The sequence below is a fragment of the Pseudomonas sp. AL10 genome, from assembly GCF_029960685.1.
Classification (GTDB): Bacteria; Pseudomonadota; Gammaproteobacteria; order Pseudomonadales; family Pseudomonadaceae; genus Aquipseudomonas; species Aquipseudomonas lactis.
The window spans coordinates 57,672-115,342 of the sequence record NZ_JASBQZ010000013.1 but is presented as its reverse complement, the minus strand read 5'-3'; the positions used below and the strand labels follow the sequence as shown (position 1 = coordinate 115,342).

General features: G+C 60.9%; 49 protein-coding genes and 2 tRNA genes (2 of these 51 cut by a window edge). 13 read left to right on the top strand and 38 right to left on the bottom strand.

All coding sequences use genetic code 11. The features are described 5' to 3' along the window. The 6 genes from QK296_RS15055 to QK296_RS15030 form a co-directional block, all read right to left on the bottom strand. Positions 1-578 carry the 5' portion of an ATP-binding cassette domain-containing protein gene (locus QK296_RS15055; RefSeq protein ID WP_003188102.1) on the bottom strand. It extends 298 nt beyond the left edge of the window, so only the first 578 of its 876 coding nucleotides appear in the window; its start codon is at positions 576-578; the stop codon falls past the left edge of the window. Further along, the gene (gene livM / locus QK296_RS15050; RefSeq protein WP_003188100.1) at positions 575-1,852 is read right to left on the bottom strand and encodes a high-affinity branched-chain amino acid ABC transporter permease LivM; all 1,278 of its coding nucleotides are present in this window, start codon (positions 1,850-1,852) and stop codon (positions 575-577) included. Before livM ends, QK296_RS15055 begins: the two co-directional genes overlap by 4 nt. A 2-nt stretch (positions 1,853-1,854) precedes the next feature. Continuing rightward, the gene (locus QK296_RS15045) at positions 1,855-2,769 is read right to left on the bottom strand and encodes a branched-chain amino acid ABC transporter permease (protein ID WP_003188099.1); all 915 of its coding nucleotides are present in this window, start codon (positions 2,767-2,769) and stop codon (positions 1,855-1,857) included. 220 nt (positions 2,770-2,989) lie between these two features. Continuing rightward, positions 2,990-4,126, bottom strand: a complete 1,137-nt coding sequence (locus QK296_RS15040) for a branched-chain amino acid ABC transporter substrate-binding protein (protein WP_003188098.1) — start codon at positions 4,124-4,126, stop codon at positions 2,990-2,992. 374 nt (positions 4,127-4,500) lie between these two features. Continuing rightward, complete coding sequence (locus tag QK296_RS15035) at positions 4,501-5,784, bottom strand: FAD-binding oxidoreductase (RefSeq protein WP_034134768.1); 1,284 nt, start codon at positions 5,782-5,784, stop codon at positions 4,501-4,503. Between the two features lie 144 nt (positions 5,785-5,928). Then, the gene (locus QK296_RS15030; protein ID WP_003188096.1) at positions 5,929-7,419 is read right to left on the bottom strand and encodes an aldehyde dehydrogenase family protein; all 1,491 of its coding nucleotides are present in this window, start codon (positions 7,417-7,419) and stop codon (positions 5,929-5,931) included. Positions 7,420-7,573: 154 nt separating this feature from the next. Here QK296_RS15030 and QK296_RS15025 point away from each other — a divergent pair, with 154 nt between their 5' ends. The 3 genes from QK296_RS15025 to nadE all read left to right on the top strand — a co-directional run bounded on the left by QK296_RS15025 (position 7,574) and on the right by nadE (position 10,717). Then, positions 7,574-8,464, top strand: a complete 891-nt coding sequence (locus tag QK296_RS15025) for a LysR family transcriptional regulator (protein WP_003188095.1) — start codon at positions 7,574-7,576, stop codon at positions 8,462-8,464. 207 nt (positions 8,465-8,671) lie between these two features. Continuing rightward, the gene (gene pncB, locus QK296_RS15020) at positions 8,672-9,886 is read left to right on the top strand and encodes a nicotinate phosphoribosyltransferase (protein ID WP_003188094.1); all 1,215 of its coding nucleotides are present in this window, start codon (positions 8,672-8,674) and stop codon (positions 9,884-9,886) included. A gap of 3 nt (positions 9,887-9,889) precedes the next feature. Next, positions 9,890-10,717 carry an ammonia-dependent NAD(+) synthetase gene (nadE, locus tag QK296_RS15015; RefSeq protein WP_034134766.1) on the top strand — a complete coding sequence of 276 codons (828 nt, stop codon included), beginning with the start codon at positions 9,890-9,892 and terminating at the stop codon, positions 10,715-10,717. A 136-nt stretch (positions 10,718-10,853) separates the two neighbouring features. Here nadE and azu read toward each other — a convergent pair whose 3' ends face one another. Next, the gene (azu, locus tag QK296_RS15010) at positions 10,854-11,300 is read right to left on the bottom strand and encodes an azurin (protein WP_034134765.1); all 447 of its coding nucleotides are present in this window, start codon (positions 11,298-11,300) and stop codon (positions 10,854-10,856) included. 333 nt (positions 11,301-11,633) lie between these two features. Between azu and QK296_RS15005 the strand changes: the two genes are divergently transcribed. Beyond that, positions 11,634-11,816: a hypothetical protein gene (locus QK296_RS15005; RefSeq protein WP_003188090.1), complete on the top strand. Its 183-nt coding sequence runs from the start codon at positions 11,634-11,636 to the stop codon at positions 11,814-11,816. A 131-nt stretch (positions 11,817-11,947) separates the two neighbouring features. Here the strand turns inward: QK296_RS15005 and QK296_RS15000 are convergent, their stop codons facing one another. From QK296_RS15000 to rnr, 15 genes are all read right to left on the bottom strand, one after another. Then, entirely contained in the window at positions 11,948-12,838 is an 891-nt protein-coding gene (locus QK296_RS15000) for a transglutaminase family protein (RefSeq protein ID WP_003188089.1), read from the bottom strand. Then, the gene (locus QK296_RS14995) at positions 12,838-15,324 is read right to left on the bottom strand and encodes a circularly permuted type 2 ATP-grasp protein (protein WP_282391060.1); all 2,487 of its coding nucleotides are present in this window, start codon (positions 15,322-15,324) and stop codon (positions 12,838-12,840) included. The genes QK296_RS15000 and QK296_RS14995 overlap by 1 nt, the downstream gene beginning before the upstream one ends. A 158-nt stretch (positions 15,325-15,482) precedes the next feature. Beyond that, a complete protein-coding gene (locus QK296_RS14990) occupies positions 15,483-18,773 on the bottom strand; it encodes a transglutaminase family protein (protein ID WP_282391059.1) in 3,291 nt (1,096 codons plus the stop codon). 187 nt (positions 18,774-18,960) lie between these two features. Further along, positions 18,961-19,410, bottom strand: a complete 450-nt coding sequence (locus QK296_RS14985; protein ID WP_034134761.1) for a hypothetical protein — start codon at positions 19,408-19,410, stop codon at positions 18,961-18,963. Then, entirely contained in the window at positions 19,407-20,327 is a 921-nt protein-coding gene (locus tag QK296_RS14980) for a hypothetical protein (protein ID WP_003188084.1), read from the bottom strand. Before QK296_RS14980 ends, QK296_RS14985 begins: the two co-directional genes overlap by 4 nt. Positions 20,328-20,493: 166 nt before the next feature. Further along, positions 20,494-20,943 (bottom strand): hypothetical protein, encoded by a 450-nt coding sequence (locus QK296_RS14975; protein WP_282391058.1) that lies wholly within the window; start codon positions 20,941-20,943, stop codon positions 20,494-20,496. Beyond that, on the bottom strand, positions 20,940-21,872 hold the full coding sequence (locus tag QK296_RS14970; protein WP_282391057.1) for an NAD synthetase: 933 nt from the start codon (positions 21,870-21,872) through the stop codon (positions 20,940-20,942). Before QK296_RS14970 ends, QK296_RS14975 begins: the two co-directional genes overlap by 4 nt. A gap of 202 nt (positions 21,873-22,074) precedes the next feature. Beyond that, a complete protein-coding gene (locus QK296_RS14965; protein WP_003188080.1) occupies positions 22,075-24,378 on the bottom strand; it encodes a YgiQ family radical SAM protein in 2,304 nt (767 codons plus the stop codon). Positions 24,379-24,562: 184 nt separating this feature from the next. After that, positions 24,563-25,960 carry a replicative DNA helicase gene (gene dnaB / locus QK296_RS14960; RefSeq protein WP_003188079.1) on the bottom strand — a complete coding sequence of 466 codons (1,398 nt, stop codon included), beginning with the start codon at positions 25,958-25,960 and terminating at the stop codon, positions 24,563-24,565. Positions 25,961-26,070: 110 nt separating this feature from the next. After that, complete coding sequence (gene rplI, locus QK296_RS14955; protein ID WP_003171376.1) at positions 26,071-26,517, bottom strand: 50S ribosomal protein L9; 447 nt, start codon at positions 26,515-26,517, stop codon at positions 26,071-26,073. Positions 26,518-26,535: 18 nt separating this feature from the next. Next, a complete protein-coding gene (locus QK296_RS14950) occupies positions 26,536-27,429 on the bottom strand; it encodes a hypothetical protein (protein ID WP_003188077.1) in 894 nt (297 codons plus the stop codon). Between the two features lie 36 nt (positions 27,430-27,465). Further along, the gene (gene rpsR / locus QK296_RS14945) at positions 27,466-27,696 is read right to left on the bottom strand and encodes a 30S ribosomal protein S18 (protein WP_002551829.1); all 231 of its coding nucleotides are present in this window, start codon (positions 27,694-27,696) and stop codon (positions 27,466-27,468) included. Between the two features lie 29 nt (positions 27,697-27,725). After that, entirely contained in the window at positions 27,726-28,145 is a 420-nt protein-coding gene (gene rpsF, locus QK296_RS14940) for a 30S ribosomal protein S6 (RefSeq protein ID WP_003188075.1), read from the bottom strand. 294 nt (positions 28,146-28,439) lie between these two features. After that, positions 28,440-29,201: a 23S rRNA (guanosine(2251)-2'-O)-methyltransferase RlmB gene (gene rlmB, locus QK296_RS14935; protein WP_003188074.1), complete on the bottom strand. Its 762-nt coding sequence runs from the start codon at positions 29,199-29,201 to the stop codon at positions 28,440-28,442. Next, positions 29,198-31,825, bottom strand: a complete 2,628-nt coding sequence (gene rnr, locus QK296_RS14930) for a ribonuclease R (protein ID WP_003188072.1) — start codon at positions 31,823-31,825, stop codon at positions 29,198-29,200. Before rnr ends, rlmB begins: the two co-directional genes overlap by 4 nt. Before the next feature lie 224 nt (positions 31,826-32,049). On the opposite strand from rnr, the gene QK296_RS14925 reads away from it, so the two are divergent. From QK296_RS14925 to QK296_RS14910, 4 genes are all read left to right on the top strand, one after another. Continuing rightward, positions 32,050-32,136: transfer RNA gene (locus QK296_RS14925), tRNA-Leu, on the top strand. 154 nt (positions 32,137-32,290) lie between these two features. Beyond that, positions 32,291-32,377 (top strand) — tRNA-Leu (locus QK296_RS14920). 144 nt (positions 32,378-32,521) lie between these two features. After that, positions 32,522-33,547, top strand: a complete 1,026-nt coding sequence (locus QK296_RS14915) for an extracellular solute-binding protein (RefSeq protein WP_003188071.1) — start codon at positions 32,522-32,524, stop codon at positions 33,545-33,547. Next, positions 33,547-35,100, top strand: coding sequence for an iron ABC transporter permease (locus tag QK296_RS14910; protein WP_003188070.1), 1,554 nt, complete (start codon positions 33,547-33,549; stop codon positions 35,098-35,100). Before QK296_RS14915 ends, QK296_RS14910 begins: the two co-directional genes overlap by 1 nt. 107 nt (positions 35,101-35,207) lie before the next feature. On the opposite strand, the gene QK296_RS14905 is transcribed toward QK296_RS14910, so the two are convergent. The 12 genes from QK296_RS14905 to QK296_RS14850 form a co-directional block, all read right to left on the bottom strand. Beyond that, positions 35,208-37,142 (bottom strand): methyl-accepting chemotaxis protein, encoded by a 1,935-nt coding sequence (locus QK296_RS14905; protein WP_034134756.1) that lies wholly within the window; start codon positions 37,140-37,142, stop codon positions 35,208-35,210. A 139-nt stretch (positions 37,143-37,281) separates the two neighbouring features. Further along, entirely contained in the window at positions 37,282-38,571 is a 1,290-nt protein-coding gene (locus tag QK296_RS14900; RefSeq protein WP_003188067.1) for an adenylosuccinate synthase, read from the bottom strand. A 54-nt stretch (positions 38,572-38,625) separates the two neighbouring features. Continuing rightward, on the bottom strand, positions 38,626-39,813 hold the full coding sequence (locus QK296_RS14895) for an ATP phosphoribosyltransferase regulatory subunit (protein ID WP_003188066.1): 1,188 nt from the start codon (positions 39,811-39,813) through the stop codon (positions 38,626-38,628). A 293-nt stretch (positions 39,814-40,106) separates the two neighbouring features. Beyond that, the gene (gene hflC / locus QK296_RS14890) at positions 40,107-40,973 is read right to left on the bottom strand and encodes a protease modulator HflC (protein WP_003188064.1); all 867 of its coding nucleotides are present in this window, start codon (positions 40,971-40,973) and stop codon (positions 40,107-40,109) included. Continuing rightward, positions 40,973-42,148, bottom strand: a complete 1,176-nt coding sequence (gene hflK / locus QK296_RS14885) for an FtsH protease activity modulator HflK (protein WP_003188062.1) — start codon at positions 42,146-42,148, stop codon at positions 40,973-40,975. The genes hflC and hflK overlap by 1 nt, the downstream gene beginning before the upstream one ends. Before the next feature lie 96 nt (positions 42,149-42,244). Next, positions 42,245-43,546, bottom strand: coding sequence for a ribosome rescue GTPase HflX (gene hflX / locus QK296_RS14880; protein ID WP_003188061.1), 1,302 nt, complete (start codon positions 43,544-43,546; stop codon positions 42,245-42,247). Between the two features lie 12 nt (positions 43,547-43,558). Continuing rightward, positions 43,559-43,819: an RNA chaperone Hfq gene (gene hfq, locus QK296_RS14875; RefSeq protein ID WP_003188059.1), complete on the bottom strand. Its 261-nt coding sequence runs from the start codon at positions 43,817-43,819 to the stop codon at positions 43,559-43,561. A 94-nt stretch (positions 43,820-43,913) separates the two neighbouring features. Continuing rightward, on the bottom strand, positions 43,914-44,885 hold the full coding sequence (gene miaA / locus QK296_RS14870; protein ID WP_003188057.1) for a tRNA (adenosine(37)-N6)-dimethylallyltransferase MiaA: 972 nt from the start codon (positions 44,883-44,885) through the stop codon (positions 43,914-43,916). Further along, on the bottom strand, positions 44,885-46,786 hold the full coding sequence (gene mutL, locus QK296_RS14865) for a DNA mismatch repair endonuclease MutL (RefSeq protein WP_161794311.1): 1,902 nt from the start codon (positions 46,784-46,786) through the stop codon (positions 44,885-44,887). The genes miaA and mutL overlap by 1 nt, the downstream gene beginning before the upstream one ends. Positions 46,787-46,800: 14 nt before the next feature. Next, entirely contained in the window at positions 46,801-48,222 is a 1,422-nt protein-coding gene (locus tag QK296_RS14860; protein WP_032878208.1) for an N-acetylmuramoyl-L-alanine amidase, read from the bottom strand. Between the two features lie 15 nt (positions 48,223-48,237). Next, positions 48,238-48,708 carry a tRNA (adenosine(37)-N6)-threonylcarbamoyltransferase complex ATPase subunit type 1 TsaE gene (gene tsaE / locus QK296_RS14855; protein WP_003188052.1) on the bottom strand — a complete coding sequence of 157 codons (471 nt, stop codon included), beginning with the start codon at positions 48,706-48,708 and terminating at the stop codon, positions 48,238-48,240. Continuing rightward, complete coding sequence (locus QK296_RS14850; protein WP_003188051.1) at positions 48,696-49,556, bottom strand: NAD(P)H-hydrate dehydratase; 861 nt, start codon at positions 49,554-49,556, stop codon at positions 48,696-48,698. The genes tsaE and QK296_RS14850 overlap by 13 nt, the downstream gene beginning before the upstream one ends. 63 nt (positions 49,557-49,619) lie before the next feature. On the opposite strand from QK296_RS14850, the gene queG reads away from it, so the two are divergent. After that, the gene (gene queG / locus QK296_RS14845; RefSeq protein WP_003188049.1) at positions 49,620-50,684 is read left to right on the top strand and encodes a tRNA epoxyqueuosine(34) reductase QueG; all 1,065 of its coding nucleotides are present in this window, start codon (positions 49,620-49,622) and stop codon (positions 50,682-50,684) included. Here queG and QK296_RS14840 read toward each other — a convergent pair. Together QK296_RS14840 and orn are read right to left on the bottom strand one after the other, a co-directional pair. Further along, positions 50,681-51,298 (bottom strand): trimeric intracellular cation channel family protein, encoded by a 618-nt coding sequence (locus QK296_RS14840; RefSeq protein WP_169856984.1) that lies wholly within the window; start codon positions 51,296-51,298, stop codon positions 50,681-50,683. The two genes, queG and QK296_RS14840, sit on opposite strands and share 4 nt — an antisense overlap. 181 nt (positions 51,299-51,479) lie before the next feature. After that, positions 51,480-52,022, bottom strand: coding sequence for an oligoribonuclease (orn, locus tag QK296_RS14835; protein WP_003188046.1), 543 nt, complete (start codon positions 52,020-52,022; stop codon positions 51,480-51,482). Positions 52,023-52,130: 108 nt separating this feature from the next. Between orn and rsgA the strand changes: the two genes are divergently transcribed. Further along, on the top strand, positions 52,131-53,162 hold the full coding sequence (gene rsgA, locus QK296_RS14830; RefSeq protein ID WP_003188044.1) for a small ribosomal subunit biogenesis GTPase RsgA: 1,032 nt from the start codon (positions 52,131-52,133) through the stop codon (positions 53,160-53,162). Positions 53,163-53,448: 286 nt separating this feature from the next. Beyond that, positions 53,449-53,844 carry a type II toxin-antitoxin system PemK/MazF family toxin gene (locus QK296_RS14825; protein WP_032900374.1) on the top strand — a complete coding sequence of 132 codons (396 nt, stop codon included), beginning with the start codon at positions 53,449-53,451 and terminating at the stop codon, positions 53,842-53,844. 58 nt (positions 53,845-53,902) lie between these two features. On the opposite strand, the gene motB is transcribed toward QK296_RS14825, so the two are convergent. Continuing rightward, on the bottom strand, positions 53,903-54,922 hold the full coding sequence (gene motB / locus QK296_RS14820; protein WP_034134753.1) for a flagellar motor protein MotB: 1,020 nt from the start codon (positions 54,920-54,922) through the stop codon (positions 53,903-53,905). A gap of 3 nt (positions 54,923-54,925) precedes the next feature. Further along, positions 54,926-55,777, bottom strand: coding sequence for a flagellar motor stator protein MotA (gene motA / locus QK296_RS14815; RefSeq protein ID WP_003188041.1), 852 nt, complete (start codon positions 55,775-55,777; stop codon positions 54,926-54,928). A gap of 166 nt (positions 55,778-55,943) precedes the next feature. Here motA and QK296_RS14810 point away from each other — a divergent pair, with 166 nt between their 5' ends. Beyond that, positions 55,944-57,479: an HDOD domain-containing protein gene (locus QK296_RS14810; RefSeq protein WP_282391056.1), complete on the top strand. Its 1,536-nt coding sequence runs from the start codon at positions 55,944-55,946 to the stop codon at positions 57,477-57,479. A 57-nt stretch (positions 57,480-57,536) separates the two neighbouring features. Next, positions 57,537-57,671, top strand: the beginning of a protein-coding gene (locus QK296_RS14805) for a rhodanese-like domain-containing protein (protein ID WP_034134751.1). Its footprint extends 681 nt past the window's final position; 135 of the gene's 816 nt are visible here — the first part of the coding sequence; its start codon is at positions 57,537-57,539; its stop codon lies beyond the right edge, outside the window.

Here is a 57,671-nt window from a genome sequence, read left to right as displayed (position 1 = left end):
AGGCGGCGCTGCTGGCCGTAGGAGAGCTCGCCGGCCAGGCGGTTGGCGCAGTCCACCAGGTCGACCACTTCCAGCCAGTAGAACGCGCAATCCAGCGCATCGCTTTCGGCCTTGCGGTAGCCTTTGGTATTGAGGATGCCGGCAAGCATGTTGCGGTTGACCCACATGTGTTGGGCCACCAGCAGGTTTTCCAGCACCGACATTTCCTTGAACAGGCGAATGTTCTGGAAGGTGCGCGCAAGGCCGGCGCGGTTCACCAGGTGGGTGCCGCCGAACATCTTGTAGTACACGCGACTGAGGAAGCTTTTCGGCGAGACAAAGTCAGTGGCCTCAAAGCGCTCCCCCAGCAACTGTATGACGTTGGTTTGCTTGCCCCGCACGTTGAGCTCGATCTTGCCGCCGCTGGCTTTGTAGAAGCCAGTGAGGCAGTTGAACACCGTGGTCTTGCCGGCGCCGTTGGGGCCGATCAGAGCGAAGATCGAGTTGCGTTTGACCTGCAGGCTCACATCACTGAGGGCCTTGATGCCCCCAAAGTGCATCATCAGGTGCTCCACGGAGAGGACGACTTCTTTGCTCATGGCGCTACCCCCTTGCGTGGCGTCACACCGGTGCGGCTGATGCGAATCAAGCCACGCGGCCTCCAGATCATCATCACCACCATCAACACGCCAAACAGCAGCACACGGTATTCAGAGAAGCTGCGCAGTAATTCAGGCGCCACGGTCAGCACAAACGCGGCGATCACCACGCCGACCGTCGAGCCCATGCCGCCCAACACCACGATGGCGAGGATCAACGCCGACTCGAAGAAGGTAAACGACGACGGGTTGACGAAGCCCTGGTAGCTGGCAAAAAACACCCCGGCCAAACCGGCGGTGGACGCGCCGATGGTGAAGGCTGAGAGTTTGACCAGCACATGGTTCAGGCCCATGGAACGACAGGCGATTTCATCTTCACGCAAGGCTTCCCAAGCGCGACCGACCGGCATACGCGTGAGGCGATGCTTGATGTACAGCACGGCCAGCACCACCAGAAACAGCACGATGTAGATGAACATGAACTTGATGTTGGGGTTGTAATCGATGCCGAAAAACTCGTGAAACGGAATGCCGCCATCCTTCGCACGCTTGCCGAACTCCAGGCCCAGGAAGGTCGGTGACGGCACGGGCATACCGTTCGGGCCACCGGTGAACGACAGCCAGTTGTTGAGCACCAGGCGAATAATTTCACCAAAACCCAGGGTCACGATGGCCAGGTAGTCACCGTGCATTCGCAGCACCGGGAAGCCGAGTATGCACCCCGCCAGCGCCGCCGCGATGGCCGCCAGCGGAAGCACCGTCCAGAAGCCCAGGCCCAGGTATTGATAACCCAGCGCCAGGCCGTAGGCACCGATGGCATAGAACGCCACGTAACCCAGGTCGAGTAGGCCCGCCAGGCCCACCACGATGTTCAGCCCCAGGCCGAGCAACACGTAGATCAGCCCCAGGATTACCACGGTGAGCAGGTACTTGTTGGCAAAGATCGGGAACACGATGGCGATCACGATCAGCGCCGGGATGATCCAGCGCAGCCGCGACTTGTAGTCCGGCGGCAGCACGTGCACGCCGGAGCCACTGCTCTCGAACCCTTGCAGGATCTTCACGCCCTTGGGGGTTTGCAGGAACAGGCTCAAGGCAAAGCGCCCGGCCATGACGATGGCGACCAGCACGGCAACCCGCGCAGGTTCCAGGTTGAAGCTGTAGCCGTCGAGCACCACGCCGACAATCGGGCCGAACACGATCAGCGAAATCAGCCCCGCGAGCACCGTATCGACGACACTTTTCTTGATATCAATGGATTTGGCAGCAGACATGTTTACACCTTCGCCACAAGTGGGCGACCAAGCAGGCCCTGGGGACGGAAAATCAGAATCACCACCAGCAGGGAGAAACTGAACACGTCTTTGTAGTCAGAGTTGATCAACCCCGAGAACAGCGACTCGGAAATACCGAGGATGATCCCACCGAGCATCGCCCCAGGCAGGGAACCGATGCCGCCGAGTACCGCTGCGGTAAACGCCTTGATGCCGATGATGAAGCCGGCATAGAAGTCGAAAGTGCCGTAGTTGAGGGTGATGAGCACGCCGGCCAGGGCGGCCATGGCGGCACCGATGACAAACACGTAGGAGATCACGCGGTCGGTGTTGATGCCCAGGATCGAGGCCATCTTGCGGTCTTGCTGGGTAGCACGGCACATGCGGCCCAGCTTGGTGTATTTGATGATGTAGGTGAGCAAGGCCATGCCGGCAAAAGCGGCGACCAGAATGAACACCTTGGTGTAGGTCAGTTGCACAAACCCGGTGCCGATATCGACACGCCAGGCGCCGGCCAGCAGGGTGGGAATGCCTTGTTGCTTGGCGCCCTGGGCGATCTGCGCGTAGTTCTGCAGGATCAGCGAGATACCGATGGCGCTGATCAGCGGTGCCAGGCGGGTGGAGTTACGCAGGGGTTTGTAGGCGACACGCTCAATCACCCAACCGTACACGCCGGTGACGACTACGGTGAAGATCAAAGTACCGAGAATGAGCAGCGGGAAGGATTCGATGCCGAAGTAAGCCAGCAGTGCCAGACTGATCGCCGCGAGGTAAGCGGAAATCATATAAACCTCGCCGTGGGCGAAGTTGATCATGCCAATGATGCCATAGACCATTGTGTAGCCGATGGCGATCAGGCCATAGACCGACCCGAGGGTCAGGCCGTTGACCAGTTGCTGCAGGAAAATACCATCCATAACGCAATCTCACGCGGTGAGCACCTGCACACCGGTGGGTGTGCGGCGCTTCTGGAGGAAAAGACAGGTTTGTTGCAATAGAGCAGGCAACCAGGCCCTCTGTGGGAGCTGGCTTGCCTGCGATAGCGGTTTCACATTCAACACAGGTGTTGGTATTGAGGCCGTCATCGCGGGCAAGCCCGGCTCCCACAGAGATCGAGGTGTTCAAGCCGTCGCGTTATTACTTCTGCTTTTCCAACTGATGGTATTTGCCGTCTTTGTCCCACTGGTAAACCACGTAGTCAGAGACTTTCAGATCGCCCTTGGCATCCCAGGCTTTTTCGCCCATGACGGTTTTAACCGGGTTAGCCTTCAACCACTTGGCCGCGTCTTCGCCCTTGTTGGACTTGGCACCGTTGAAGCCGGCGGCCAGGGCCTGGATCGAGGCGTAGGCGTAGAGGGTGTAGCCTTCTGGCTCGGTGCCGTTTTTGCGGAACTCTTCCACCACGGTCTTGCTGTCTGGCAGCAGGCGCGGGTCGGCGCCGAAGGTCATGTACACGCCATCGACGTACTGCGCACCACCTGCGGTGGACACCAGCTCGTCGGTGACCACGCCGTCATCGGACATGAACTTGACGTCTTTGAGGCCCGCTTCACGGATCTGGCGTACCAATGGGCCGGCTTCCGGATGCAGGCCGCCGAAGTACACGACGTCGGCGCCTAGGGAACGGATTTTGGTGACCAGGGCGCTGAAGTCTTTCTCGCCACGGGTCAGGCCCTCTTCCAGCACCGGCTTGACGCCGCGCTTGGTCAGTTGGGCTGCGGTGGCGTCGGCCAGGCCTTTGCCGTAGGTGTCCTTGTCGTTGATCACCGCGACTTTCTTGCCCTTGAGCACATCGACGATGTAGTCGCCGGCGACGATGCCTTGCTGGTCGTCACGCCCGCACATGCGGAACATGGCGCCCAGGCCGCGTTCGGTCACTTGTGGGTTGGTGGAGCCTGGGGTGATGGCGATGATGCCTGCTTCGTCGTAAACCTCCGACGCCGGGATGGTGTTGGATGAGCAGAAGTGCCCGACCACACCGATCACTTTGTCCTGGTCGGCCAGGCGGTTGGCCACGGCCACGGCCTGCTTGGGTTCACAGGCGTCATCGCCCGCCACCAGCTTGATCTGCTCGCCGTTGATGCCGCCGGCCTTGTTGATAACGTCGGCTGCCGCCTGGGCACCCTTCATGTACTGCTCACCGAAAGCGGCGTTGGCACCCGTCATCGGGCCCGCCACACCAATTTTCACATCAGCTTGAACAAACGTAGAAACACCCAGCGCCGCAGCAACGGCGAGGGCCAGAAAACCTTTCTTGTAAAACGTCTGGGACATGAGTGGTGCTCCGATATTTTTGATTTTTGGCACGACAACTTGCATTCAAACCTTTCACCGAAAGCTCAGAGCAAGCCGCGTGCCATTACGTTTTTATTCTTCAAAAAGACACGGTGTCATTGTTATTACAGGCGTTTCGACGCCTTTTGCCAGGACGTGCAACCGTCTAGCGTCTACGGGTGCAACCAGCACTGCAAAAAAGTACAACCCTGGTAGGTCGCACCTGCAACCACAGGCATAAACGACAGTTCCTACAGCTGTAACAATGTGCGTAACGGAACTGCACATTTACAGTGCGTGATTGCTACGACTTGCACCAATACAGATGGGTAGCCTGCTAAGAAAACGCAGGCTTCTGAGGAGTATTTCGCTGATCAGATCACGATCCTCAGGCATTGCCCGGCGTGATAGAGCGAGAAGCCGGCTTCATACAGGCAACTGCGCAGGCCCACAGCGGCCAGAGGTTGCATAGGGGCAAAAGGGATCGGTAAGGCTTGGGGGTCCTGGTGACACAGGTAGTCGGCAAACGCCTTGCCCACTACGCTGCCGGTGGTCACCCCGCGCCCGTTATAACCGGTAACCGCCACCAGGCCGGGGGCCGGTTCGAACAGGCGCATCAAGTGGTCGGGGGTGAACGCGATGCAGCCGGTCCAGGTGAATTCCCATTGCACCGGTTTGAGGTACGGGAAGTAGTGTTGCTGCACCCGATCGGCCCACGCTTTGAGAAACCATGCCGGTTTCTGGTTGCCATTGCCCAGGCTGCCGAGCAACAGGCGGCCATCGGCATCGCGGCGAATACTGCTCAGGACCTGGCGGGTGTCCCATGAGCCTTGGCCGCCGGGGAGGATTTGCTTGGCCGCGTCATCGGTCAGCGGCGCCGAGGCCACCTGGTAGTAATAGCCGGGGAAGAAGTTACGCCGCAGCTCGGTCCATTCGCCCTCGGTGTAAGCATTGGAGGCGATCACCACCTGCGCGGCCTGCACCGCGCCCTCGGCAGTCTGTACCGACCAATCGGCGCCTTGGCGCTCAAGCTGGGTGACCGGCGAATGATCGAACAATTGCCCGCCCAGCCCCACGGCGGCATTCGCCAACCCCGTGGTATAGGCCATGGGGTTCAAGGTGCCGGCGCGCCGATCCAGCAATGCGGCGGCGATTTTGCGGGTACCGGTGGCGTGCTCGCAGGCCTGGCCGGTGAGTAACTCAACCGGCGCGCCACGGCGTTTCCACTGCTGCTCACGGCTGCGCAAGTCCGCCTCGCCACGGGCGTTGTGCGCCATGTGCAAGGTGCCTTCACGGCGCAATTGGCAGTCGATGTTGTACTTGTCGATCAGGCTGAACACCAGGGACGGCGCCGCACCCAACATGCGGTTGAGCTGGCTGCCCACCGCCGTACCGAAACCGGCCTCGATCTCGTCCGGTGGAATCCACAGGCCGGCATTGACCAGCCCGACGTTGCGCCCCGAACCGCCGTGGCCGGTGCGATGGGCCTCCAGTACGGCGACGCTTTTACCCTGTTCCAGCAAATGAATGGCCGCCGACAAACCGGTGATGCCGGCGCCGATCACGCACACATCCACCTTGACCGCGCCCTTGAGCGCGGCTCGGTTCGGGCGGCCTGGGGTGAGGTGTTCCCATAAACATGTTTCGCGCAGTGCCATTGCCAGACTCCGGGATGAATTCACCACCGCTCGTTCCCACGCTCTGCGTGGGAATGTAGCCTTGGACGCTCCGCGTCCGCATTGTCGTGACGCGGAGCGTCACAGAATGCGTTCCCACGCAGAGCGTGGGAACGATCAGTCTGGTCAGTCGAACGTGATGCCTTGTGCCAACGGCAGTTCCAGCGAGTAGTTCACAGTATTGGTTTGCCGGCGCATATACCCGCGCCACGCATCCGAGCCCGATTCACGCCCGCCGCCGGTTTCTTTTTCACCCCCGAACGCGCCACCGATCTCCGCGCCGCTCGGGCCGATGTTGACGTTGGCGATGCCACAGTCGCTGCCCACCGCCGACATGAACTGCTCGGCCTCACGCACGTCGGTGGTGAAGATGCAGGACGACAAGCCTTGCGGCACGGCGTTGTTCAGGCGCAGGGCTTCGGCGAAGTCGGTGTAGCCGACCACGTAAAGAATCGGCGCGAAGGTTTCGCTGCACACCACGTCGCTTTGCTCGGGCATTTCCACGATGGCCGGCGATACGTAATAGGCGTTGGGGAATGTGTCTTGCAGTTGGCGCTTGCCGCCGAACACCTTGCCGCCTTCGCTCAAGGCTTGCTCAAGGGCGTCCTGCATGTTGTCGAAGCTGTGCTTGTCGATCAGCGGGCCGATCAGGTTGCCTTCCAGCGGGTGGCCGATGCGCACCTTGGAATAGGCGGCCTTGAGGCGGGTGACGATTTCTTCCTTGACCGACTCATGGGCGATCAGCCGACGCAGGGTGGTGCAGCGTTGGCCGGCGGTGCCCACTGCGCTGAACAGGATGGCGCGTACGGCCATGTCCAGGTCGGCGCTTGGGCCGAGGATCATCGCGTTGTTGCCGCCCAGCTCAAGAATGCTGCGGGCGAAACGCGCGGCGACTTTGGGTGCCACTTCACGGCCCATGCGCGTGCTGCCGGTGGCGCTGATCAGGGCGACGCGCGGGTCATCCACCAGCGCAGCGCCGGCGTCGCGGCCGCCAATGATCACTTGGCTGAGATACTCAGGGGCACCGTCGAATTTTTTCAGTACGCGCTCGAACAAGGCCTGGCAGGCCAGTGCGGTGAGCGGGGTCTTTTCCGACGGTTTCCAGATCACAGCGTTGCCGCACACCAAGGCCAGCGCAGTGTTCCACGCCCACACGGCCACCGGGAAGTTGAAGGCGCTGATCACGCCGACCACGCCCAGCGGGTGCCAGGTTTCGCGCATATGGTGGCCTGGGCGCTCGGAGGCGATGGTCAAGCCGTACAGCTGACGCGACAGGCCCACGGCGAAGTCGCAGATGTCGATCATTTCCTGCACTTCACCCAAGCCTTCCTGGGTGATTTTGCCGGCCTCCCAGGAAACGAGTTCACCCAGGTCGGCCTTGTATTCGCGCAATACGTCGCCGAACTGGCGCACCAGCTCGCCACGTCGCGGTGCCGGCACCTTGCGCCAGGCCTCGAATGCATGCTCGGCGCGACTGACCTGTTGCTCCACCTCGGCGGCGCCTTCCCAATGGACACTGCCGATACGGCTGCCATCAATCGGTGAATGCACGGGTTGTTTCCCGGCCTGGTACAGCGCCGGGTTTACCCCGAGACGATCAAGCAATGCGGCAACCATGGGTCACTCCTTCAAATCTGCATACAAAAATTCGCGCCGCAATACGCACGGCGATCCTGGCCCTATTTGTAGCTGGCCCAAGACTTGCCAACAAACGACGATTAGGCGAGATATCATTCCCTTTATTCATGCAAAGAATAAAAAGAGGCATGCCGTGCTGAACAAAAGACATTTGCCCTCGATCACCGCCCTGCAGTGTTTCGAAGCGGCCACCCGCCACCTGAGCTTCACCCGCGCCGCCGAGGAACTGAACCTCACCCAAAGCGCGGTGAGCAAACAGGTGGCTCAGTTGGAAGAACTGTTGCAACACCTGCTGTTTCGCCGCGTGCGCCGGCGCTTGCAGATGACCCCGGCGGGCGACCTGTACCTGGTGGAAGTGCGCAAGATCCTCACCCAAGTGGAAATGTCCACCCACTACCTGCGCTCCTACGGCGGCGAAACCGAAGTGCTGCGTGTGTCCACGCCCTACACCTTCGGCGCGCGCTGGCTGGTGCCGCGCCTCAAGGGATGGCGTTTGCGCCACCCGCAGATCCACCTGGACCTGTGCAATGAACAGGCCCCGGACGAATTGCTGCAAGGCAAGGCCGACATGGCGTTCTACTTCGGCCAGGGCGCACGCCCTGGCACCGAGAGCCTGAAACTGTTCAGTGAAGAGCTGGTACCGGTGTGTTCGCCCGACAGCCTCCCCGCCGAGCCCTTCACCGACCCCACGCAACTGAGCGAGCTGGTGCTGCTGCAAAACGCCTCGCGGCCTCAGGGCTGGCATGACTGGTTCGCCAGCCAGGGCTTTCATACCGAGCACAGTTACCACGGGCCGCGGTTCGACACGTTCTACATGTGCATCCGTGCGGCGCAGGTGGGGTGCGGCGTGGCGCTGTTGCCGCGCTTTCTGGTGGAGGAGGAATTGGCCGAGGGCAAGCTGGTGATTCCCTGGCAGCATGGGATGCCCAGCCAGGATGCTTATTACCTGGCGTATCCTGAGCATTCGGCGGAGGTGCCCAAGGTGCGCGAATTTGTGAAGTGGATGATGGAGCAGGTGCTTTAGCGCCTGGAGAATCGCCATCGCAGGCAAGCCAGCTCCCACCGTTTGGAACGCATTTCAAAGGTGGGAGCTGGCTTGCCTGCGATGGCGCCAGTGGCCTTACTGAAAAAATCACTGGCAATCCCCCACAGGTCTATGCGCCACTAACCCCCTTCCTCAATTGCGCGTAAAGGCCGGCCTCCATCGCCGACCCGTCTGGAGATTCCCGTTATGAGCGAGAGTGTGTTTGCCGATCGCATCGTGCAGAACCTGCTCGACACCGACTTCTACAAGCTGACCATGATGCAGGCGGTGCTGCACAACTACCCGAACGTGGAAGTTGAATGGGAGTTTCGTTGCCGTAACAGTGAAGACCTGCGCCCTTACCTGGCGGAGATCCGTTACCAGATCGAGCGCCTCGCCGAGCTGAGCCTGAGCCCCGATCAACTGGGGTTCCTGGAACGCATCAGCTTTATGAAGCCGGATTTTCTGCGCTTCCTCGGGCTGTTTCGCTTCAACCTGCGGTATGTGCAAACCGGCATCGAGAACGGCGAGTTGTTTATCCGCCTGCGCGGACCGTGGCTGCATGTGATCCTGTTTGAAGTGCCGATGCTGGCCATCGTCAGCGAGGTGCGTAACCGCTACCGCTACCAGACCGTGATCCTTGAACAGGCCCGCGAGCAGCTGTATCGCAAGTTCGACTGGCTGACCGCCAATGCCAGCAGCGACGAGCTGTCGGAGCTGCAAGTGGCGGATTTCGGCACGCGCCGGCGCTTTTCCTACCGGGTGCAAGAGGAAGTGGTCAGCGTGCTCAAGCACGATTTCCCTGGGCGCTTTGTCGGCACCAGCAACGTGCACCTGGCGCGCGAATTCGATATGAAGCCGCTGGGCACCATGGCCCATGAGTGGATCATGGCCCACCAGCAACTCGGCCCGCGCCTGATCGACAGCCAGATCGCCGCCCTTGATTGTTGGGTGCGCGAGTACCGTGGCCTGCTGGGTATCGCCCTCACCGATTGCATCACCACCGACGCGTTCCTGGGCGACTTCGACTTGTACTTCGCCAAGCTGTTCGACGGCCTGCGCCATGACTCCGGCGATCCAATCCAGTGGGCGGAAAAAGCCATCGCTCACTACCACAAGCTGGGCATCGAACCGATGAGCAAGACCCTGGTGTTCTCCGACAGTCTGACATTGCCCAAGGCGTTGGAAATATTCCGCGCATTGCGTGGTCGCATTAATGTGAGCTTTGGCATCGGCACCAACCTGACCTGTGATATTCCAGGGGTGGAACCGATGAGCATCGTGCTTAAAATGACCGCCTGCAATGGCCAGCCCGTCGCGAAGATCTCCGATGAAGCGGGCAAGACCCATTGCACCGACCCGAATTTTGTCGCCTATTTGCGTCACGTTTTCAAAGTACCTGCCCTATCCAGCAAGGAGTGAATCATGCAAGCCGTACAGCGTGAGATTGCGCAACAGCTCAAGGTGCAAGCCCCGTTCAAAGACCAGGCCGCACTCGAAGCCGAAGTTGCCCGGCGCGTGGCCTTTATCCAGGACTGCCTGCGCAATTCCGGGCTCAAGACCCTGGTGCTCGGCATCAGTGGCGGTGTCGATTCCCTGACCGCAGGCCTCTTGGCCCAACGTGCGATGCAGGAACTGCGCGCCAGCACCGGTGATGAGGCGTACCGTTTTATCGCCGTGCGCCTGCCCTACGAAACCCAGTTCGACGAACACGACGCCCAGGCTTGCGTGGACTTTATCGAGCCGGACGAACGCCACACCGTGAACATCGGCCCGGCAGTAAAAGCCCTGGCCAATGAAGTGGCCGCCTTTGAAGGCAAGGCCGCGGCGTCCCGTGACTTCGTGCTGGGCAATACCAAGGCGCGCATGCGCATGGTGGCCCAGTACACCATCGCCGGCGCGGCGGGCGGCCTGGTGATCGGCACCGACCATGCGGCAGAAGCGGTGATGGGCTTTTTCACCAAGTTCGGTGACGGGGCCTGTGACCTGGCGCCGTTGAGCGGGCTGGTGAAGCATCAGGTGCGGGCCATCGCCCGTCACTTTGGCGCGCCGGAATCGCTGGTGGAGAAGGTGCCGACCGCTGACCTGGAAGACCTGTCGCCGGGCAAGCCGGACGAGGCGTCACATGGGGTGACCTATGCCGAGATCGATGCGTTCCTGCAGGGTGAGCCGGTGCGTGAAGAGGCGTTCAAGATTATCTGCGATACCTATCGCAAGACTGAGCACAAGCGGGTGATGCCGTTTGCGCCTTGAGGTGAACCTGATCGTTTTACATTGATTGTCAGATCACCATCGCAGGCAAGCCAGCTCCCACACTTGACCGGATTCCAACATGGGAATGCGGTCGAATGTGGGAGCTGGCTTGCCTGCGATGAACGATAACGCGGTCTTACTTCAGAACCACAGCACCTTTCATCATCGAGATGTGGCCTGGGAACGAGCAGAAGAAGCTGTATTTCTCATCGGCCTTCAGCTTGGAGACGTCGAAGGTCACCGAGTCTTTCTCGCCAGCACCGATGATCTTGGTGTGGGCGATGATGCGCTCATCACCGGCTTTCAGGTAATCCTTGTCGATCCCCGCAGCCATACCGTCGGTTGCCACCGGTTGCATATTGGCGTCGGTGGTCAGCACCCAGTTATGCCCCATCACGTTTTTCGGCAGGTTGCCCGAGTGAGTCAGCTCAACGGTGAACTGCTTGCAGCTCTTGTCGATGGTGATTTCTTTGGTGTTGAAAGACATCTGGTCAGTGGAGTCGACAGTGACCTTGCACTCTGCAGCAAGCAACTGGCCGCTCGCCAGAGTCAGCAGGGAAACAGCAACGAGTTTGGCAAACATGTGAATCTCCAAGGCAGGGTTTTAAAAACGCGGATTGCGGTAAGGGTGCCTCAATCAGGCTTGAGTTCTTATGATCTGAATCAACAGATTGTATACAACTTTAGGCTATCAGCTTCATCAACACAATCAACCAGCCAAACTGCCGCACCCTGATTATGATCGGCCCATCACTCACGGGAGTTCATGCTATGCACCTTCATCACCTGTTCAACGGGCTTCTGGCTGCCTACGCCTGCGGTAAGTGAAAGCAAAGGGCACCCTGAAGCTGCTACCATGACGACCCGAGGCAGCTGCGCGCCGCCCACCCTCACCTTCGACCCTAGAGGATCGCCCATGGCCAAACCTAATTACTCCTTCGCCAAACGTCAGAGAGACTTGGCCAAGGAACAGAAGAAAGAGGAAAAGCTGCAACGCAAGAAAGCCGCTGCAGACGAAGAAGCCGGTGCGCTGAACCCGGATGTCGAAGGTGAAGCGGCAACTGACGAGACCGAAACCCCGAAAGACCCAGCTGAATGATCGTTCCCACGCTCCGCGTGGGAATGCAGCCCCGGACGCTCCCCGTCCCGCACCAGGCTTGAAGCCAGCGCAAGGGTGACGCAGAGCGTCACAGCAGGCATTCCCACGCAGAGCGTGGGAATGATCGTTTTTCATTCCAGCGGCATCACCGTCACCCGCACCTCCGGGTCGTGGCTGCCTCCCCCCAGAATCACCCCCCGCAACGGCGACACATCGGAAAAGTCCCGGCCCCAGGCCAGGGTGATGTGCTCCAGCGCCGGCTGCACATTGTTGGTCGGGTCAAAATCCACCCAGCCTGATACCGGGCAAAACACCGAGACCCACGCATGGGACGCATCCGCGCCAATCAGCCGTGGTTGGCCGGGCGGTGGCTGGGTGAGCAGGTAGCCGCTGATATAGCGCGCCGCCAGGCCACGGGAACGCAGGCAGGCAAGCATCAGGTGAGCGAAGTCCTGGCACACGCCGCGACGGCGCTCCAGCACTTCCACCAGCGGTGTGGCGACCTGGGTGGCTTCGGCATCGAAGGTAAATTCGCTGAAGATCTTCTCCATCAATGCCTGCGTGCCCAGCAGTAAAGGCTCGCCGGGCGGGAAGCAGCTTTCGGAGAACTCGACGAAGGTTTTCTTCAGATGCACATAGGGCGACTCGAAGCGATAGCGGCAGGCTTCGATCAGCTCGGCGCTCAGGGGCTGGCTGCTGTAGGTCAGGCTGTCACGGGTGTGGTCCCAGGGCGGCGAGCGCTGGAAGTCCAGAGCGGGCCGCGCCAGCACTTCCACGGTGAGCCCGGCGTTCACCAGCAATTCATCATGGGGCCGTTCGAACGCCAAGCGAGTGATCGGGTTGCCGAACACGTCCAGTTCATCGCGGCGCGAGGTGGGTTCCGGGCTGATATCCAACTGCTGCCAGGTGCACTTCTGCCAGGCGCACGGCCTTGGCCAGAGGTGCGCCAGTTGCTGGGCCAGGGACACCGGGCTGTCGTAGTGGTAATGGGTATCGTGGAAAATCTGGTAGCGCGCGCTCATTACACCGACACCGTTTGTTGGCTGACATCATCCACGTGGGCAAAATGGCGCAGCGCCAGGCGATCCGATACCTGCCCGCTTTCATCGGCCACCGCTTGCAGCAAGTCGGCCAGACCATCCAGGGCGGCACGCACGCTGGTTTCGCCAAACAGGCCGTTCTCCAGGCAGCCCAGGTCAAAGCGCGCCAGGCGCTCGACCAAAGGCGCCAGCCCGGTTTCACGGGGCACGCCAAAATCATCATTGAGACGGCGCAGGGTGCGGCTCACCAACTTGAGCTGGAACAGCACCGCATGGGGGTTCTGCTCGTCGAGCAGCAGCAGGTCGAGCACCGGGATCAACTGCGGCACTGCCAGGTAGCGCGAGCGGTAGGTGATGCTGCTGTTGCCCAGCTCCAGCAACCATTCCAGCCCGGCCTGATCGAATACCGCCACGCCGCGCAGGAACGCCGCAAGGCTGCTGCTCAGAAATTGCAGACGCTCGATACGCCGGCCCATCATCAAGAAGCGCCAGCCTTCATCGCGGGTCATGTCGTCCAGGGCAAACCCCGACAGCGCCGCCAGGGACATCACTAAGCGGTTGAGAAAGTCGAGCAGCTCGCCAAAGTCCGCAGCGTCGCTTTCCAGCTCAATGGCTTCGCGTTGCAACTCCACCAGGGCCTGCCAGTTTTCCCGGGACAACTTACCGCGCACCTGGGACGCCGCCCACTGCAAGCGCTGCAAATTGGCGCGCAGGCTTGAAGGCCAGTCATCACCCAGCAAGGCCGCGAGCAGACGCTCAGGCAACTCGCCCTCCTCCGGCAGCAGGCGCAGGCTTTCGCCGAGTTCGACGGCGGCCTGCAACGCCAGCGGATCATCGCCATCGACATACCGCGCCAGCACTACGCGCAGCCAGCGCGCACTGTCATCGCAGCGCTCGCAGTAGCGACCGAACCAGAACAGGTTTTCCACCACGCGCGAGGGCAGATAGGGATCGCGGCGCACCAGGTCATAGGCGCCAATGGTGCGTTGGGCGCGCCACTGCTCGCCACCCGGCGCGCGTTCGCCGAGCACCCAGGTGTCTTTGCTCGCCCCGCCGCGTTGCATCGACACCACCTCGGCATCAGCGTCGGCCGCCACGCGGGTCAGGCCGCCGGGCAGCACCCGATAACCGTCATCACTGGCCACGGCGTAGACACGCATGCCGATGGCGCGGTGTTGCAGGTGGTCATCCACGGTGTGCCAGACCGGCGCCTGAGACAACTGCGCCAGCTCTTGGGCGACATAGGCATAGGGCCGCGCACGCATACGTTCGGCCAGGGCCTGACGCTGTTCATCATCAAGGTCGCGACCAAACACTGGCGCGAAACTTTGCGAGGGAAATGCCGGCTTGATCAGCAGCTCCGGGAGTTTTTCCAAGGCTTCGGCAAGCACCGGCGCTTCGCCGCACCACCAGGTGGCAATCGACGGCAGGATCAAAGCTTCACCGAATAAAAATTCGTTGATCTTGGGCAAAAAGCCCAGCAACCCCGGTGACTCCAGCACACCACTGCCCAAGGCATTGGCCACTAGCACATTGCCTTGGCGCACGGCGTCCAGCAGGCCCGGCACGCCGAGCGCCGAGTCGGTGCGCAGCTCCAGCGGGTCGCAGAAATCATCATCAAGGCGACGCATGATCGCGTGTACCCGGCGCAGGCCGCTGAGGGTTTTCAGGAACACGGTGCTGTCGCGCACGGTGAGGTCGCCGCCCTCGACCAAGGGGTAGCCGAGCTGGCGCGCCAGGTACAGGTGTTCGAAATAGCTTTCGTTGAAACGCCCCGGCGTGAGCAACACGATCAGTGGCGGCTGGTCATCGCCAGGGGCCTGGCGCGCCAGGGTTTCCTGCAACGTGCGAAAGAACCCGGTGAGGTGCTGCACCTGCATATCCCGGTAAAGGTCCGGGAAGGCGCGGGACACGATGGTGCGGTTTTCCAGGGCGTAGCCGGCGCCCGACGGGGCTTGGGTGCGGTCGGCGGTGACCCACCAGCGGCCATCCGGGGTGCGCGCCAGGTCGACCGCGTACAGATGCAGGAACGCACCGTCGGGCGGCTGGATACCCTGGCACGGCCACAGAAAATTGTTATGCCCGAACACCAGTTCGGCCGGCAGCAAGCCTTCCTTGATCAGGCGCTGCGGGCCATACAGGTCGGCCAGCACCGCATTGAGCAGGCGCGCACGCTGGGCGATGCCGGCCGACAGTTGCTGCCATTCCTCGGCGGCCAGCACATGGGGCAACAGGTCCAGCTCCCAGGGGCGATCGGCACCCTTGGGGTCGGCGTAGACGTTGTAAGTCACGCCGTTTTCCTGGATCTGGCGCGTCAGCAACGCTTGGCGCTGGGCCAGTTGTGCGGGCGTGCTGCGTTGCAGGTGATCGAACAAGCGCCGCCAATGGGCACGCACCGCGCCGCTGGCGTCCAGCAGTTCGTGATAGGTGCCCGCGGTCAGCGGGTAACGGTCGAGCAAGTCGGACATGGAACGCTCGGCAGAGGCAAGGGAAGTCAGGTTAACTCAAATTCACTGCGATCCAATGTGGGAGCTGGCTTGCCTGCGATAGCGGTGTATCAGTCACCAGAATAATCGACTGAACCACCGCTATCGCAGGCAAGCCAGCTCCCACACTTAAATCATGTTCATTCCTTATTTTTTTTGAAACGCCGCAAATCCAGCGTCATTGGCAATTCATCGTTTACCGTTACAGTCGGCACTGGCAGCTTGCCCGGGCTATGCCCCAAGCGGAAAAACCGCGCCATGCGCCGGCTCTCCGCCTCATTGGCATTCACCGGCAGGCTGTCGTAATTGCGCCCGCCCGGGTGCGCCACATGGTATTGGCAGCCACCCAACGAACGCTGCATCCAGGTGTCGAGCAGGTCAAATACCAGCGGCGCATGCACGGGGATGGTCGGTTGCAAGCAGTTGGCCGGTTGCCAGGCGCGGTAACGCACGCCCGCCACGAACTCGCCGACGCGGCCGGTCGCTTGCAGCGGCACCGGCACGCCATTGCAGGTCAGCAGGTAGCGTTGCGGTGGCAACCCGCTCAACTTCACTTGCAGGCGCTCCAGGGACGAATCCACATAGCGCACCGTGCCACCCACCGCCCCCTCCTCGCCCAGCACATGCCAAGGCTCCAAGGCCTGGCGCAGTTCCAGTTCGATACCGCTGACGGCGTAGTCGCCCACTTTGGGGAAACGGAACTCCAGATGCGCCGCGAACCATTCGGCACGCAGCGGGTAGCCAGCCGCGTTCAGCTCGACGATCACGTCGGCAAAGTCCTGCTCGATAAAGTGCGGCAACAGGAAACGGTCATGCAGCTCAGTGCCCCAGCGCGCCAGCTTCGGCGGCGCATAGGGCTCGCGCCAGAACCGCGCGACCAGCGCCCGCAGCAACAACTGCTGGGTCAGGCTCATGCGCGCATGGGGGGGCATTTCAAAGGCGCGCAGTTCCAGCAGCCCCAGGCGGCCAGTGGCGCCGTCGGGTGAGTAAAGTTTGTCGATACAGAATTCGGCGCGATGGGTATTGCCCGTCACGTCGATCAGCAGGTTGCGCAACAGGCGATCCACCAACCATGGCGGGCACTCCTCGCCCGGTGCCGGCATCTGCGCGAAGGCGATTTCCAGTTCATACAGCGCATCGTTGCGCGCCTCATCCACCCTGGGCGCCTGGGAGGTGGGGCCGATAAACAGACCGGAGAACAAATAGGACAACGACGGGTGGTTATGCCAGTAGCTGATCAGGCTGCGCAGCAGGTCGGGCCGGCGCAGGAAGGGCGAATCCTTGGGCGTCGCACCGCCCAGCACGAAGTGGTTACCGCCACCGGTGCCGGTATGGCGCCCGTCGATCATGAACTTCTCGGTGGTCAGGCGGGTTTGCCGGGCCTCTTCGTAGAGGAATTCGGTGCGTTCTACCAACTCGTCCCAGGTGGCGGACGGCTGTACGTTGACCTCGATGACACCAGGGTCTGGCGTCACTCGGAAATTGCTCAGGCGCGTATCCGCTGGCGGCTCGTAGCCTTCCAGCAGTACCGGGCAATGCAGCTCTTCGGCGGTGGCCTCAATGGCAGTCACCAGCTCCAGGTAATCCTCGACGCGCTCCAGCGGCGGCATAAACAGATACAGGCGCCCTTCCCGTGCTTCGGCGCACAGCGCGGTACGGGTCAGCCAGTCGGCGGACTCGTCAATCTTGGGCACACGATCATCAACCGGCGCGGGCTCGCCATGGTTTTGCAACTGGGCGCTGGTCGGCAGATCCGGCTGATCCTGGTTAGGGTCGGTCGGATGCACAAACGGATACTCCGCCGCAGTCACCCAGGGCTGCGAGGCGAGCGGCAGGCGATAGCCCAGCGGCGAATCCCCCGGCACCAGGCGGCAATGGTTATCGCGCAGGTACCAACGCCCACTCTGCCAGCGGTCATTGGCCGCAGTACGTGCCAGCGGCAGCACCTGGCCGATGACTTTATCCAGGCCCTGGCTGAACACTTTACGCAGGCGTTCACGCTCCAGGTCATCGCTCAGGCGCGGGTCCTGGGCAGTGACGTTCTGGGGCAGCGCCCCTTCGCGCCATAGGTAGTAGAAATTGTCTTCGAACGCCGGGAACACAAAGCGCGCCGGTAGTTTGAGGCGCTCGGCGACGCTGGCCAGGAAACGCCCGGCCATCACCCCATCGGCGCCATAGTCCTCTTGCTCATCGGCAATCAGCGCACTGTTGTGCCAGATCGGCACGCCGTCGCGGCGCCAGTAGCAATTGAGCGACCAGCGCGGCAGTTGCTCGCCGGGGTACCACTTGCCTTGGCCGAAATGCACCAGGCCCTTGGGCGCATAGTGCTGGCGCAGGCGCTGGAACAGCTCGGCCGACAGGCGACGCTTGTCCGGGCCCAGGGCTGCGGTGTTCCACTCGGCGCCGTCTGGGTCGTCGATAGAAACGAAGGTCGGTTCGCCGCCCATGGTCAGGCGTACGTCGTCCTTGAGCAGGTCGCCATCAATCTGCCAGCCCAGGGCCTGGATCGCCAGCCATTGTTCTTCGGTATAGGGCTTGGTCACCCGTGGCGCTTCCCAAATGCGCTCCACCGACATCTCGTGGGTGAATTCGCACTCGCACGGCTCCACCAACCCACTGATCGGCGCGGCGGACGATGGATCGGGACTGCAGGCCAAAGGGATGTGCCCTTCACCGGCAAACAACCCGGACGTGGCATCCAGGCCAATCCAGCCAGCGCCGGGCAAATACACTTCACACCAGGCGTGCAGGTCGGTGAAATCCACCTCGGTACCGGACGGGCCGTCGAGGGCTTTGACGTCGGCGGTGAGCTGGATCAGGTAACCGGAGACAAATCGCGCCGCCAACCCGAGGTTGCGCAGCAATTGCACCAGTAACCAGGCCGAGTCGCGGCAGGAGCCGGACGCATTTTCCAGCGTGAATTCCGGGGTTTGCACGCCCGGTTCCATGCGAATCAGGTACCCAATATCGGCGGCCAGGCGCTGATTGAGGCCTACCAGGAAATCCACAGCAGGCAACGGCGTGCGGTCGATACCGGCCAGGTAGGCGGCAAACCTTGGCGTCAGCGGCAAGGTTTCCAGGTACGGCGCCAGCTCGCGCTGCTCATCGGCGGCGTAGCTGAACGGGATATTTTCGGCGTAGGGCTCCAGGAAAAAATCGAACGGATTGAACACCGCCATCTCGGCGACTAAGTCGACTTCGACGCGCAACTCGTCAGTCTTTTCCGGGAATACCAGGCGCGCCAGGTAATTACCCTGAGGGTCTTGCTGCCAGTTGATGAAATGCTGCTCCGGCAGCACTTTCAGCGCGTAGGACAAAATCCGCGTACGGCTATGGGCCGCCGGGCGTAGCCGAACGATCTGTGGGCCGAGTTCAACAGCACGGTCGTAGCGGTAATGCGTAACGTGGTGCAACGCGACATAAATCGACACGGCGGCCTCCTGCGAGCCAGGGCATAAGCACAACGCGCGCAAGACTTATGCCACAGCAGCAGTCATTGCACTAAAACGTCGGGCCCGGTGCAGTACAGCACCAAAACGGCGCCAACGTTGTGGCTATGGTGCATGCGCTGCACACATTTGTAGCGCCGGGCTGAGGGCAGGTGGTGAATCTACCCAATCAATGGTGTTTGTGTTGGGCAATCATGGCCTGGCGCAGGCAGCGGACTTCAACCAGTTTCTGGCGCATTTCACGGTGACGTTTGCTGTTGAACAGCAACAGCCCAAGTAATGGAAACACCAGGCTCAAGGCATATACCACCCCGTTCGGTTGATCATTGAGTGTTGGCAATACACCCAGAAAGCATCCCCCCAACAGCAACACTAGCGGCCACATCCATTGGGGACGCCCGCGTGCAATCATGAAATTGCAGTGCACAATGACTAGCGTGAGTGCGATACCCACCAGGAAGGAGTACTTGGCGTTATCTGCCATGGACAGGCTTGGCATATAGCTATCGAAGAACACCGGAACCGCAAACACGAGGGTGAAAATGCAGACAAATATCGCCCCCACAAAGACGGGGAAATACGTCGACAGAAAACTGCGAATGCTAGGCAGCTCGTTCATTGCTCGGCCTCCTCATACAGCCCTATGGCAATTGTGCGCACGTTCCCTGACACCGCACTACCGGTAAAACCGATGGCTGCGCCCAACGCGTCCTTGATCTGCGTGACCGTTGCATGCTTGACCTCGGTGGGGGTGAACCGCTTAGGCAACTCGCCCGACAACTGCTTTAACTTGATCATCTTGGACGTCAAGCGTGGGTCGTTGATGCTCAGCAGCTCTTTGGTCAACTTGGCGCGCTCCTGTCGATTCAGGCCCCTGAGCACCTCTCTCACACTTTTCCCGGTAGAGGCCTTATTCAACCGCACCAGCTTGACCGTTGCCAATGCCGATGAGCCCACCCCAACCAACGACGCCGCGTCCAGGGCAATCATGGTGTATTGGTACCATTCCTCACTGTCGAGCTGATCATTTCGCGCGGGGTTGCGGATCTCATTGACGGTGCGATAGCCGCTGGCAAAGCACTGCACAGAACTGGCTGCCGCGGCCGTATAGCCGAGCGCCACGACCACCGAACTGGCCCCCGCCGAAAACGGAACTGCGACGGAACCACTGAGCACCACAATCCAACCGATGACCGCGCCGGCACACGATAGCGTGGTATTGACCGCTTCGCCCACCAAGCGGGACTCACGCGGATTGTCTTGCACCTGCTGAGCGAATTGCGTTGGCGCGATGTACTTCTGCGCCTCACGCAAGATCAAACGCTTGGGTGCGATGCTGCAGATGGGCTGAAATTCGCGCAGGGTGACAACGTTGAAATCGGCATCGATATACACAACACCTGCACCGACAATGGCGGGGTCGGCATCGATGGCGGCGAACAGCCGTGGCAGGTTGATCAGGCTCTCGATGCGCTGGCGCGCCATAAATTGAGAGCGGTTGGAATCCATGCCGATATTGAACAAGGAGTTGCCCATAAGTGTTCTTCCTTGAAATTGAGAGTGCCGCGACCGGCCTCATCGCAGGCAAGCCAGCTCCCACACTTGAAATGCATTCCCCTGTGGGAGCTGGCTTGCCTGCGATAGCAATCTGATGGGCGCCACCCTAACAAACAGGCCACCTACCGCCAATAAACCTACCTAATCAACGGGCCTTGCGTTGCGCAATCGCCGCCCGACGCAGGTGACGTATTTCGAGTAATCGCTGGCGCATTTCACGATGGCGCTTGCTGTTGAGCAGCAACAAACCCAGCAGCGGAAACAACACCGCCGAGCCGTACACCAGGGTATTGAGGCCGTATTGAATCATCGGCAACACAAACAGCAGGCAACACACCAGGTAACCCGCCACCAGCCGGGTTGCCCAGGGATACCCGCGTACGATCATCACATTGCCAAACACCAGCACCGCCACCAGCACCAGGATTGCAGCCCCGGAGTAGTCGGTTTTGAGCGCCGGCTCAACCCCGCGCAAATAGGTCACGCCCGCGGTGGACACGGCGACTGAACCGGAAAAAATCGCCATGAAGATGGTGCCCATGAACACCGGAAAATAACGCGCAAGGAAACTACGCCTATCGGGAAACCCCTTCATTCTGTCAGTTCCTCATACAGGCCAATGGCAAGCGTCGACGCCGAGCCGACGTGACCGGTCCGATAGCTGCCCCAGATACCCAACATGCCGCCCAAGGCGTCCTTGAGCTGGGTGAGCGTGGCATGACGGATTTCCGTGGAACTGTAGCGCTTGGGCAACGTGCCGGCGCGCTGCTGCAACTTGAGCAACTTGGGGGTCAGGCTCGGGTCTTTGAGGCTGAGCAATTCCTGGGTCAATTTCTTGCGCTCCTGGCGATTCAAGCCCTTGAGCAACTCATGCCAGCTCTTGCCCAACGCAGCGGCTTTTTTGGCCTTGAGCAGCCTTAATGTGGTGAAGGCGCCCGTACCAATACCCACCAGCGACGCGGCATCGAGAATTGGTGACACCGCGCCATACCACTGGGCGTCGTCCATGCGGTCGTTGGCATCCGGGTCAAGGATCTCGTTATAGGTACGGGCCACGCCAAATCCGCACTGAGCACTGCTGGCCAGCGCGGCCGTGACGCCAATGCCCACCACAAACGCACTGGCGCCGGCGGTGAAGGGTACGGCGACGCTGCCACTGAACACCACGATCCAGCCGATCACCGCTGCGCCACAGGAAAGGCCCATATCAAAGGCTTCCTTCTGGAGGCGCCCTTCACGGGGGTCGGTCTTCACCTGCTCGACAAACTGCGCCGGCGAGATGTACTTCTGCGCCTCGCGCAAAATGACGCGCTTGGGCTTGATGCTGCAGATGGGCTTGAATTCGCGCAGGGTGATTACGTTGAAGTCGGCGTCGATGTACACCACACCAGCACCGACGATGCTGGGGTCGGCGTCGATGACGGCGAACAGCCGTGGCAGGTTGATCTGGCTTTCAATGCGCTGGCGCGCCATGAATTGGGAGCGATTGGAGTCCATGCCAATGTTGAGCAAGGGGTTGCCCATAAGTGTTCTTCCTTGAAATTGAGAGTGCCCAGACCGGCCTCATCGCAGGCAAGCCAGCTCCCACAGGGGAATGCATTCCAAGTGTGGGAGCTGGCTTGCCTGCGATAGCAATCTAATGGGCGCCACCTTACCAAACAGACTCAGCACCGACCAGAAAGCAAAACGCCAGCACGAGGCTGGCGTTTTGCATTTCAGGCGTCGATCAACGCGGCACAACCGGCTTGCGCGTAGGCTTGCCGCCCTTGCCCTTGGCCGCATCGCTGCGCTCTTTGGCCGCCTGCTTGTTGCGCGCCTGGGCCGCAGCCTTGGCTTGCTCGCGCTTGTCCCACGGGTTGCTGCCGTCGCTGCCACGGGGTGGCAGGCCGGTATGCTGGGTGAGGATCTTGGTGGTGGTTTCCTTGGCGACCTTATGGCTGCCCGCCGGCGTCGAGTTCTTGCGCCGGGCGCTCTGGTAGCTGTCGGTGGACGGCTGGTGCAGCGGGATCAGCTGGTCCTTGCCCGACCCGATCAGGTCGGCACGGCCCATGCGGGTCAATGCTTCACGCAGCATCGGCCAGCCCTTCGGGTCGTGGTAACGCAGGAACGCCTTGTGCAGGCGGCGCTGCTCCTCGCTCTTGACGATGGTTACCGCGTCGCTCTTGTAGGTGACCTTGCGCAGCGGGTTCTTGCCCGAGTGATACATCGCGGTGGCGGTGGCCATCGGCGACGGGTAGAACGCCTGCACCTGGTCGGCGCGAAAGCCATTGCCCTTGAGCCACAGGGCCAGGTTCATCATGTCTTCATCGGTGGTGCCCGGGTGGGCAGCGATGAAGTACGGGATCAGGTACTGCTCCTTGCCCGCTTCCTTGGTGTACTTCTCGAACATGCGCTTGAACTTGTCATAGCTGCCAATGCCCGGTTTCATCATCTGGTTGAGCGGACCTTCCTCGGTGTGTTCCGGGGCGATCTTGAGGTAGCCACCGACGTGGTGGGTGACCAGCTCTTTGACGTACTCCGGCGATTCGACGGCCAGGTCGTAGCGCAGGCCGGAAGCGATCAGGATCTTCTTCACACCCGGCAACGCACGGGCACTGCGGTACAGCTGGATCAACGACGAGTGGTCGGTGTTCAGGTTCGGGCAGATGCCAGGGAACACGCATGATGGCTTGCGGCACGCGGATTCGATCTCCGGGCTCTTGCAGGCGATGCGGTACATGTTCGCCGTCGGGCCGCCGAGGTCGGAGATCACGCCGGTGAAGCCCGGCACTTTGTCGCGGATCTCTTCGATCTCGCGAATGATCGACTCTTCGGAACGGTTCTGGATGATGCGGCCTTCGTGCTCGGTGATCGAGCAGAAGGTGCAGCCGCCGAAGCAGCCACGCATGATGTTCACCGAGAAACGGATCATGTCGTAGGCCGGGATCTTCTCCTTGCCATACGCTGGGTGCGGTACGCGGGCGTAGGGCATGCCGAACACGTAGTCCATTTCTTCGGTGGTCATGGGAATGGGCGGCGGGTTGAACCACACGTCCACTTCACCGTGCTTCTGCACCAGAGCGCGGGCGTTGCCTGGGTTGGTTTCCAGGTGCAACACGCGGTTCGCGTGGGCATAGAGCACCGCGTCACCGCGGACTTTTTCCACCGACGGCAGGCGGATCACGGTTTTGTCACGGGTCATGCGCGGGCTGGCCAGGATCTGCACAACCTTGGCTTCTTCCGGGTCATCCACCGGGCCTTTTTCTTGCTCGATGGCGCAGGCCTGGGTGTCCTGGGTATTCACGTACGGGTTGATGATCTTGTCGATCTTGCCCGGACGGTCGATGCGCGTGGAATCCACTTCGTACCAGCCCGCCGGCGTGTCACGGCGGATGAACGCGGTGCCGCGCACATCGGTGATATCTTCGATCTTGTGGCCCCACGACAGGCGCTGGGCAACCTCGACGATGGCCCGCTCGGCGTTACCGTACAGCAGGATATCGGCGGTGGCGTCGATCAGGATCGAGTTGCGCACGCGGTCTTGCCAGTAGTCGTAGTGGGCGATGCGGCGCAGGGAAGCTTCGATGCCGCCGAGTACGATCGGCACGTTCTTGTAGGCTTCCTTGCAACGCTGGCTGTACACCAGGCTCGCACGGTCGGGGCGTTTGCCGGCCATGCCGCCAGGGGTGTAGGCGTCGTCGGAGCGGATTTTCTTGTCGGCGGTGTAGCGGTTGATCATCGAGTCCATGTTGCCGGCCGCGACGCCGAAGAACAGGTTCGGCTCGCCGAGCTTCATGAAGTCGTCTTTGGATTGCCAGTTCGGTTGCGCGATGATCCCGACGCGAAAGCCCTGGGACTCCAGCAGCCGGCCGATGATCGCCATGCCGAACGAGGGGTGGTCAACATAGGCATCACCGGTGACGATGATGATGTCGCACGAATCCCAGCCAAGCTGATCCATCTCCTCCCTGCTCATCGGCAGGAATGGCGCAGGACCGAAACATTCGGCCCAGTACTTGGGATAGTCAAATAACGGCTTGGCTGTTTGCATGACGGTGACCGGTGTGGAGATGAAAAATCGCGGGCGCGGAATATAGCACAAAATTTGACCAATTCCGACGACAGTAGTCGGAATTGTGGTGACGCCATCGCAGGCAAGCCAGCTCCCACAAGGGAATGCATCCCAAAGGTGGGAGCTGGCTTGCCTGCGATGAAGCCCTTACAGGTGCTTGAAACTACTCGTCGTCGTCGAAGTTGTAGCTGCCCGGCGCCAGGTTCTCGAAACGCGTGTACTTGCCGATGAACGCCAACCGGATAAACCCGATCGGGCCGTTCCGTTGCTTGCCGATGATGATTTCGGCAATGCCTTTGTGTTCCGTCTCGGGGTGGTACACCTCGTCGCGGTACACGAACATGATCACGTCGGCGTCCTGCTCGATCGCTCCGGATTCCCGCAAGTCGGAGTTCACCGGACGCTTGTTGGGACGTTGTTCCAGGGAGCGGTTGAGCTGAGACAGCGCCACCACCGGACAGTTGAATTCCTTGGCCAGCGCCTTCAGGGAACGGGAGATTTCAGAAATCTCGTTGGTACGGTTGTCGCCGCTGGAACCCGGGATCTGCATCAACTGCAGGTAGTCGATCATGATCAGGGCGATGTCGCCATGCTCACGCACCAGGCGCCGGGTACGCGCGCGCATTTCGGACGGGCTGATACCGGCGGTGTCATCGATAAACAGCTTGCGGTCGTTGAGCAGGTTGACCGCCGAGGTCAGGCGCGGCCAGTCGTCATCCTCAAGTTGACCGGAACGCACCTTGGTCTGGTCGATACGGCCAAGAGACGAGAGCATACGCATGATCAGCGATTCACCTGGCATCTCGAGGGAGTACACCAGCACCGCCTTGTCGCTGCGCAGAACGGCGTTTTCCACCAGGTTCATCGCGAAGGTGGTCTTACCCATGGACGGACGACCGGCGACGATGATCAAGTCGGACGGCTGCAGGCCGCTGGTCTTTTCGTCGAGGTCGGTGTAACCGGTGGAAATACCGGTAATCGCCGCATCGGTGTTGAACAGGGTGTCGATACGGTCGATGGCTTTGGTCAGCAGGTCGTTGACGCTGACCGGGCCGCCGGTTTTCGGCCGGGCCTCGGCGATCTGGAAGATCTGGCGCTCGGCTTCGTCAAGGATCTCGGCGGCAGTGCGGCCTTCGGGGTTGAAGGCGCTGTCGGCGATTTCGGTGCTGATGCCGATCAACTGGCGCAACGTGGCCCGCTCGCGGACGATCTGGGCATAGGCCTTGATGTTGGCGACGGACGGCGTGTTTTTTGCCAGCTCGCCGAGGTAGCCCAGGCCGCCGACTTGGGAGGTCTGGCCTTCCTTGTCCAACTGCTCGGCCAGGGTGACCACGTCGATCGGTGAGTTCTGGTCGGCCAGCTTGGCAATGGCGCGGAAGATCAGGCGGTGGTCATGGCGATAGAAATCACCGTCCGAGACTTGATCCAGCACGCGTTCCCAGGCGTTGTTGTCCAGCATCAAGCCACCGAGCACGGCCTGTTCGGCCTCGATGGAATGCGGCGGCACCTTCAGGGCAGCGGTTTGTAGATCGTATTGCTCAGGAGCGGAGATTTCGTTCATGGCCACTTGGAATTTGGGGTGTGTAGAAAAACAAAAGGCACGACCTGTAAACAGGATCGTGCCCGATGTTAACCGCCTGGCACGCGAGGTGCCAGTCAGTTAGGTGCGACTTAAGCTGCTACCACGACAACGCGTACGGTGGCTTCAACTTCGGCGTGCAGGTGCACGGCTACGTCGAATTCGCCTACGTTGCGGATGGTGCCGTTCGGCAGACGAACTTCGCTCTTCTGCACTTCAACGCCGGAGGCGGTCAGTGCATCAGCGATGTCGTGGGTGCCGATCGAACCGAACAGCTTGCCTTCGTCACCAGCGGTGGCAGTGATAGTCACTTCCAGCTCAGCCAGTTGGGCAGCGCGAGTTTCGGCCGACGCTTTTTTGTCTGCTGCGGCTTTTTCCAGCTCAGCACGACGCTCTTCAAACGCAGCCAGGTTGGCAGCGGTTGCAGCGGTGGCTTTGCCGTATGGCAGCAGGTAGTTACGACCGTAGCCGGCCTTAACGTTCACTTTGTCGCCCAGGTTGCCCAGGTTGGCGACTTTTTCCAGAAGGATCAGTTGCATGTGAAAATCCTCTAACTTTTAACCTTCACCGTTCGCGTTATCGGCGTCTTTCGACGCCAGACGACCGCGAAAATCAATCAGGCTGTCAACAATGGCCAAGACCACGAGTAACGGATAGATCAGCTGCATGAACAGCACCAGCGTGACGTACAACCCCACCAGCCAAAACCTGGCCAGTCGCTTTTGCGCAGCAAGCCCATGAATCAGGGCCAGCCCGGCAAACACCAGCGGTACGCTGCAAATCGGCGCCAGCAAGGCCATCTGTGGGCCGAAGTTCGGCCCGACAACCATGCACGCCAGCAGCAACATCGCCGGCCCCGCTGGGATTCTGATACTGCGAAACTCGCGACCAAAACCACCCGGGTTGTACAACAACGCCTGCCAATAACGCCCAAGAATCAGGCTCAGCACGCTGACGACCTGCAACAAAGCCGCAATCAGGCCGGTCAGGACCGGAGCAATCAGTGACGCAAACCGCGCTCGCTCATCTACCGACAACTGCTGGTAGAGATCCCCGAGGGCCAACGGCAGGATCTTGACGATCTCCTGCGCCAGCGCCTCGATTTGCGGGCGGAAAGCCGCGCCAAGCATCACTGAGTACACCAACCCCAATGCCACGCTGACCAGCAGCGTACGGACCCAGGACTCACTTGCGCGCAAAACCAACGCAAGGCTCGATGACCCCAGCAGTACCAGAAGTACCCGTGGATCACCCATTTGCAGCCACCAGATCAAGGCCGGCAACAAACCCAGGGCAAGAACGCCAAGGGCGTCCTTCAAACCGCGCCGCAGCAGCACAAGGCAACCTGCGGCAGCACCCAACCAATAAAGCAACGGCAATGCCGCACATCCAGCCACTACCAGAGTGGCCTGCACGCGACCGCGCATGATGAACTCAGCTAAGGCGCGCATGCATTCAATCCCTTACTACTTGTCGACTGCCCGGTCTCAGCGGCCGTGGCTGTCGGTGTAGGCCAGCAGGGCCAGGAAGCGGGCGCGCTTGATAGCGGTGGCCAGCTGACGCTGATAACGTGCTTTGGTACCGGTGATACGGCTTGGAACGATTTTGCCGGTCTCGGATACGTAGGCTTTCAGAGTGTTGAGATCTTTGTAATCGATCTCTTTCACGTCTTCAGCGGTGAAACGGCAGAATTTACGACGACGGAAGAAACGTGCCATTTGATAGGCTCCTTAATAAGGTCCGTGGATTACTCGTCAGCGTTATCGCTGTCGTTCTCTTCGCCTTCAGCGCTTTCAGCGCCTTCGTGCTCAGGACGATCGCGACGCTCACGGCGCTCACTGCGGTTTTCTTCAGCCTTGAGCATCTCGGATTGGCCGGTAACGGCTTCTTCGCGACGGATGACCAGGTTACGGATCACTGCATCGTTGTAGCGGAAGTTGTCTTCCAGCTCGGCCAGGGCCTTGCCAGTGCACTCAACGTTCAGCATCACGTAGTGAGCCTTGTGAACATTGTTGATTGCGTAGGCCAGTTGACGACGGCCCCAATCTTCCAGACGGTGGATTTTGCCGCCGTCTTCTTCGATCAGCTTGGTGTAACGCTCAACCATGCCGCCGACTTGCTCGCTTTGATCCGGGTGGACCAAAAAGATGATTTCGTAATGACGCATGAATGCTCCTTACGGGTTGTAGCCTGCCGCTCAAAAACGGTCAGACAAGGAGTGAATGACACTTATGGATCTTGCCGCAGGGGAGGCACATCGGTGCCTGCCAGGAAGGCAAGGGGCGCAATTGTAGAGAAGGGGGAGAACGGGCGCAAGGTGATTGGTGATTATTTGAACAATCTTAAATAAACACCACAAAACCAATGTGGGAGCGGGCTTGCCTGCGATGACCATGACACCGGCAACATCTCTGCCAGCTGACACGCCGTCATCGCGGGCAAGCCCGCTCCCACATTTTGATCACTTCTTAGGCTTGGCCTTGGCTTTCGCACCACGCTGACGCTGGGCCTCGAACAGGCATACACCCGTCGCCACCGACACGTTCAGGCTGCTGACGCTACCGGCCATCGGCAGGTGCACCAAGTAATCGCAATGCTCACGAGTCAGACGGCGCATGCCTTTGCCTTCGGCACCCATGATCAGGATGGTCGGGCCGGTGAGGTCCTGGTCATAGATGCTGACCTCGGCCTCCCCCGCCGTGCCCACGACCCACAGGCCGCGCTGCTGGAGCTTCTCCAGGGTACGCGCCAGGTTGGTCACGGCCACCAGCGGAATCACTTCCGCCGCGCCGCAGGCGACCTTACGCACCACCGGCGTCAGGGTCGCGGACTTGTCCTTGGGCACGATCACGGCCAGCGCACCGGCAGCATCCGCCGAGCGCAGGCAAGCGCCGAGGTTGTGCGGGTCGGTTACGCCGTCCAGCACCAAGAGCAACGGCGCGCCTTCGGTACGGTCGAGCAACTCGTCGAGCATCGCCTCGCCCCACACCTGGCTCGGGCTGACGTCGGCCACCACGCCTTGGTGAACGCCTTCGACCCACACGTCCATTTCACGACGTTCGGCCTGGCCGATGGCAACCTTGTTTTGGGTGGCCAACTCGACCAGCGCCTGTACGCGCGGCTCGCTGCGACCTTCGGCCAACCACACCTGTTTGACGCGCTTGGGGTGGTGACGCAGCAGTGCTTCTACGGCGTGCACGCCGTAGATTTTTTCCAGACTCATGACTTGGCCTTAGGTTTGCGCGACCCGCCGCTTTTTGCGGGAGCCGAACCCGCTTTTGGCGGGCCTTTACGGTGTTTACTTGGCTTGCTCGACGGTTTTTCCGCCCCTTGGGACTTTCCCCCAGACGCCGCTTTACCACCGCTTTTGGCTTCGTTGAGCAACTGCTGCTTCAACTCGCGGCTCTTGCGCAGCTCGGCGTTTTTCGCCGCGGCGTCGCTTGGGCGGTAGGCTTCAGGGGCCTTGTCCTTGGCGGAAGAACGACGACCGGCCTTGGCAGGTGCTGGCTCGGCCGTGGTTTTCGCCGCGGCCGTTTTGCCTTTGGACGCAGGCGCTGTGGTTTCACCACGCTTTTTACGACCCGCTGGCTCAGCCGGTTTGTCAGGCATGCCGAAGTCGATCTTGCGCTCGTCCAGATCAACGCGCATGACCTGTACTTCAACGGTATCGCCCAAGCGGAAGCTGCGACCGGTGCGCTCGCCCGCCAGGCGGTGATGCACAGGGTCGAAGTGGTAGTAGTCACCCGGCAAAGCGGTGACGTGCACCAAGCCCTCGACATAGATGTCGGTCAGCTCGACGAACAGGCCAAAACCGGTCACGGCGGTGATCACACCCGGGAACGACTCGCCCACACGATCCTTCATGAACTCGCACTTGAGCCAGTTCACCACGTCGCGGGTGGCTTCGTCAGCGCGGCGCTCGCTCATGGAGCACTGCTCGCCCAGCTGTTCCAGGGCCGCTTCGTCGTACGGATAGATCCGTGCTTTCGGAATGGTCATGGCACCGGCGCGCTTGACGTGCGGGGTGTTCTGCTTGGAATGGATCACACTGCGGATCGCCCGGTGCGTGAGCAAGTCCGGGTAACGGCGAATCGGCGAAGTGAAGTGGGTGTACGCCTCGTAATTCAGGCCGAAGTGGCCCTGGTTATCGGCGCTGTACACCGCCTGGCTCAGCGAGCGCAGCATCACGGTCTGGATCACGTGGTAATCCGGACGGTCCTTGATGCTGGCCAGCAGGGCCTGGTAATCCTTCGGCGTCGGGCCGTCCTTGCCTTTGTGCAGGGACAGGCCGAGTTCGCCGAGGAAGGCGCGCAGTTTTTCCAGGCGCTCCGGCGGCGGGCCGTCGTGCACACGGTACAACGCAGGAATTTCGTGCTTCTTGAGGAACTCGGCAGTGGCCACGTTGGCCGCCAGCATGCACTCCTCGATCAGCTTGTGCGCGTCGTTGCGGGTGGTCGGGGTGATCGCCGCAATCTTGCGCTCGGAGCCGAAGACAATGCGGGTTTCCTGGGTTTCAAAGTCGATCGCGCCGCGGGTATGACGGGCACCCAGCAACACCTTGTACAGCGAGTACAGCTGCTTGAGGTGCGGCACCACGCCGGCGTACTCGGTACGCAGGGCCTTGGCCTCGCTGGTCTTCGGCGTTTCCAGGATGGTGCTGACCTTGTTGTAGGTCAGGCGTGCCTGGGAGTGGATCACTGCTTCGTAGAACTGGTAGTCGGTCATTTCGCCGGTTTTGGAGATGGTCATCTCGCACACCATGGCCAAACGGTCGACTTTCGGGTTCAGGGAGCACAGGCCGTTGGACAGCTGCTCGGGCAGCATCGGGATCACGCGCTCAGGGAAGTACACGGAGTTGCCGCGTACCTGGGCTTCGTTATCCAGGGCCGAACCGATTTTCACGTAGCTGGAAACGTCGGCAATCGCCACGTACAGCTTCCAGCCGCCGGAGAACAGGCGCAGCTTGCCAGGCTTGGCTTCGCAGTAGACCGCATCGTCGAAGTCGCGGGCATCTTCGCCGTCAATGGTGACGAACGGCAGATGGCGCAGGTCGATGCGTTTTTCTTTGTCTTTCTCTTCGACTTCCGGCTTGAGCTTGGCCGCTTCTTTGAGCACAGCCTCAGGCCAGACGTGAGGAATATCGTAGGTGCGCAAGGCCACGTCGATTTCCATGCCCGGCGCCATGTAGTTGCCGACCACTTCAACGATATCGCCCTGGGGCTGGAAGCGCGCAGTAGGCCAGTGGGTGATTTTCACCTCGACGAACTGGCCGACCTTGGCCGCGCCATTACGGCCCGGGGTAATCAGCACTTCCTGCTGCACCTTCGGGTTATCCGGCACCACGAAGCCGATGCCGCCTTCTTCGAAGTAACGGCCGACGATAGATTCGTGGGCACGGGACACCACTTCGACGATCACGCCTTCGCGGCGGCCACGGCGGTCCAGGCCAGAAACCCGCGCCAGGGCACGGTCGCCATCGAACACCAGGCGCATTTGCGCCGGGCTCATGAACAGGTCGTCGCTGCCGTCGTCCGGGATCAGGAAGCCGAAGCCATCACGGTGGCCGGCAATGCGACCCAGGATCAGGTCCAGCTTGTCGACCGGCGCGTAAGTGCCACGACGGGTGTAGATCAATTGAGCATCGCGCTCCATCGCACGCAGACGGCGGCGCAGGGCTTCGAGCTGGTCTTCGGTGGTCAGACCGAACTCTTCAACCAGCTGCTCGCGGCTAGCAGGCGAACCACGATCGGCGAGGTGCGCCAGGATCAGTTCGCGGCTAGGAATAGGGTTTTCATATTTTTCCGCTTCACGAGCGGCCTCGGGATCGAGGGACTGCCAATCGGCCATTAGAGAGTTTTCACCTTGTCTATATGCGGGTTAGTTTGGCATACGCGTATTGAAACGGGAAATTTCAGGTATCAACAAGCGTTTAAAAGCTCTTTGCGACCCCCGGCGCGCACCTTGCACGACCACTGGCGAAATTTTCCAGGCTTTTTTCATGGCAGGGGTTTACAGCTCAAATATCGCTCCGTATAGTGCGCGCCATCGACGACGGCAACGTTGTTGATGCTGCCCAGGTGGTGAAATTGGTAGACACGCCAGCTTCAGGTGCTGGTGATCGCAAGGTCGTGGAAGTTCGAGTCTTCTCCTGGGCACCAAATTCAGATCAAACCCGCGAAAGCGGGTTTTTTCGTTTCAGGCCTTTGATTTTTAACGGAAAAATTGATTTATATTTTTCGAATCAGGGGTTTACAGATCAAAAGCCCCGCCGTATAGTTCGCCCCATCAACAGCGGCAACGTTGTTAGATAATGCCCAGGTGGTGAAATTGGTAGACACGCCAGCTTCAGGTGCTGGTGATCGCAAGGTCGTGGAAGTTCGAGTCTTCTCCTGGGCACCAAATTCAGATCAAACCCGCGAAAGCGGGTTTTTTCGTTTCCGGGGTTTGAAAACATCCCCGATGATTTCCCCCTCATCCGCACTTGAGAAGATTTATCGTTTATCCTTGCAATGATTTGTTGCATATAAGCGAGGAACCCTTCGGATGATGATCCGTGACAACCGACTCAAGACATCCCTTCTGCGCGGCCTGACCCTCACCCTACTCAGCCTGACCCTGCTCTCGCCCGCGGCCCATTCTGCCGACAAGGTCTCCCTGACCCTGTACAACGGCCAACACAAAGAAGTCGGCGATGAACTCGCCAAGGCCTTCGAAGCCAAGACCGGCATCCACGTCAACGTGCGCAAAGGCAGCAGCAACCAGCTGGCCAGCCAGGTCGTCGAAGAAGGTGAGCGCTCCCCTGCCGACGTCATCTACACCGAAGAATCACCGCCTCTGAATAAACTCGGCGAGCAAGGCCTGTTGGCAAAAATCGATGCCAGCACCCTCGATGTGCTGCCCAAGGATTACGTGGGCAAAAACGGCGATTGGATGGGCGTGACCGCACGCACCCGCGTCGTAGCCTTCAACCCCAAATTGATTGCGGAAAAAGACTTGCCCAAGTCGGTACTGGATTTCGCCGGCCCCGAATGGCAAGGCAAGGTCGGTTTCGTGCCCACCAGCGGCGCGTTCCAGGAACAAGCCGTGGCGATCATCAAGCTGCACGGTCGCGAAGCCGCGGAAGAATGGCTGACCGGCCTGCGCGCCTTCGGCAAGGTGTACAGCAACAATATGGTCGCCCTCAAGGCCGTGGAAAACGGCGAAGTGGCCACCGTACTGGTGAACAACTACTACTGGTTTGCCCTGAAAAAGGAAAAAACCAATCTGGACTCCCAGCTGCACTACTTCACCGATGGTGATGCGGGCGGCCTGATCACCGTGTCCTCCGCTGCCGCACTCAAATCCAGCAAGCATCCCAAAGAAGCCCAGCAACTGCTGGCATTCATGGCCAGCGAAGAAGGCCAGCGCGTGATCACCAACACGTCGGCCGAGTACCCGCTGCGCAAGGGCATGGAATCGAACCGCGGCCTCAAGCCATTTAGCGAGTTGCAGCCACCAAAGGTCACCCCCGCAGACCTGGGCAACGCCGAAGAAGCCCTGGAACTGGAACGTGACGTTGGCCTGAACTGATGAACCCATCGCTTTCCGTCGCGGGGTTCACCCCCCGTCGCAAACGCCCGTCGATCTGGCTGCTGCTGCCCGTGCTGTTGCTGGTTGGCCTGAGCCTGTTGCCGCTCGCCTATGTAGGGCTCAAAGCCTGGCAGGCGGGCTGGACGGAGGCGGTGCATCTACTGTGGCGGCCTTATGTGTTCGGGCTGCTGCGCAACACGCTGGCGCTGATGGTCGGCGTAACCCTGACCTGCGGCGTGATCGGCCTGTCCCTGGCCTGGCTGCTGGAACGCAGCAACCTGCCAGGACGGCGCATCTGGGGCGTGATCCTGTGCCTGCCGTTTGCGGTGCCGGCGTTTGTCAGCAGTTTTACCTGGGTGTCGTTGAGCGCCCAGTTTGAGGGGCTCGGCGGCGCGATCCTGGTGATGAGCCTGTCCAAATACCCGCTGGTGTTTCTACCGGTGGCGGCAACGCTGCGCAATCTTGACCCTTCCCTGGAAGAGTCGGCCCGCACGCTGGGGCTCAACCGCTGGGGCGTGTTCTTTCGCATCACACTCCCGCTGCTGTGGCCATCGCTGCTGGCTGGCTCACTATTGATCGCACTGCACATGCTGGTTGAGTTCGGCGCGCTGTCGATCATCGGCTTGCAGACCTTCACCACTGCGATCTATCAGCAGTTCGAACTGGAATTCAGCAATGCCAATGCGGCGATGCTCTCGGCAGTGCTGCTGGTGATGTGCCTGACGCTGCTGTGGCTGGAGCTGCGCGTACGCGGCAAAGGCCGGCACGTGCGCATCGGCCAGGGCGCGGCGCGACACGCCGAGCAGGTTCGGCTGGGCAAGTGGGCGCCATTGGGCCAGGTGTATTGCCTGGCGCTGGCGATCATCGGCAGTGGTATCCCATTGGGCATGCTCGGGTATTGGCTGGCAGTCGGTTCGTCGGCAGCGTTTCCGATGGCCGAGATCGGTGAGGCGCTGCTGTCATCCCTGGCGCTCTCCCTGGGCGGCGCCGCACTGTGCCTGGTACTGGCAGTGCCGGTTGGGTTGCTGGTGGTGCGCTACAAAGGGCAACTGGCGATCTGGGCCGAACGTTTACCGTACTTACTGCATGCCCTGCCCGGCCTGGTGATTGCGCTGACCCTGGTGTATTTCGCCCTGCATTACGTGCCGGCGCTGTACCAGACCTCGGCGTTATTGCTGATTGCTTATGCGCTGCTGTTTTTGCCGTTGGCACAGGCGCCGATTCGTACAGCGCTGAACAAAGCGGCGCCGCAATTGGAAGAGGCTGCGCGCACATTAGGCGCATCGTCGTTCAGTGCGTTTTGCAGAGTCACCCTGCCGATCATATTCCCGGCATTGGGTGCGGCGTTTGCGTTGGTGTTCCTGGATGCGATGAAGGAACTGACGGCCACGCTGCTGCTCAGTCCGACCGGGTTGAATACCTTGGCAACGGCCGTCTGGGCGCATACCTCGAATGTGGAATTTGCGGCGGCGGCGCCGTATGCGGCGTTGTTAATTCTGGTGTCGGGGTTGCCGGTGTATCTGCTCACGACTCGGATGTATCTGAGTCGCTGAAACAGCTATCGCAGGCAAGCCAGCTCCCACAGTGACCGAGTTCCAACGTTGGAATGCAGTTGAATGTGGGAGCTGGCTTGCCTGCGATGAGGCCGGTCCAGACAACCTCAAGCCCTGAACTGCCCCAAACTCGCCTTCAACTGCGCCGCCAACCCATCCAGCACCTTGCCACTGGCCGTCGTCTCCACCACCGCCTGCGCCGCACGTTCGGCCTGGGCGTGGATTACCTCGACGCGCCCACGCACCGCATGCGCGCCCTGGGCTTGATGCTCGGCCGCACGCGTCGCCAGGCCAATCGCCGCATGCACCTGCTCCACCGAAGCCTGTACCGTCTGCTGCAAACGCACGCTGTCGCGCAGCACCAGCAAGCCCTCATTGGCCTGACGCCCCGCCTTGCCGATGGTTTCCACGGCCTCACGCGCGCCCTGCTGCAACGCGACGATATGCGCCTGGATATCGCCCGTAGAGCTTTGAGTCTTGCTGGCCAGCGCACGCACTTCATCGGCCACCACCGCAAAGCCGCGCCCAGTCTCGCCAGCCCGTGCCGCCTCGATGGCCGCGTTGAGGGCAAGCAGGTTGGTTTGCTCGGCGATGCCGTGGATCACGGTCAACACCACTTCGATCTGTTCGCTTTGCTGCGCCAGCCGTTCGATCACCTGGGAGCCGGCCTGCACCTGCCCTGCCAACGCCTCGATCAAGCTGCCGACTTCGGCTGAAGTCCGTGAGTTTTCATCCGTGGCCTGGCGAATATCCACCACTTGCTGCAAGGCCGCCTGCATGGCGTGACTCTCGGCCTGGGCCTCGTCGGCCATTTGCGACAAGGCGCGCAAACTCTCGGCCACTTCATCACGCTGCAAACCCGCCGCCGCATCGGCGCCGGCATTGCGCAGCGTCATGGCGCCGATTTCCACACCGGTACGCTGGGCCACGTCGCCCGCCTCCCGCACGATGGGCTGCAACTTATCCACAAAGCGATTGACCGCCGAGGCCATATCGCCGATTTCGTCCTTGCTGTTGATCTGCACGCGCTTGGTGAGGTCACCCTCACCTGCCGCCAGGTCATCCATCGCGGCAATCAGCAGCTTCAGGCGATTGACCACGCGCCGGCCCAGCACGATAGCGATCAGCAGCAATACGCCAAGCCCCACCAGTGCCAGGCCCATGCCGATGCGCCAGCGCAGGGTGCCCGCCGCTTCTTGCACGGCGGCCGCGGTGTTCGCCGTCATTTGCGTGGCAGTGGCTTGCGCCGATTGCAGCCGGGCGCCCATGGCGCTGGCACTGTCAGCTGCGGCGCCCTTGAGGCTATCGCCCACCAGTTGGTCACCGCTGGCGATCAACGCGGCAAAGCGCTTATCCAAGGCTTGCAGATCGGCTTCAACCGTCGCGGTCGACACGCCCATGCGCACCTTGCCGATCTCCACACCGTTGGGGCTGATAGAGGCTTCGACGTAATACACGGACGGGTCTGTCTTGGCCGCGTCCAGCACCTTATCCAGGGCACGCTCCCCTGCGCCCTTTGCCAGCAGGGCCTGGTTGATCGGGTTTTCGCGGTTCAGGTATCGGGTCAGGTGCTCGCCTGCGGCGTCGTCATACACCACGAACAGCACATTGGGGTTGCGCTGGGCCCGGCGCGCGAACTCCGACAGCGTAGGTACATCGCTGTCCCACATGGCGCGGGGCGCGACCGAGGCCAGCAGTTGCGCCATGTCATTGGCAGAGTCCTGCAGGTCTTTTTCCAACGTCGCACGCAATTGCTTTTGCTCTTCCTGCAAGCGCGTGGAAAGCCCGGCTGTCAGGCGCTGGCGCGTGCTGGCGGACAGGCTGTCCAGGCTGGACGTAACTTCCTTACCGGCCTGGGCCAGTTCGCCAGACAACTTCTGGCTATCAATGCCCAGGCGATTGCCCAAATCGGCTTCCAGCGCCGTCACCGTGCTCCGCGTCAGCGCGACGGCCACCAGCACTTGCACCAAAAGAGCGATACCAAGGGTAACGAACACCGGCCGCAATAGACGGCTTTGTAACAACGAGAGAACGGCAGACACTGGAAATCCCTCCACCACGGGTGCCACTAATTTGATAGCACCTCGAAAGAGGGAAACACAGCAAGGGTCGTGCCGCTTGCCAGGCAGAAACGACAAAGGGCTCCCTAAGGAGCCCTTTGCCTGTTACATCAACAGCTTATTACGCGAACGGGTGACGCAGAACGATGGTCTCGTTGCGGTCCGGGCCCGTCGAAATAATGTCGATCGGTGCGCCAATCAGCGCTTCGACGCGCTTGATGTAAGCACGAGCGTTGGCTGGCAGCTCTTCCAGGGTCTTGGCGCCCACGGTCGATTCAGTCCAGCCCGGCACTTCTTCGTACACAGGCTGCAGGCCCACGTAGCTGTCAGCGTCGGTCGGAGCAACGTCGTTACCTTCAGCATCTTTGTAGCCGGTGCAGATGTTGATGGTTTCCAGGCCGTCGAGTACGTCCAGCTTGGTCAGGCAGATGCCCGAGATGCTGTTCACATCGATAGCGCGACGCAGGATAACGGCATCGAACCAGCCGCAACGACGAGCACGGCCAGTGGTGGCGCCGAATTCGTGACCTTGCTTGGCCAGGTGCGCACCGACGTCGTCGAACAGCTCAGTCGGGAACGGGCCCGAACCTACGCGAGTGGTGTAGGCCTTGGTGATGCCCAGGATGTAATCCAGGAACATCGGGCCAACGCCAGAACCGGTCGCAACGCCGCCAGCGGTGGTGTTGGAGCTGGTCACGTACGGGTAGGTACCGTGGTCGATGTCCAGCAACGAACCCTGGGCACCTTCGAACATGATGTCCTTGCCAGCGCGACGCAGGTCGTGCAGCTCGGCCGTCACGTCGAGCATCAGCGGCTTGAGCAGCTCAGCGTATTCCTTGCACTCGGCCAGGGTCTTTTCAAACTCGATGGCCGGCTCTTTGTAGTAACCCACCAGCATGAAGTTGTGGTAATCCACCAGTTCACGCAGTTTGTCTTCAAAGCGCGGCATGTTGAGCAGGTCGCCCACACGCAGGCCACGACGTGCGACCTTGTCTTCGTAGGCCGGGCCGATGCCGCGACCGGTGGTGCCGATCTTCAGCTCGCCACGCGCCTTTTCACGGGCCTGGTCCAGCGCAACGTGGAAGGACAGGATCAGCGGGCAGGACGGGCTGATACGCAGGCGCTCGCGCACCGGTACGCCTTTCTCTTCCAGCTTGGTGATCTCGCGCAGCAGGGCGTCAGGTGCGACCACCACGCCATTGCCGATCAGGCACTGCACGCCTTCGCGCAGGACACCCGACGGGATCAGGTGCAAGACGGTTTTTTCGCCATCGATGACCAGGGTGTGACCAGCGTTGTGGCCACCTTGGTAGCGCACTACGGCGGCAGCATGTTCGGTCAGCAGATCAACGATCTTGCCTTTGCCCTCATCACCCCATTGGGTGCCCAGGACTACGACATTCTTACCCATAACACTTGTCCTCATTCGCGCAAACTTGGTGCCGGCGATGGCCGGCAGGAAAACTCAAGAAGCCAGTGGCGATACTTGCCAAAGCCCGTTCTGCTGAATCAATTGCCGGTCGCAGTCCGCTTCACGGGCGGCGGCCAATGGCTGCCCAGGCAAGGCCTGGACTACACGCTGACCCTCACGGCGTAACTGGCAAACCTGCTGCCAGAGCGCTGCGTCCGTACTGTCGGGCATCCAGATGCCACCAGACGGCAGCTCGACCTCAGCACGCCCCAGGGTCACCAGGGTTTTCAAATCGGTGGAAAAACCAGTGGCCGGACGCGCACGACCGAAGTCGGCGCCGATATCGTCATAGCGACCACCTTGGGCGATGGCCTGGCCAACACCCGGAACGAACACCGCGAACACCACACCGGTGTGGTAGTGATAGCCGCGCAATTCACCCAGATCAAAATACAGCGGCAGCTCCGGGAACCGTGCCGACAAGCGCTCGGCAATCGCCAGCACATCATCCAGCGCCGCCAATACCGGCGCCGGCGCATTGGCCAGTCGCTCACGCGCAGCCACCAGCACTTCACGGCCGCCGCACAGGTCTACGAGCGCGCGCAGCATACCAGCCAGCTCAGCAGGCACACCCTCGGTGAGGGCGATCACTTCATCGATCGCCTTGCGCTGCAGGGCATCGAACAACTGTTGCTCCACTTCACCGGACAACCCGGCGGCGCGCGCCAGGCCACGGTAGATACCGACGTGGCCCAGGTCCATGTGCACATCCGGCACATCCGCCAGTTGCAGCATGGCCAGCATCAGGCTGATCACTTCAACATCGCTGCTCGGGCTGGCGTCACCGTACAACTCGGCGCCCAACTGGATCGGGCTACGGGAAGACGACAACGCACGTGGCTGGGCATGCAGTACGCTGCCGGCGTAGCACAGGCGGCTCGGGCCTTCGCGACGCAGGGTGTGCGCATCGATGCGCGCCACTTGCGGCGTGATGTCGGCACGGAACCCCATTTGCCGGCCCGATTGCGGGTCGATGACCTTGAAGGTGCGCAGATCCAGGTCCTGGCCCGCGCCAGTCAGCAGGGATTCCAGGTACTCGATATGGGGAGTCACGACAAACTCGTAACCCCAGCTCTGGAACAGATCCAACACCTGACGACGCGCTACTTCAATGCGCGCAGCTTCTGGTGGCAGTACTTCTTCGATGCCATCTGGCAGCAGCCAGCGGTCTACCGTTGCCATTACGCCATTCCCCTTTGATCCGGGCGGCCAGCCCTCGGCCGAGCCTTGAGTGAAGCAGAAAATACCCGGCTCTTGCATAAACCACGCGCAAGAGCGACGTGACGAACGGCCTGCAAACGGCCTCGTCGGGCACTTTCCTCGAAAAACCTGTCACGCCTGCCGAATCAAACATGCAGACGCAAAAAAGCCGGGAATTTCCCGGCTGCCGCATCATACACCCGTTTTCTGAAAGGATCACCCCGCCAGGCATTTTAGCCGCCCGACGGAGTGCGCCTTACAGAATCACGGGCTGGTTACTTGGACTTTTCCAGGTAGCGGAAGAAGTCGCTGCTTGGGTCCAGCACCAGTACGTCGGTTTTGTTCGCGAAGCTTTCACGGTAGGCGCGCAGGCTACGGTAGAACGCGTAGAACTCCTGGTCCTGGCCGTAGGCCTTGGCGTAGATCGCCGCGGCTTGAGCATCGCCATCACCACGCGCCTCTTCAGACTCGCGGTAGGCTTCTGCCAGCAGTACACGACGCTGACGGTCGGCATCGGCACGGATACCTTCAGCCAACTCGTTACCCTTGGCGCGGTGCTCACGCGCTTCACGCTCACGCTCGGTGCTCATACGCTCGAACACGCTGCGGTTCACTTCCTTGGGCAGGTCAATGGCCTTGACGCGAACGTCGACCACTTCAATACCCAGCTCTTTTTCCGCCATGGTGTTCAGCGAGCGAGTGATATCCGCCATCAGCGCATCACGTTCACCGGATACCACCTCGTGCAGGGTGCGTTTACCAAACTGGTCACGCAGGCCCGATTCCAGACGACGGGACAAACGCTCGTCGGCAATCTGCTTGAGGCCGGAAGTCGCGGTGTAGAAGCGCTCGGCATCCTTGACGCGCCACTTGGCGTAGGCGTCAACCATCACGGCTTTCTTTTCCAGGGTCAGGAAGCGCTGTGTCGGTGCATCCAGGGTCATCAGGCGGGCGTCGAACTTGCGCACCTGGTTGACGTAGGGGACTTTCACATGCAGGCCCGGCTGGACATCCGCCTGGACCACGCGACCGAATTGCAGCAGCACCGCACGCTCGGTCTGAGCGACGATGTAGAAGCAGTTCCAGGCAGCGATGACCACGACGACGCCCACAATCAGGGCGGTCAGCGATTTATTGCTCATCAACGGCTCTCCCTGGTACGTGTTTGCTGTTGCAGCAAGTCAGCGGCCGCACGGGCGCTCGCTTCGTTGGCAGCGGCATTCGAACCGGTGGACGGTGCACTGGCGCCGCTACGACCACCTTCGATCATCTTGTCCAGCGGCAGGTACAGCAGGTTGTTCTGCCCACCTTTGCTGCCGGTCACGAGAACCTTGCTGGTGTTGCTGAAGACTTCCTGCATGGTGTCCAGGTACAGACGCTCGCGGGTCACTTCAGGTGCCTTGCGGTACTCGGCGACCAGCTTGGTGAAACGATCTGCCTCACCCTTGGCGCGGGAAACCACTTCGTCACGGTAACCGTTGGCATCTTCAAGGATACGCTGGGCCTGACCACGGGCTTCCGGCACAACGCCGTTGGCATAGGTTTCAGCCTGGTTGCGCGAACGCTGCTCGTCTTCACGGGCACGGATCACGTCGTCAAAGGCTTCCTGCACTTCACGCGGTGCCGCTGCGCTTTGTACGTTCACCTGGGTAACGGTGATACCGGTACGGTAAGTGTCGAGGAAGCGTTGCAGACGCTCCTTGATTTCGCTCGCCATCAACTCACGACCTTCGGTGAGCACCTGGTCCATGGCGGTGGAACCCACCACGTGGCGCAGGGCACTTTCAGTTGCGTGTTGCAGGCTGATTTCCGGCTGATCGACGTTCAGCACGAAGTCTTGCAGGTTGCTGATCTTGTACTGCACGGTCAGCGGCACTTCGACGATGTTCTCGTCCTCGGTCAGCATCTGGCCCTGCTTGGTGTACGCACGCTCACGCGTCACGTTCTCCATGTACTTCTTGTCGATCGGCGGGAAATAGATATTCAGGCCCGGGCCGACAGTCTCGTAGTACTTGCCGAAGCGCAGCACCACGGCTTGCTCCTGCTCGTCTACCACGTACACGGCGCTGTAGAGCCATACGGCCGCCAGCACGACAAGACCCAGGCCCAGCAGGCCATAGCCACCGCCCTTGCTTGTGCGACCGCCGTCGTCACCACCACGTTTTTTCCCACCACCGAACAACCCATTCAGGCTTTCCTGCAGCTTTCGGAAGGCCTCGTCGAGATCCGGTGGCCCCTTGCGGTCGCCATTATTGCGGCGCTTACCACCCCAAGGATCCTGATTATTCGAGTTGCCACCCGGCTCATTCCAAGCCATAGCGCTCTCCATCTGATAAAGCAAAGACGCACCCACGGCGCGCCGACCAATGCTACAGAATGCCTGCTACTGCGGCACAACCGCTTTCTCAGGCTTTTATTGCAAAGTGTGTTGTTCGATGAACTCTGCCGGTACAACACCCTCTCGACTGACCAGCCGATTGAGTTCCGAGCGTGGCAATCGAACAGCCAGCAAGCTGACACCTTCTTCGTCGTGCTCTTCTTTCTGTACCGCGCCCAGCTCGAAAAACTGTGCACGCAGTCGAGCAAAACGCTGCGGCAAGCGCAAGGTGCCGACGAACAAATCGCTGCCGAGCAATTCGGCAATGGCTTGTTCCAACAGCTCCAGACCGCTGCCATCTCGCGCCGACAGCCAGACCCGCTGGGGCTTGCCATTCTCGTCGCGCTGGATCTGTGGCTCAACGCCTTCAAGCAAATCGAGTTTGTTATAGACCTCGAGGATCGGCAAGTCCTGGGCACCAATCTCGCCCAGTACCACCATCACCTGTTCAATCTGCAACATGCGATCCGGTTCGGCCGCATCGATCACGTGCAAGAGCAGGTCGGAATTGCTCGACTCTTCGAGCGTAGACCGAAATGCCTCCACCAGCTTGTGGGGCAGGTGACGAATGAAACCCACGGTATCGGCCAGCACAATCGGCCCCAGGTCGTCGATGTCCAGACGCCGCAGGGTTGGGTCGAGGGTGGCGAACAGTTGGTCTGCCGCGTACACGTCCGATTTAGTCACGTTATTGAACAGCGTGGATTTGCCGGCGTTGGTGTAGCCCACCAACGACACCGTAGGGATATCCGCACGGGAGCGGCCACGTCGCGACTGTTCACGCTGGCTGCGTACTTTTTCCAGGCGGCCCTTGATCTGGCGCAGGCGAACCCGCAGCAGACGCCGGTCGGTTTCCAACTGGGTTTCACCCGGGCCACGCATGCCGATACCGCCACCCTGACGCTCAAGGTGAGTCCAGCCACGAACCAGGCGCGTGCTCATGTGGTCAAGCTGGGCCAGTTCAACCTGGAGCTTGCCTTCATGGGTGCGGGCGCGCTGGGCGAAAATATCGAGAATCAGGCCGGTACGGTCGATCACGCGACACTCGAAAACACGTTCGAGGTTACGTTCCTGACTGGGCGTGAGGGTGTGATTGAAGATCACCAGATCGGCTTCTTCGGCATGAACCAGGTCGCGCAGTTCCTCGACCTTGCCGCTGCCAATCAGGTATTTGGCGGTTGGCCGATGACGCGGTACGTTAAAAAACGCAACGGTCTCGGCGCCGGCCGAATTTGCCAACTCCTGAAACTCCTGCGGATCTTCGCGCGCCTCAGGGTCCTGTCCATCCAAGTGAACGAGGATTACTCGCTCACCACCACCGTGGCGCTCAAAGAACAAAGGAGACTCCTATCAGGCGTTACCTGGCTCAGCGTCACCCTGTTCATCACCTGCTGCGCTAGGCAGACGGATTGGACGAACTGGAACGACTGTCGAGATAGCGTGCTTGTAAACCATCTGGCTGACGGTGTTTTTCAGCAGGATAACGAATTGGTCGAACGACTCGATCGTACCTTGCAGTTTGATGCCGTTGACCAGATAGATGGAAACCCCAACTTTCTCTTTACGTAAAGTATTCAAGTAAGGGTCTTGTAGCGAATGCCCTTTTGACATGTGCCGCACTCCTTTAAGGATCAATAATAAAAAATCGGAAAATAGATAGCTTATGGCCGTCACACCCCCAAGGATAGACGGCAATTGCAAGGACTCAGCTCAATATGGAGACCGTTCCCAAGTATTTCAAGGCGCGTGACAGATTGTCGCTGTCCAGGCTGTCCAACCAGTGCAAATCGCTCCAGCTGCGCAGCCAGGTGAACTGGCGCTTCGCCAATTGGCGCGTGGCAATAATGCCGCGCTCCTGCATTTCGGCTGACGTCAGCTTGCCATCCAGATGATCCCAGACTTGGCGGTAGCCTACAGCACGTATCGAAGGCAGCCCTGCATGCAGGTCACCTCTTGAACGCAATGCTACGACCTCGTCCACAAACCCCTGTTCCAACATTAATGTGAATCTTTGTGCAATTCGTTCATGCAACACCTGGCGGTTTGCCGGAGCAATGGCCAGATTCGCCACAGTATAGGGCAATTGTGACTGTCCAGATGCGCCTGCGTCAGCACTTTGCGCACTTTGTTTCAGCCGATGTTCAGTCATGGTCTGGCCACTGACACGCCAGACTTCCAGCGCGCGGGTGAGCCGCTGGGGGTCATTGGGGTGAATACGTGCCGCAGACACCGGGTCTACCGCCGCCAACTGGTCGTGCAGGGCTTGCCAGCCAAGGCGCGCAGCCTCTTCTTCCAGTTCGGCGCGCACCTGGGCATCGGCAGGCGGCATATCGGCCAGGCCTTCCTGCAACGCCTTGTAATAGAGCATGGTGCCGCCCACCAGCAGCGGGATATTGCCGCGCGCGGTGATCTCGGCCATGGCTGCCAGGGCGTCGGTGCGAAAATCCGCCGCCGAATAGCTCTGCGCCGGGTCGATGATGTCGATCAACTGGTGCGGATATTGGGCCAATAGCGCTTTCGACGGCTTGGCGGTGCCGATATCCATGTCCCGGTAAACCAGGGCAGAGTCGACACTGATCAGCTCACAAGGCAGCACCTTGGTCAGCTCGATGGCCAGGTCGGTCTTGCCGGCGGCCGTGGGGCCCATCAGGAAGATGGCGGGGGGCAAGGCGCTCATCAACGGCCGCGCAAGAACAGTTTGTCCAGATCGTCCAGGCCCATCTGGGTCCAGGTCGGTCGGCCATGGTTGCATTGGCCACTGCGCTCGGTGTTTTCCATGTCGCGCAGCAGGCCGTTCATTTCCGGCAGGGCCAGGCGGCGATTGGCGCGAATGGCGCCGTGGCAGGCCATGGTGCCAAGCAATTCGTTGATATGCGCCTGGATACGGTCGCTGGTGCCGTATTCCATCAGGTCTGCCAGCACGTCGGCCACCAGGCGGTTGGCCTCGGCCTGCTTGAGCAGCGCGGGAATCTGGCGGATCGCCAGGGTTTCCGGGCCCAGGCGTTGCAGCTCGAAGCCCAGTTTCTGGAACACGCTGTGATGTTCTTCTGCGCAGTCGGCTTCACGCTGGCTCACCGCCAGGGATTCAGGCACCAGCAGCGGCTGGCCGCTGAGGCCTTCGCTGGCCATGGCGATCTTCAGGCGCTCGTACATGATCCGCTCATGGGCGGCGTGCATGTCCACCAGCACCAGGCCATGGGCGTTTTCGGCAAGGATATAAATGCCTTTGAGCTGCGCCAGGGCATAGCCCAGCGGCGGAATATCACCACCGCCTTCGGGCAACGCCACAGCAGCACCCGGCTCGGCACCCGGCAGCGGCGCAAAAAACTCACGGTACGCCGCCTGGGCCTCGGCCACCGGCACCGTCGATTGCGGGCGCGGCGTGTACTGATACTGATAACCCGCACCGGCACCCGAGTTTGGCGCCGTGTAGGCTGGCTGCGCCTGTGGCGATTGCAGCAGATTGGCCGCCAGGCTCATCTCACCCTGGGGGCCGAACTCGCCGGCTTCCGGACCGCTCGGGCGTACCACCGCTGTGACAATCGGCGCTGACAGTTGATCATCCGGACGCACGTCGCCCAGGGCGCGGTGCAGCGTGCCATAAAGGAAGTCATGCACCATGCGCCCGTCACGGAAGCGCACCTCGTGTTTGGTCGGGTGCACGTTGACGTCGACCACCGAAGGGTCAACCTCAAAGAACAGCACAAAGGTGGGGTGGCGCCCGTTGAACAGCACATCGCGATAAGCCTGGCGTACCGCGTGGGCCACCAGTTTGTCGCGTACTGCCCGGCCGTTCACAAAGAAATACTGCAAGTCGGCCTGGCTGCGGGAGAACGTCGGCAACCCGACCCAGCCCCACAGCCTCAGGCCATTGCGCTCGATCTCAATCGGCAGCGCCTGCTCCAGGAAGCCGCTGCCACACACCGCCGCCACCCGCCGAGCACGCGCGGCATCGTCGTTGGCTTCGTGCAGGCTGAGGATGGTCTTGCCATTGTGGCGCAGGTGAAAGGCCACATCGAAACGCGCCAACGCCAGGCGTTTGATGACTTCTTGCAGGTGATCGAATTCGGTTTTCTCGGCCTTGAGGAACTTGCGCCGCGCCGGGGTATTGAAGAACAGGTCGCGCACTTCCACCGAGGTGCCCACCGGATGGGCCGCCGGCTGGACCCGAGGCGCCATGTCGCGGCCTTCGGTTTCCACCTGCCAGGCTTGCTCGGCGCTGCGAGTGCGGGAGGTCAGGGTCAGGCGGGCCACGGAGCTGATGGAGGCCAGGGCCTCACCACGAAAGCCCAGGCTCATGACCCGTTCCAGGTCTTCCAGGTCGCGGATCTTGCTGGTGGCGTGACGGGCCAGGGCCAGGGGCAGGTCATCCGAAGAGATACCGCTGCCATCGTCACGTACCCGCAGCAGCTTGACGCCGCCCTGCTCCACATCGACATCGATGCGTTTGGCACCGGAGTCGATGCTGTTTTCCAGCAACTCCTTGATCACCGACGCCGGGCGCTCAACCACCTCACCCGCGGCGATCTGGTTGGCAAGGCGCGGGCTGAGCAATTCAATGCGCGAGCCGCTGTTCAAGGTGGATTCGCTCATTACTGTGCCGCCAATTCAGTGCCGGGAATGGTCAACACCTGGCCGATCTTCAACTCATCGGTTTTCAGGTTATTGGCGCTGCGCAAGGCTGCAGGCGTGACCTGGAAACGCACGGCCAGCATGGCAACGGTATCACCGGGTTGCACACGATGGTCACGCGGGCCCTGGGCGATTTTGCCGGAGTCGCGCAGCCAGGCGATATAAGTGCCCGGCGGCGGGTTCTGCTGGAAGAACTGGCGCACACCGGCGCTGATCGAGCGCGCCAACGCTTGCTGGTGGCTGGCGCTGGCCAGTTTCGACGCTTCGTTGGCGTTGGAGATAAACCCGGTTTCCACCAGGATCGACGGGATATCCGGCGATTTCAACACCATGAACCCGGCTTGTTCCACGCGCTGTTTGTGCAGCGAGGTCACACGGCCGATATTGCTCAGGACTTTCTGGCCCACGTTGAGGCTGGAGGTCAACGAGGCGGTCATCGAAAGGTCGAGCAGTACGCCTGCGAGCATCTTGTCCTTGTCATCAAGGGACACGTTGCCGGCCCCGCCGATCAAGTCGGAACGGTTTTCGCTGTCGGCCAGCCAGCGTGCGGTCTCGGAGGTAGCGCCGCGATCCGACAGGGCAAATACCGAGGCGCCAAAGGCAGCGGTTGAAGGCGCGGCGTCGGCGTGAATGGACACGAACAGGTCCGCGCCCTTCTTACGGGCAATTTCGGTACGGCCACGCAACGGAATGAAGTAGTCACCGGTGCGGGTCAGTTCGGCGCGGTAGCCTTTCATACCGTTGACCTGGCGCTGCAGCTCACGGGCGATGGCGAGCACCACGTCTTTCTCGTGCTGGCCGCGTGAGCCGGAAGCCCCCGGATCTTCGCCACCGTGGCCGGCGTCGATCACCACGATGATGTCGCGCTTGCCCGCCGGGGCGGGCGGCGGCGGTGGCAGCTTGACCTGGGGTTGCGAAGGGTTGACTGGCACCGCAGGCACCGTCGCCACGCTCGGCGTTGGCGCAGGCGGCGGTGCGGCGTCGGCGGGGTTGTCGAACAGGTCGACCACCAGGCGGTTGCCATACTGGGCGTTGGGGGCCAGGGAGAAGCTTTTGGGGGTCACGGCCTTTTTCAGGTCGATGACCACACGCAGGTCGGTCGGCGTACGCTGGGCCGAGCGCATGGCGGTAATGGGCGTGTTGGCGGTGGAGACTTTCAGCGGCGCGGCCAGGCTGGCACCGTTGATGTCGATCACCAGGCGATCAGGCGCCGTCAAGGTAAAGACGCTGTGCTGGACCGGGCCAGACAGGTCGAACACCAGTCGCGTATTATCCGGCGCTCGCCACAGGCGAACACTTTTCACCTGTGAAGCAGCCAGAGCATTGACAGTCATTGCCGCAAGCAACACCCCCACGACAGCAACCAACGCGCGAAAGCGCATACCTAACCCCACCAATTATTTGAATTCCAATGCCAGAGCAGCACACCACGACTCAGCGCGTGGGCTCTGGGGCAACAACTTCAGCTGACGTCCGTGCTCATGCGGCGTAATGGTAATGGTCAGGTCCGGCTTTGGCAAAAAGCCTGTGCCTTTATTTGGCCACTCGATCAGGCACAGCGCATCATCGTCGAAGTAATCACGGATGCCCATGAACTCCAGCTCTTCCGGATCGACCAGGCGATAGAGGTCGAAGTGGAAGGCTCGCACGTCGCCGATCTCGTAGGGCTCGACCAACGTGAAGGTCGGGCTTTTTACCGCGCCGGTATGGCCAAGGCCACGAATAATCCCACGGGACAGTGTGGTTTTACCTGCGCCCAGGTCGCCCTCGAGAAAGATCAACCCGGCCCCTTGCGTGACCTGCGAAATACGCTGACCCAACACGACCATGGCCTCTTCATTTGCCAGGAAAAGAATTACTTCAGGCACGGCGACTGCTCCTCCAGCAATTGACGAATGGCGGGGATCAGGTCGCTGGCAGCCAAGCCGCGACCAAAACTGCCCTGGCGGTCTCCGGCGGTCGCGTGCAACCACACGGCCAGGCAGCTCGCTTCGTACGCGGGCATACCCTGAGCCAATAGTGCGCCGACCAGGCCGGCCAGCACATCGCCGAGCCCCGCTGTTGCCATCGCCGGATGGCCTTGATCACACCGCGACACGCGCCCATCCGGGCTGGCAATCAAACTGCCAGCACCCTTGAGGATAGCCACAGCATTGAATTTCTGGCTCAACGCGCGCGCCACCTTAAGGCGATCTGCCTGAACCTCGGCTGTCGATAGCCCCAACAAACGCGCAGCTTCGCCCGGATGAGGGGTAATCACACAGTGGGCCGGCAGCTCCACGCTGCCAGTGGCCAGCTGATTGAGCGCATCGGCATCCCATACCTGCGGCAGGTTGGCATTGGCCGCGACCGACAAGAGGCTTTTGCCCCAGGCGGCATCGCCCAGGCCTGGGCCAATGACGATCACCGAGATTTTTTCCAGCAGGCCCATCAACTGGTTGGCCGAGCTCACGCCAACGGCCATGACCTCCGGCAGCCGAGCCAGAGCGGCCGGCACATGTTCCGGCCGCGTCGCCAGCGAGACCATGCCGGCGCCGCTGCGCAGGGCACTTTCGCTGCTCAGCAGCGCCGCGCCGCCAAAGCCACGGTCACCACCGATGACCAGCAGGTGGCCGAACTGGCCCTTATGGGCGTCCGGGGAACGCGCAGCCAGTTGCGGCAAATGGCCAGGCAACAACAGCTGAACGTCGGTAATTGGGTGTTTTGTCTGAGGCATGCGTCTTCAAGCTCCGATGTCTGGCAGAATTATACGCATCTAACCTGTGGTTTCCCGTGTCTCATGCCTGCTATTACCTCCGATCTGCCCGCCCTCGCCCAATCGATCAAAGACTGGGGTCGCGAGCTGGGCTTTCAACAAGTGGGCATCAGCGGCCTTGACCTGGCTGAGCATGAACAGCACCTGCAACGCTGGCTCGACGCGGGTTACCACGGCGAGATGGAATACATGGGCGCCCACGGCAGCAAACGCTCCCACCCCGACGAGCTGGTGCCCGGTACCTTGCGCGTGGTGTCACTGCGCATGGACTACCTGCCCGGCGATACCCACATGGCGCAATTGCTGGCCCAACCAGAAAAAGCCTACATCTCGCGCTACGCCCTGGGCCGCGATTACCACAAGCTGATCCGCAAGCGCGTGCAGCAACTGGCCGACCGTATCCAGGCGCAGATCGGGCCGTTTGGCTTTCGCGCTTTCGTCGACAGCGCGCCCGTCCTGGAAAAAGCCATCGCTGAACAAGCGGGCCTGGGCTGGATCGGTAAAAACACCCTGGTTCTCAACCGCAAGGCCGGCAGTTACTTCTTCTTGAGCGAACTGTTTGTCGATTTGCCCCTGCCGGTGGACCCACCCCACGCCACCGAACACTGTGGCCGTTGTACAGCGTGCCTGGACATCTGCCCGACCAACGCCTTCGTCGGCCCTTACGTGCTGGACGCGCGCCGCTGCATTTCCTATCTGACCATCGAACTCAAAAGCGCCATCCCCGAGGACTTGCGCCCACTGATCGGCAACCGGGTGTTTGGCTGCGATGACTGTCAGATCGTTTGCCCGTGGAATCGTTTCGCCCGACCCACCGCCGAAAGCGATTTCAAGCCACGGCACAATCTGGATAACGCTGAACTGGCCGAATTGTTTATGTGGGACGAGGATAAATTCCTCAGCAGCACCGAGGGCTCGCCCCTGCGCCGTGCCGGTTATGAGCGCTGGTTACGCAATCTGGCGGTGGGCCTGGGCAATGCGCCCTCCAGCATTCCAGTGCTGGAAGCCTTGAAGGCGCGACGGGACTACCCCTCGGAGTTGGTGCGCGAACACGTGGAGTGGGCGCTGGAGCAACACGCTGCGCGCTAGTGGACGTCGTCGTTGTAGACGAACTTGGGCATTTCCCAGTGAAAACGGATCGCCAGCAGGCGTAGCAGGAAGCCACTGAACAACGTCAGCAGAATCGCTTGCTCGCTGGGCAGCTCCAGGTATAGGCACAACAAGTAGAACCACGCTGCCAGGAAAGACACGCTGGCATACAGCTCGCGGCGGAAGATCAGCGGAATGTCGTTACAGAAGATGTCCCGCAGGATGCCGCCGAATACGCCGGTGATGACCCCGCTGACGGACGCCACCAACATGCCGTGGCCCATTTCCAGGGCGGTCATGCAGCCAATCAGGGTAAACGCCACTAACCCCAAGGCGTCCAGCGCCAAAAACAGCGAGCGCAGGCGGCGCATCAAGGGCGCGATAAAGATCGTCACCAACGCGGCAACGGAGGTCAGCACCAGGTATTCCGGGTGTTTGACCCAGGTCAGCGGGTAGTGGCCGAGCAACACATCACGCACCGAACCGCCGCCCAGGGCCGTCACGCAAGCGATCAGCACCACGCCAAACCAGTCCATGCCACGCCGCCCCGCGGACAGGGCGCCAGTCATGGCTTCGGCGGTGATGGCGACGAGGTAGAGCATCAGCAACATGATGGCGATCCTGACAGAGAGGCCGGCAGTCTAATCATTTGCCGAGGGCACCAAAAGGGGGCGTTTGGCTAAAGACCGCGTCGCCTGCATCGCAGGCAAGCCAGCTCCCACAATTTGATTTGCGAATACCATCAAATGTGGGAGCTGGCTTGCCTGCGATGGCGCCTCCACAGGCGCCGCAGAATCAAGCCTTGATGAAATGCTTGCGGTAATGCTGCAACTCGGCAATCGACTCGCGAATATCATCCAGCGCCAAGTGCGTGCTGCCTTTATGGAAGCTGTCTTTGACTTCCGGCGCCCAGCGCGCAGCCAGTTCTTTCAAGGTCGACACGTCGAGGTTGCGGTAGTGGAAGTAACTTTCCAGCCCCTTCATGTGTGTATAAAGGAAGCGACGGTCCTGGCAGATGCTGTTGCCGCAGATCGGCGATTTGCCTTTGGGCACCCACTTTTCCAGGAAGGCGATGGTTTGGGCTTCGGCTTCGGCCATGCTGATACGGCTGTCGCGCACGCGCTGGGTCAGCCCGGAGTTACCGTGGGTGCGGGTGTTCCACTCGTCCATGGTGGCGAGCACAGCGTCGCTGTGGTGGATGGCGATCACCGGACCTTCGGCCAAGGTGTTGAGGTTGCTGTCGGTGACAATGGTCGCCATCTCGATGATGACGTCGGTGTCGGGGTTCAGACCGGTCATTTCCAGATCGATCCAAATCAGGTTCTGTGGGTTTTGCATGGCTTGATTCTCTTGGCACCTTGGCGTAGCCGGGCAGTTTAGCAGGCGGGGGCGTGCTAGACTCGCGACCGTTTTACCCAACTTTTGCATTATCGACACGGAACACCAATGGCCAAACGCCAGCTCAACCGTCGCCAAAACTGGCGCATCGAAAAGATTCAAGGTGAACGCGCCGCCCGCGCCGCCAAACGTGAATCCTCCGCCGTGGAAGCGCTCGAGGGCGGCGACCTGGGCCCCGAACAAACGGGCCTGGTGATCGCGCACTTTGGTGTGCAGGTCGAAGTCGAGGCGCTCGAAGGCGAACTCGCAGGCCAGGTGTTCCGTTGCCACTTGCGCGCCAACCTGCCTGCGCTGGTCACCGGCGACAAGGTGGTGTGGCGTGCCGGCAACCAGGGCATCGGCGTCATCGTCGCGCAGTTGCCGCGCAGCACCGAACTGCGTCGCCCCGACAGCCGTGGGCAGCTCAAGCCGGTGGCGGCCAACGTCGACATGATCGTGATCGTGTTCGCGCCGCTGCCCGAGCCCCATGCCAACCTGATCGACCGCTACCTGGTCGCGGCTGAGCATGCTGGTATCCGTCCGTTGCTGCTGCTGAACAAATTCGACCTGATCGACGAGCAGAACGCCCCGGCGCTCAATGCGTTGCTGGCGGTCTACCGCACCCTGGGCTACCCGGTGCTGGAAGTGTCGGCTCACCACGGCAACGGCATGGAACAGCTGCAACAGCAGTTGGACGGGCGGATCAGCGTGTTCGTCGGCCAGTCAGGCGTGGGCAAGTCGTCGCTGGTCAACAGCCTGTTGCCGGAAGTCGAAACCCGCGTGGGCCCGCTGTCTGAACTGTCCGGCCAGGGCACCCACACCACCACCACCGCGCGGTTGTTCCACTTCCCGGGCGGCGGCGAGTTGATCGACTCGCCGGGTATTCGTGAGTTCGGCCTGGGCCACGTCAGCCGCAGCGATGTGGAGGCCGGCTTCATCGAGTTCAACGACCTGATCGGCACCTGCCGCTTCCGCGACTGCAAACACGATCGCGAGCCGGGTTGTGCGTTGCTCAAGGCACTGGAAGATGGGCGCGTGCAGCAGCAGCGGATGAACAGCTATCGGTCGATTATTGCGAGCTTGCCCGAGAGCAGTTATTGACGGTCAATTTCTTGATACACATAAACCAGGGTGCTGAACGCCCTAGCCCATTGATTTAACAGGAGCGGGCATCAAGAATCCGGATCAACTGGGTGGCTGATACGCACAAGCCAGCTTGTATTCGGATTTCCTGATGCTCATAATTGCTCCGTCACCAGCGAAAGCTGGCAGGAGTCTGGATCCTTTTCGGGGTTGATCCAGCGGCGCAGAAGGGGCGAAGCAAGCTCCGCTGCGTGTCGAATGAAGCCGCCTTCGGGCGGCTTTGCTTTTTGTGGGGAATTAACATTTGGCTCTCTACTATCACCCCAAACAAGGCGACGTTTTGCTGTGTGACTTCACCCGAGGTTTTGTTGCACCGGAAATGCTGAAGATCCGCAAGGTTGTCGTGATATCGCCTACCGCGACCCACAATCGCAAGCTCTGCACCGTGGTGCCAATCTCCTCTACTGCACCAGCGACCCAATACGACTGGCACCATTTGCTACGCACCAATCCACTTCAGTCCGATGGTTATAAAGAGCTATGGGTGAAGTGCGACATGATTTATACCGTCAGCTTTGAGCGCCTCGACAAGTTGCATAGAAAGACTCGCACCAAAGGTCGGGAGTACTTCGTCCCGCGCCTGTGCGCCGACGACATGCGAGGCGTAGTCAGTGGTGTCAAAGCGTACCTCCCACTTTGAACACACACGAAAACGCCCCGAATGATCGGGGCGTTTTCGTTACCAGCGCATAGATCAATTATGACCCCGGTGCAGGCGCCGTAGGGTCCTTGACACCCCCATCATCAAACAGGTTCAGCTTCTGGCGCAGCTCATGAGCCGGCAGCGGCTCCTGCTCCGGCGGCAGGGCGTTGGGGTCGGCCGGCACTTCGCCTGGCGCACCGTCGCCCTGGGTCGGTGCCGGTGGCGGTGGTTGATCGCCTTCAATCGCACGCTGGGCTTTTTTGGTCAGCACCACGATATCAATGCGGCGGTTGACCGGGTTGAACGGGTCTTTGGGATCAAACAGCTGCGAGGAGGCAAAGCCCACCACGCGCGCCACTTGCGGGTCCGGGTAGCTGCCGGCTACCAGCGCACGCCGGGCGGCATTGGCGCGGTTGGCCGAGAGTTCCCAGTTGCCGAAATCGCCCTGGCCCGCGTAGGGCTTGGCGTCGGTATGCCCGCTGATGCTGATCTTGTTCGGCACCGCCTTGATGGTGTCAGCCATGGCCAGCAGGATGTCTTCAAAGTACGGCTTCAAGCGCGCACTGCCAGAGTCGAACATCGGCCGGTTGGCCGCATCGGTAATCTGGATGCGCAGCCCCTCGGGGGTGATCTCGAAAGAAATCTGGTCCTTGAACTTCAGCAACTGTGGGTTTTCTTCAACCTTGTTCTGCAATTCCTGCAGCAACAGTTCCAGACGCTCCTGTTCGACCTGTTCGGCCATGGACTCGACAGTGTCGCGCTCAATCGGAATTTTTTCCTGGGGCGACTCCGTTTGCACTTCCGGGTTGATGGTGCGCTCGGGCGCCAGTTCCGGCGAGCCGCCCAGGTCAATGACAAACGGAGTGCCGCTTTCCGAAAAGCCAATCGGGTCTTTGAAGTAGCCGGCGATGGCGATCTTCTGTTCTGGCGTAGCGGTGGACATCAGCCACAGCACCAGGAAGAACGCCATCATCGCCGTGGCAAAGTCGGCGAAGGCGATTTTCCAGGCACCGCCATGGTGCCCCGCAGCGAAGCGCTTGACGCGCTTGATGATGATCGGCTGGTTGTTTTCCATGGCTTAGCGACCGCGAACCGCTTGTTCCAGCTCGGAGAAACTCGGGCGATGTTTGGGGTACAGCACCTTGCGCCCAAACTCCACGGCCAGCGACGGCGGCATGCCCGACGCCGATGCCACCAGGCACGCCTTGATCGCTTCGTAGAGGTTGATCTCTTCCTTGGCATCGTGGGCCAGGGAAGTGGCGAGCGGGCCGAAGAAACCGTAGGCGGCAAGAATACCGAAGAAGGTCCCCACCAGCGCCGCACCTACGTGCATGCCGATGGCCGCCTGATCGCCCTCGCCCAGGGAGGCCATGGTCACCACGATGCCCAGTACCGCCGCGACAATACCGAAACCGGGCATGCCGTCGGCGATGCCGGTCACGGCGTGGGAAGGATGCTCCAGTTCTTCCTTAAGGCTGAACAACTCCATGTCGAACAGGCCTTCCAGCTCGTGGGGCGCCATGTTGCCGGAGGACATGATGCGCAGGTAATCACAGATATACGCGGTCATGCGCTCGTCTTTGAGCACGGCCGGGTACTTGGCAAAAATCGGGCTGGCCGCGGCGTCTTCGATATCGCCTTCGATCGCCATCATGCCTTCGCGGCGGCTCTTGTTGAGGATCTCGTAGATCAGCCCCAGCACTTCCAGATAAAACGTGTGGGAGAAGCGCGAGCTGAACATGCCCAAGGACTTCTTGACCACGTGCATGGTCATATAGCCTGGGTTGGCCTGCAAAAATGCGCCGAACGCGGCACCGCCGATAATCAGCACCTCAAAAGGCTGGATCAGTGCGGCGATTTTACCGTGGGAGAGGACGTACCCTCCGAGCACACTTGCGATGACGACAATGATGCCGATAATTTTAGCCATAGGAGAGGGGTACTTGCGCCGTCGGGTTCATGGACATATTGGGTGCAGCAGAAAACTCTTGTTCTACTTATCGGCAAAACTGCGCCAGACTATAGCCCGTTAAGGCGAAAAGCCAATTCGGCCCGTTCCGGGCGTGTTGAACGCAAGTGATGATCGCGCCCCAATCATGGCAATTGAAACGACAGTCCCAACGAACCGCCCCACTACCCTCGCCGCTTGGATCAAGTGCCTGGACGACGTGCTGCTGCCCGTGCCCCAGGCCAGTCATGAGCGCGTGTGCAAAGCTATTCGCGATAGCCGCAGTTCATTGCGAGATATTGCGGAGCTGATGCAAGACAGCCCGGCCCTCGTGCTGAGCGTGATGCGCGAAGCCAACAGCCAAGCCCATGGTAGCCTGGCCGAACCTGCGGAAAACCTTGAAGTCGCGCTTAACCGTCTTGGCCTCAAACGTGCCGAGGAGCTGCTGGCGCGCCTGCCTTCGGTACCCGCCCGGGAAATCCCCGTGGCCTTGCGTCAACTGCTGCTGATCAGCCAGCACGCATCCCAGCAAGCCAACGGTTTGTTCGGCAGTCGCCTGGCGCGGTTGTGGCAGGACATCCACTGGGGCAGCCTGCTGTTTTTGTCGCCACTGTGGCCGATGGCCGTCGCCTACCCCAAGCTTCTGGAGGAGTGGGAGTTGCGGGTGATCCATAAAGGCCAATCGGCGCGTCAGGTCGAGCAACAGCTGTTCGGCGTGCGTTTGCTTGACCTGTGCCTGGGCTTGACCGAAGCCTGGCACCTGCCGATCTGGGTTTCACAGGGCTACAAGTTGCTGTTGGCCGAGCAACGCCTGCTGGTCAAGGCGCTGCACATTGCCCGCCAAGACGATGCCCTGCGCCACCAGCAATTGCTCGATGCCGAGCCCAACCTACGACGCTGGCTGAACCAGCCGGCCAACACCGTGTTGCTGGCCAATGGCCTGGCGATGTCGGCCCAGGAATCCTGGACCTGCGCGCACACCGAGCGCTGGCAATACCTGACGGCGCTGTACCTGCAAGCGCCATTGAGCGATGTGCAACAGCAAGCCCACCAGCAAGCGGTGACCAGCGCTCGTACCACCTTGATGCCCGACCTCTGGCACCCGGCGCTGTCGCTGATCTGGCCGTGGCATGTGCAGAAGGTCCATCGCGGCTTGTTGCCTGCACCGCCTCCGACTGCCGAAGCCTTGGCCGTGTGGCGCACGCGATGCACCGAGTTGCTGGTGGAGCCGAGCCGCTTTGCCAACGCTATGCACTTGACCACTTGCGCCAAGGAAGCTCTGGTTGCCAGTGGCATGCAGCGGGTACTGATATTCATGGCCGATCGCGCCTTGAGCACCTTGCGCGTGCACCAGGCCGACGGCCTGCCCAAGGACGCAGCTCACCTGAGCCTGGATGTGGTCAACAGCACGTTGCTGCAACGCCTGCTGGAAAAGTCCGCCCAGGTACGCCTGAACCCCGACAACCATGCGCAGTTTTCCGCCTTGCTGCCACCGATCCTGCGTCGCTTGTTTATCGGCGAGCACCTGCTGTTGCGCTCACTGAGCTGCAACGGCCGCGTGGTCATGCTGATCGTGGCGGACCAAGGCGGCGGGCCGTTCTCGGAAACCACCGTGCAGGCGTTCGGCAAAACCGCCCAATGCATCGAGAAAGCCCTGCACAGCTTTACCAACCGCAGCGGCTGATGCTTGCGCTACAATCACCGGCCTTTATCGCCAACATTTGTGCCCAGGAGACCTCACATGCCTGACTTCTCTGGCTTGCCGCTGGTGATCGAATCCGCCGACCTGTTGAGTCGCCTCGATTCCAAGCACTTGATATTGGTGGACCTCACCAGTGCCGCCCGCTACGCCGAAGGGCATATCCCCGGCGCGCAT

Excerpts from the sequence above, each read along its gene's own strand:
- livM (WP_003188100.1), bottom strand. The coding sequence starts at position 1,852 with ATGTCTGCTGCCAAATCCATTGATATCAAGAAAAGTGTCGTCGATACG.
- QK296_RS15045 (WP_003188099.1), bottom strand. The coding sequence starts at position 2,769 with ATGGATGGTATTTTCCTGCAGCAACTGGTCAACGGCCTGACCCTCGGG.
- QK296_RS15040 (WP_003188098.1), bottom strand. The coding sequence starts at position 4,126 with ATGTCCCAGACGTTTTACAAGAAAGGTTTTCTGGCCCTCGCCGTTGCT.
- QK296_RS15035 (WP_034134768.1), bottom strand. The coding sequence starts at position 5,784 with ATGGCACTGCGCGAAACATGTTTATGGGAACACCTCACCCCAGGCCGC.
- QK296_RS15030 (WP_003188096.1), bottom strand. The coding sequence starts at position 7,419 with ATGGTTGCCGCATTGCTTGATCGTCTCGGGGTAAACCCGGCGCTGTAC.
- pncB (WP_003188094.1), top strand. The coding sequence starts at position 8,672 with ATGAGCGAGAGTGTGTTTGCCGATCGCATCGTGCAGAACCTGCTCGAC.
- nadE (WP_034134766.1), top strand. The coding sequence starts at position 9,890 with ATGCAAGCCGTACAGCGTGAGATTGCGCAACAGCTCAAGGTGCAAGCC.
- azu (WP_034134765.1), bottom strand. The coding sequence starts at position 11,300 with ATGTTTGCCAAACTCGTTGCTGTTTCCCTGCTGACTCTGGCGAGCGGC.
- QK296_RS15005 (WP_003188090.1), top strand. The coding sequence starts at position 11,634 with ATGGCCAAACCTAATTACTCCTTCGCCAAACGTCAGAGAGACTTGGCC.
- QK296_RS15000 (WP_003188089.1), bottom strand. The coding sequence starts at position 12,838 with ATGAGCGCGCGCTACCAGATTTTCCACGATACCCATTACCACTACGAC.
- QK296_RS14995 (WP_282391060.1), bottom strand. The coding sequence starts at position 15,324 with ATGTCCGACTTGCTCGACCGTTACCCGCTGACCGCGGGCACCTATCAC.
- QK296_RS14985 (WP_034134761.1), bottom strand. The coding sequence starts at position 19,410 with ATGAACGAGCTGCCTAGCATTCGCAGTTTTCTGTCGACGTATTTCCCC.
- QK296_RS14980 (WP_003188084.1), bottom strand. The coding sequence starts at position 20,327 with ATGGGCAACTCCTTGTTCAATATCGGCATGGATTCCAACCGCTCTCAA.
- QK296_RS14975 (WP_282391058.1), bottom strand. The coding sequence starts at position 20,943 with ATGAAGGGGTTTCCCGATAGGCGTAGTTTCCTTGCGCGTTATTTTCCG.
- QK296_RS14970 (WP_282391057.1), bottom strand. The coding sequence starts at position 21,872 with ATGGGCAACCCCTTGCTCAACATTGGCATGGACTCCAATCGCTCCCAA.
- QK296_RS14965 (WP_003188080.1), bottom strand. The coding sequence starts at position 24,378 with ATGCAAACAGCCAAGCCGTTATTTGACTATCCCAAGTACTGGGCCGAA.
- dnaB (WP_003188079.1), bottom strand. The coding sequence starts at position 25,960 with ATGAACGAAATCTCCGCTCCTGAGCAATACGATCTACAAACCGCTGCC.
- rplI (WP_003171376.1), bottom strand. The coding sequence starts at position 26,517 with ATGCAACTGATCCTTCTGGAAAAAGTCGCCAACCTGGGCAACCTGGGC.
- QK296_RS14950 (WP_003188077.1), bottom strand. The coding sequence starts at position 27,429 with ATGCGCGCCTTAGCTGAGTTCATCATGCGCGGTCGCGTGCAGGCCACT.
- rpsR (WP_002551829.1), bottom strand. The coding sequence starts at position 27,696 with ATGGCACGTTTCTTCCGTCGTCGTAAATTCTGCCGTTTCACCGCTGAA.
- rpsF (WP_003188075.1), bottom strand. The coding sequence starts at position 28,145 with ATGCGTCATTACGAAATCATCTTTTTGGTCCACCCGGATCAAAGCGAG.
- rlmB (WP_003188074.1), bottom strand. The coding sequence starts at position 29,201 with ATGAGTCTGGAAAAAATCTACGGCGTGCACGCCGTAGAAGCACTGCTG.
- rnr (WP_003188072.1), bottom strand. The coding sequence starts at position 31,825 with ATGGCCGATTGGCAGTCCCTCGATCCCGAGGCCGCTCGTGAAGCGGAA.
- QK296_RS14915 (WP_003188071.1), top strand. The coding sequence starts at position 32,522 with ATGATGATCCGTGACAACCGACTCAAGACATCCCTTCTGCGCGGCCTG.
- QK296_RS14910 (WP_003188070.1), top strand. The coding sequence starts at position 33,547 with ATGAACCCATCGCTTTCCGTCGCGGGGTTCACCCCCCGTCGCAAACGC.
- QK296_RS14900 (WP_003188067.1), bottom strand. The coding sequence starts at position 38,571 with ATGGGTAAGAATGTCGTAGTCCTGGGCACCCAATGGGGTGATGAGGGC.
- QK296_RS14895 (WP_003188066.1), bottom strand. The coding sequence starts at position 39,813 with ATGGCAACGGTAGACCGCTGGCTGCTGCCAGATGGCATCGAAGAAGTA.
- hflC (WP_003188064.1), bottom strand. The coding sequence starts at position 40,973 with ATGAGCAATAAATCGCTGACCGCCCTGATTGTGGGCGTCGTCGTGGTC.
- hflK (WP_003188062.1), bottom strand. The coding sequence starts at position 42,148 with ATGGCTTGGAATGAGCCGGGTGGCAACTCGAATAATCAGGATCCTTGG.
- hfq (WP_003188059.1), bottom strand. The coding sequence starts at position 43,819 with ATGTCAAAAGGGCATTCGCTACAAGACCCTTACTTGAATACTTTACGT.
- miaA (WP_003188057.1), bottom strand. The coding sequence starts at position 44,885 with ATGAGCGCCTTGCCCCCCGCCATCTTCCTGATGGGCCCCACGGCCGCC.
- QK296_RS14860 (WP_032878208.1), bottom strand. The coding sequence starts at position 48,222 with ATGCGCTTTCGCGCGTTGGTTGCTGTCGTGGGGGTGTTGCTTGCGGCA.
- QK296_RS14850 (WP_003188051.1), bottom strand. The coding sequence starts at position 49,556 with ATGCCTCAGACAAAACACCCAATTACCGACGTTCAGCTGTTGTTGCCT.
- queG (WP_003188049.1), top strand. The coding sequence starts at position 49,620 with ATGCCTGCTATTACCTCCGATCTGCCCGCCCTCGCCCAATCGATCAAA.
- orn (WP_003188046.1), bottom strand. The coding sequence starts at position 52,022 with ATGCAAAACCCACAGAACCTGATTTGGATCGATCTGGAAATGACCGGT.
- rsgA (WP_003188044.1), top strand. The coding sequence starts at position 52,131 with ATGGCCAAACGCCAGCTCAACCGTCGCCAAAACTGGCGCATCGAAAAG.
- motB (WP_034134753.1), bottom strand. The coding sequence starts at position 54,922 with ATGGAAAACAACCAGCCGATCATCATCAAGCGCGTCAAGCGCTTCGCT.
- motA (WP_003188041.1), bottom strand. The coding sequence starts at position 55,777 with ATGGCTAAAATTATCGGCATCATTGTCGTCATCGCAAGTGTGCTCGGA.
- QK296_RS14810 (WP_282391056.1), top strand. The coding sequence starts at position 55,944 with ATGGCAATTGAAACGACAGTCCCAACGAACCGCCCCACTACCCTCGCC.